The 57,671-nt window shown below is 75.5% G+C and carries 14 protein-coding genes and 1 pseudogene (1 of these 15 running past the window's edge); 12 read left to right on the top strand and 3 right to left on the bottom strand.

What is annotated here, in order from left to right; all coding sequences use genetic code 11:
• The 11 genes from IE316_RS27935 to IE316_RS27885 form a co-directional block, all read left to right on the top strand.
• Positions 1-496: the 3' portion of an AAWKG family protein gene (locus tag IE316_RS27935; protein WP_190207288.1), read on the top strand. 3,251 nt of this gene lie to the left of the window's left edge; only the last 496 of its 3,747 coding nucleotides appear in the window; the start codon falls outside the window, past its left edge; it ends in the stop codon at positions 494-496.
• Between the two features lie 50 nt (positions 497-546).
• Positions 547-957, top strand: coding sequence for a YbaB/EbfC family nucleoid-associated protein (locus IE316_RS27930; RefSeq protein ID WP_190207287.1), 411 nt, complete (start codon positions 547-549; stop codon positions 955-957).
• Positions 950-1,279 carry a hypothetical protein gene (locus IE316_RS27925; RefSeq protein ID WP_190207286.1) on the top strand — a complete coding sequence of 110 codons (330 nt, stop codon included), beginning with the start codon at positions 950-952 and terminating at the stop codon, positions 1,277-1,279. Before IE316_RS27930 ends, IE316_RS27925 begins: the two co-directional genes overlap by 8 nt.
• Positions 1,280-1,282: 3 nt before the next feature.
• Entirely contained in the window at positions 1,283-44,113 is a 42,831-nt protein-coding gene (locus IE316_RS27920) for an EndoU domain-containing protein (protein ID WP_190207285.1), read from the top strand.
• Between the two features lie 210 nt (positions 44,114-44,323).
• A complete protein-coding gene (locus tag IE316_RS27915; RefSeq protein ID WP_190207284.1) occupies positions 44,324-45,166 on the top strand; it encodes an alpha/beta fold hydrolase in 843 nt (280 codons plus the stop codon).
• 30 nt (positions 45,167-45,196) lie between these two features.
• Positions 45,197-45,916 carry a hypothetical protein gene (locus IE316_RS27910; protein ID WP_190207283.1) on the top strand — a complete coding sequence of 240 codons (720 nt, stop codon included), beginning with the start codon at positions 45,197-45,199 and terminating at the stop codon, positions 45,914-45,916.
• 67 nt (positions 45,917-45,983) lie between these two features.
• A complete protein-coding gene (locus tag IE316_RS27905; protein ID WP_190207282.1) occupies positions 45,984-46,853 on the top strand; it encodes an aldo/keto reductase in 870 nt (289 codons plus the stop codon).
• 223 nt (positions 46,854-47,076) lie between these two features.
• On the top strand, positions 47,077-47,685 hold the full coding sequence (locus IE316_RS27900) for a flavodoxin family protein (RefSeq protein WP_190207281.1): 609 nt from the start codon (positions 47,077-47,079) through the stop codon (positions 47,683-47,685).
• 72 nt (positions 47,686-47,757) lie between these two features.
• Complete coding sequence (locus tag IE316_RS27895) at positions 47,758-49,032, top strand: MFS transporter (protein WP_190207280.1); 1,275 nt, start codon at positions 47,758-47,760, stop codon at positions 49,030-49,032.
• A gap of 1 nt (position 49,033) precedes the next feature.
• On the top strand, positions 49,034-49,603 hold the full coding sequence (locus IE316_RS27890; protein WP_190207279.1) for a TetR/AcrR family transcriptional regulator: 570 nt from the start codon (positions 49,034-49,036) through the stop codon (positions 49,601-49,603).
• 264 nt (positions 49,604-49,867) lie between these two features.
• Positions 49,868-53,212 carry a right-handed parallel beta-helix repeat-containing protein gene (locus IE316_RS27885; protein WP_190207278.1) on the top strand — a complete coding sequence of 1,115 codons (3,345 nt, stop codon included), beginning with the start codon at positions 49,868-49,870 and terminating at the stop codon, positions 53,210-53,212.
• On the opposite strand, the gene IE316_RS27880 is transcribed toward IE316_RS27885, so the two are convergent.
• The gene (locus IE316_RS27880) at positions 53,193-55,211 is read right to left on the bottom strand and encodes an AfsR/SARP family transcriptional regulator (protein ID WP_229910581.1); all 2,019 of its coding nucleotides are present in this window, start codon (positions 55,209-55,211) and stop codon (positions 53,193-53,195) included. The genes IE316_RS27885 and IE316_RS27880 overlap by 20 nt on opposite strands.
• A gap of 257 nt (positions 55,212-55,468) precedes the next feature.
• Between IE316_RS27880 and IE316_RS27875 the strand changes: the two genes are divergently transcribed.
• The gene (locus IE316_RS27875) at positions 55,469-56,857 is read left to right on the top strand and encodes a dihydrolipoyl dehydrogenase family protein (protein WP_190207277.1); all 1,389 of its coding nucleotides are present in this window, start codon (positions 55,469-55,471) and stop codon (positions 56,855-56,857) included.
• Between the two features lie 56 nt (positions 56,858-56,913).
• On the opposite strand, the gene IE316_RS27870 is transcribed toward IE316_RS27875, so the two are convergent.
• Together IE316_RS27870 and IE316_RS27865 are read right to left on the bottom strand one after the other, a co-directional pair.
• Positions 56,914-57,534 carry a histidine phosphatase family protein gene (locus IE316_RS27870; RefSeq protein WP_190207416.1) on the bottom strand — a complete coding sequence of 207 codons (621 nt, stop codon included), beginning with the start codon at positions 57,532-57,534 and terminating at the stop codon, positions 56,914-56,916.
• A gap of 5 nt (positions 57,535-57,539) precedes the next feature.
• Positions 57,540-57,671: pseudogene (locus tag IE316_RS27865) on the bottom strand (6-phosphogluconate dehydrogenase); the annotation flags it as partial.

Genomic DNA, 57,671 nt, shown 5'->3' with positions numbered 1-57,671 from the left:
GCCCAGCCCGGCGACCGCCGAGGCGCTGGGGTCGGTGCCGGCCTCGGACGCCGGTTCCGCCCTCGGCCAGGGCACGGCCGGACAGGCCGGCTCCTCCCAGCAGGGCGGCGCGGCGGGCGGCTCGGCCGTCGACCCCGGTCTGAGCGGGCTGCTCTCCCCGATGATGATGATGGGCATGGCCCGGATGGGGCAGCAGGGCCAGCAGGGTCAACAGGGCCAGCAGGAACGCGTCCGCGAGGTCTACGGGGACGACGAGTCCGACGGCGCCTTCTTCCCGTCCCCGCACCTGGCCCAGCCCGCCGCGGCCGAGCCGGAGCCCTACGAGGAGGAGGAAGAGGACCCGGAGGAGCTGCTCAGCCGCAACCGGACCGACCGCACCGGGCAGGGCGGCTTCGTGCGTCCCTCCACGCAGGGAGCCCGGTCGGCGTGGGCGGACGACGACGGTGACGTGTGGGGCACCGAGGACGGTGGCCTGCCGGCGTCGATCGGACGATGACCCTTCCCCGTTCCCCGTCCCCCGTCGGGCATCCCAGTGAGAGAGCAACCGTGAACCAGTCCTTCGAACGTCAGATGCGGGACGCGCTCGCCGACTTCACCAAGCAGCACGAGGCCCTGCGCAAGGTGAGCACGGACGTGGCGGCGCTGACCGCGACCGCCCGTTCCCACGACCGTGCCGTGGAGGTGACGGTCACCGCGCAGGGCGAGGTGACCGCCCTGCGCTTCCTCGGCGACAAGCACCGGACGATGACCGCGCAGAAGCTCGCCGCCGACGTGCTGGAGGCCATCTCCCAGGCGCGCACGCGGGTCGGCGAACAGGTGTCGGCGCTGATGGAGTCGGTGGCGGGCCTGGGTTCCGGCGTGCGCAGCGACGGCTTCGGCGGACTGGACCTGGACAAGCTGCTGGAACCGACCTGGGTCGAGGACCTCGGCAAGGGCGGCGGGAGCAGCCGTGGCTGACGATGAGAAGACCGTCGTCCAGCCGGACCAGATGGTCCGCGGCGGCGAGCTGACCGACCAGGTGAGCCGGCGGGCTCGGGAGCTGGCCGACGCGTTCGTGGAGGCGACCCGGCAGGACCCGGCCCACCCGGTGTGGGGCGGTGACGCCTACGGCAAGACGTTCGCCAAGGACTACGAGGAATCGCACCGTCAGCTCGCCGAGGCCGTGGTGCACCTGGCCGACGCGGTGTCCGCGGCGGCCGCCATGACCATCTCCTCGGGCACGTCCTTCGCCGCTGCCCAGTCCACCGCCGTGGAGCGGATCCAGGACGGGGCCGCCTGAGCCATGGCAGTCGACGATTTCACCAATGGCGTGGTCCTGGCGCTCACGGGCATGCGGGTCCCGGAGGCGTCCGGCGATGCCGTGCGGGCTTCGGTGGTACGGCCGCACGAGGCCCTCGCCCGCGCGCTGGAGGACCTGCAGCGCCTGATCGCCGACGTCGCGGGCTCGGTCGCGGGTTCGGCCGAAGGGCGCTGGAGCGACGCCTACGTGGCGGCGATGAAGACCTTCGCCACCGGTGAACAAGCCGACTACATCGAGAACCTGAAGAACACGGCCACCCGGCTCGCCAAGTTCGCCGACGAGTACGCCTACCAGCTCGACTACACCTCCCGCATGATCATCGCGCAGATCGTGCAGTTCATGATCGACTGGGCGCTCACCCTGATCATGGCCATCTGGAACCCCATCGGCGCCCTCATCGAGCAGACCTTCCTGCGCGCGCTGTACCGGGTCATCCTCCGCAGCTTCCTGCTGCGGATGCTCGTCGCCATCGCCGCGCAGGAAGCGCTCAATGTCGGCCTGGCCGCCGCCATGGACGTGTTCATCCGCTGGTCCCTGGCCGCCGAGGGCAAACACACCTCGCAGGGCGGCCAGTACCTCAAACAGGCTCTCGCCTACGGCGCGATCCAGGGTGCCCTCTCCCCCGTGACCATGCTCGGCGGGGCCGCCGCGTCCGTCCTCGGCCATGCCTTCGGCCGCGATGTCGCCGGCACGGTCGGCAGGGCCGTCGAACGCGCCGTGACCACCGAGGGCAAGGGCGCCCTCACCGCCGCCCGCCGGGACGGCCGTGCCTTCGGCCGGCAGGCGGGCGACCTCGCCGCCGCCATGGCCCGCAGCTTCGAGACCGGCGGCATCCCCCGGGCCTCCCGCGAGGTCTTCGCCGCGCGGACCGCGGACGCCTTCGGCGACTACTTCGCCGCGACGCTCGGCCGGGACGCGGCCCGTGACATGGGCCGGGACTGGGGCCGCGCCCTCATGTCCGCGTACGGCCGCAAGGACCTCGGCGACCTGCTCGCCGCCACGCTGTCGCGAGTGGAGTCCACCCGGCTCAGGGACGCCCTGTCGCACCAGCTCGCGGCGTCCCTGCGCACCGACTGGGGCCGCAAGGTGGCCGGCTTCACCGGCAACGCGGCGGCCTACGCCCTCCACCAGAACCTCTCCGAGGGCTTCTACAACCTCCTCACCACCGGCGAGTTCACCACCACGGCCGCCACCGCCCTCGCCGGTGGCGTCGGCGGCGTCCTCTCCCACCTGCTCGGCCGCAACGCCCACCGGCTGGGCTCGGGGCTGAAGGAGAAGATGGTCGTCGGCCGCTTCCCCGACGCGCCGGTGGACGTGCCGAAGAACCCCCCGCCCGGCCCGGACCATCCCTTGGGCGGGCGCGGTGGCGCCTCCCGGCCCATGGCTCCGCCACCCGCCCCCATCGGGTTGCCCCTGGCCTCGACGGTGACGTCCTTCGAACCGGGGCGTGGCACGCCGTCGGCCCCGTCTCCGGACAGCATCTTCGTGGACGGCGGTAGCTGGCCGGTCAGCCCCGCGGCGGACCCCGCGAAACCCGACCCCGACGCCCTCTCCGTGCTGTCCTCGGACACCTCCGGGGCAGTTGCGGGCTCGGGGCCGGACGCCTCCGACGGGACCGGAGCCGGAACGGGCGCGGGCACTCCCGTCCCGGTTCCCGGCACACCGGCGGTGCCCCCCGCCCCCGCCACGGCTCCCGCCGGCGAGGCACCCGCCGCAGACGACGCCGGTACGGCCGCCCTGTGGGCGCAACTGGGCACGCTGTCGGCTCCCACCGCTGCCCCGGGCGGGTCCGCGCCGGACGGTACGGCCCCGGCGGGCGACGGCACGGAGCGGGGCGGCGCCCGTCCCGGCGCGGACGGCTCCGCCCAGGAGCCGCTGGCACGGCTCACCGACCTGCGTGTGCCGTCGGACCGTCCGGGCCCCGCCCTCCCCGCCTTCCCCACCGTTCCGACCGAGGCCCCGGTGTCGTACGCGGACCAGGTACGGGACACCGCCGCGCGCCTGGACGGTCTGGCTCGGGGCGTCGGGATGCCGGCCGAGGTCAGGGAGGCCCACGTACGGGACGTACGGGAAGCCGCCGACGCGGGCGACTGGCCGCGCGCGGCCGACGCGGTCGCCGGGTTCCGGGACGCCGTGGAGGGGCACGACCTCAGCGGCCGGTACGCGTCCTTCGAGGCGCACGTGGACCACGGGTTCGACCGGCTCGCGGAGCTGGGCGTGCCCCGGGCGCAGTGGCAGCGCGACGTCGACGCGGTGCGTACGGCGTGGGAGCAGGGCGACGGCCGCGCGGTGGACGAGGCACTGCGCGACTACACGGCGCTGATCGAACGGCACGTCCCGGTCGGGGTGCTGGCGGACCGGGACGTGCCGGTGCACCACGACCCCGAACCGGCGCACCTGCGGCGGCAGGCGGAGCAGGCGCTCGGCACGGACGCGGACCGGGCGCACGTGGACCTCCTCCGGGCCGAGGCCCTCTCACAGCACCTGCGGGCCCGCCTGGACCAGGCCGCGGCGGACGGGCAGGGCGTCCAGGAGGCCGTCCTGCGGCAGCGGCTGCGCACGGCCGGCACTCCGGAGGAGGCGTCTGCCGCCGCGCGGGAGCTGGAGGAACTGCGGGGCGACCAGAACCTCGAGGAGCGCCTGCGCCGGCTGGCGCCGGACGACGACACCGGCCGGGGCGGGCCCGCCGGCGACGACGCTCTCCTGCGCCGGCGTCTGGACGCTCTGGGCGACGGCTCCGGCGGCGACCGGCGTGAGCGGGAACTGCTGCGCCGGCTGGACGGCGCGGACACGGACGGGGAACGGCAGGAGGCCCTGCGGGACCTGCACGAGCACCGCGACCTGCGGCAGTTGCGGCAGCGCGTCGAGGAGCTGGGACGCCAGGACGAGCCCGCCTCGTACGCGGAGCTGCGGGAGCGTTTCCTCACGCTCACGGCCGACGAGACGGGAGCGGTGGCCGAGGCCCGCCGCGAGGTCCTGTCGATGCCCGACGACACCCCCGAGGAGATCGCGGCGCGGCGCGTCGAGCGGATCGGCGAGGTGCTGCGCCAGGAGGAGGAAGCCCGCCTGGCGGAGGTCCGTGGGCTGGAGAGCGAACTCGCCCGCCTGCTCGACCTGCGGCAGGCCGAGCGGGAGGCGCTGCTGGCAGCGCTGCGTCCGCCGGCCACCGACCCGGCGACGCCGCTGGACACCCGTCCGGGAGCGGACGGTCCCGCGTCGCCCACCGCCGGCGCCCGTTCCGGCGCCGGCACGACCGGCACCCCGTCCGACGCCGCCACCGCCGACCGGAACACCCCCGACGTCGTCGGCGCCCCCGTCGCACCGTCCGGGGACGTCTCCGCGCCGCCGTCGCTCGCGAGCCGGATCGCCGAGGTCCGCGCACGGCTCGACACCGCGAGGAGCGAGACGGAGCGTCTCCAGCGTCTGCGGAACGAGATGGCCGCCGAACTGCCGCGGATGGAGCAGGACGGGCACCTGGCGCGCATCACCGAGGGCGCACTGTCCGCCGTACGGGAGCGGTCCGCCGAGGACCGGACGGAGGAACTGCGCCGCCGGTTGCCGTCGCCGCCGGGCGCCACACGCGCCCCAGCGGACCGGTCCGCCACCGCTCCGCCCCCCGCTGCCCGGCCCGCCGTGGTCGACACCTCGGACACTCCGGGGACCCGGAAGCCCTCGGGTGCTTCGGAGACTGCCGCGCCGCCCGCGGCCGTTCGTCCCGCCGAGGGAGACACGCCGACGGGCCCCCGGCCCGACACCGTCGTCGACGAAGGCACGGCGACGCTCCAGCGCCCCCCGCTGGCCACCGCCCCGGAGACCGGGGAGCAGGACGTCGCGGCCCGGCTCGGAGCACTGCCGCCGCCCCCCTCGGCCGAGGGACTCGCGCAGCTCCGCCGCGCCGTCGCGGACACCACCGAACCGGCACCCGGTCCGGAGGGGACCCGTCCCGCGCCGCGGGACGACGACGCCCTGCCGTCACCGGCCGGCCGCATGTACCACCCGACGGCCGCCGCCGGGCAGGACGCGACCGCACCGCCGCCGTGGAGCGAGGAGCCCGTCGACCCGGTCGCCGTCACCGAGGACGGCGAACACCTCGCCGGCGTGGTGGTCCGTTACGTCCAGGAGTTCACGGGTGAGGCCGCCTCCCCCTTCGAGACGCACTACGACGTGCACCGCCACCGCCGGGGCGACGACACGGTCGCCCGGCACGTCATCAGGATCGGATGGCTCTACGACGAGCAGGACGACCCCCGTGCCCTGCCGCCCGTCGTCTCGGAGGACGGCAGCGAGACGGACGCCGTGGCGGCGTTCGAGCGGGCGGTCCGGGACGGTGTGCGCGACACGTGGAACCGGGGGGCCCGGCTGCCCAACGGCGATGTCCTCGAAGTGGACGTGGAGTTCGTCCCGCTGCGGCGGTACCTCCCCGTGGACCCGGCCACCGGCGCGCGCGAGGTCCTCCCCGCCGAGCGGCGGGCCCACGTCGCGGTCGCCCTGACCACCGCCCACGTGCGCGCGCACCAGCAGCGGCTCTCCCTCAACGAGCCGCCGCTCATCGCGGCCCACGAGGCGGGGCACTGGCTGGGCCTGCTGGACGAGTACCGGGAGACCGACCAGGGACGGCGCGCCGTCTACCCCGACGCGTCCGTCATGGCCAGCTCCCTGGCCACCCGGTCGCACCTCCGGGACGCCGACGACCGGGTCCCCGTGCCCATCGCCGGCCCCTACCTGGCACCCCGTCACCTGCGTCAGCTCGGCGCCCGGCTGGAGGAAGCCCTCAGGAACGCGGGGGCCGGCGCCCCGGAGCCGGCCCCCGGCCCGCACCCCGGACGGGCCGACTTCCCCCTGGAGGTGCGGCGGGAGGCGCTGTACGGCGGTCCGCGAGGCACGGGCGGGCACCTGGCCCCCGTCGGGAGGTCGGACCGTGCCCGGCCGCGCTACGTGTGGGAACCGCACGCCAACGGCACGTACTACGCCGTCTTCGACGAACCGGCGGTGGCGCCACGGGACCGGACGCGCGACGGCGACGCGCACACGCCGGCCGCCGGCGATCTCGCGGTGGCCGTCCCGGACCGCACGGCGGTCCCGGCACGCATGATGTTCCCCTGGCACTGGACCGAGGACGACGCCGTCTACGCGGCGGAGCAGGCGTACCTGCACGCGCTGCGGGACGGCCGGGTGGAACCGGTGCCGGGCGGCGGGGGCTCCCTGCTGCGCTGGGAGGGCGTCTACGCCGGCGTGCGCATCGAAGGGGAGCTGCGGGGCGGCTCGTTCACCGGCTTCCGTCCCGCCGAGCACCAGGAGGACCTGGACGTCCCGCCGTACCTGCCGGCGCCGCCGCTGACCCACGGGCCGCGCTTCTCGCCGCGCGCCGAGGACATCGCGCGGCTGGGCGACCGCGGGGCGCGTACCGGTGTCCACGTGTGGCCGCCCGCCCACGTGGACGCGGAGACCGCGTACGGCGTCCGCGTCTCCGAGATACCCGGCACGGCGCACGACAACGGCACCGTACGGGCCGAGGTGTCCTTCCTGGACCCACTGGTGCGGCCGGGCGGTTCGGCCGCCGGACTGCCCTCCCGCTGGGAGCGGCACCGCGAGGCGGACGAGCACGTCATGTTCCCCCGGCGCTGGCGGGCGGCCGACGTACGCGCGGCCGTCGACGCCGCCTACGCCGGAGCCCTCGCCCGTGGGCTGCTCGTGGAGCTGGACGGGGCGGGCGCGCACGCGTGGCGGGCCGACCGGCACGGGGTACGGATCGAGGGCGTCGTCGACGGGCAGCACGTCGCCTACCGGCCCAGCCCGCGCCAGCCCCGCCGGTACTGGCCCGCCGAGCCGCCGGTGGCCCGGACCGGGACCTACCCGGTGACCGTGCGGACCGGCCGCAGCGTGCTGCCCGGCACCGGACTGGCGTACCTGCTGTTCGCCGACGGCGAGGTCGGGGCCGTGCTGAGCGTGCCGGTGACGCTGGTCCCCGAGCCGGGCATGCCGCAGGCCGAGATCGACGCGTACGTGGCCGCGTTCGAGGCGATGGCGGACGAGCGTCTCGGCCGGCTCCGCCGGGCCGACGACGCCCACCTCCTGCGGGTACGCCTCGACTTCGGCGTCGCGCGGGAGGGCCGGCCCGGACAGCGGACCCTGGAGCTTCTCGGCGGTGCGGACCCCACCGCCTTCGACGTGGTGTCCCTGCTGGGCCTGCCCGGGAAGGCGGCGGCCTGGTGGGACGCGATGTCCGGTCTGCCGCCCGTACCCGACGCCGTCGAGGAGTGGACCGGGGCCGGTGAGGACCACCTGACCCGCCTGCTGGCGGAGGGCGCCGGTCTGCGGCCCGGCCCGCCGGAGCCGACCTGGCAGGAGATCCGCCGCGTCGCCTCCCGGCGGACCGCGCCGGAACGGCCCTGGCCGTCCCTCGCGGACCGCTCGGCCCGGCTGCTGAGCGACCTGAGCGAGGCGGGCGGCGTCGCCCCGGAGCTGCTGGCCCGTCCCGCCCCGTGGACGACCGGCTTCCCGGCCGGCTGGACCTGGCCGGAACAGCTCTACGCGGCCCGGCAGGTGGCCGGGAACGCCGGCGGTTCCGGCGAGGAGACCGTCACCGGGGCCTTCGGCCTGCTCACGCTGCGCGTCACCGTGCGGGACGGTGTGCTCACCGGTTTCCGGGCCGTGCGCCCGGGGACCGCCGACGACACCACGGCGGTCCGTCCCCACCACGCGCCGGACGCCTCCCCCGAGTCCGGCGACGACTTGACGCAAAGGCTCACCCAGGCACTCCGCGGCTACCTGGGGGCCGCCGGGGACGAGGTCGGACCGACCGATGTGCGGACCGGCCGGGTGGAGGCGCCGGTGCGCGGCGAGGAACCGTCCCCGTCCCAGGGGGGAGCGCCGGGCGGCTTCGGCGGGGACTGGGGCGGCTTCGACGCGTCGCTGTCACCGGTCAACGACGACATCGACGCGGTGCTGGAGCAGGCCGGCGTCCCGGCACGGAACCTCAAGCGGCTGCAGGCCGTCGCCGACGCGCGGAAGCTGCGCCTGGAGCTGCGGCAGACCAACAGGCACGCGGTGAAGTGGCTGGAGCGGGGGGCCCTGCCCAAACCGGAGGCGGTGAAGGCGAAGTCCGTCAACGACCTGGACCTCCACCTCGGTGCGAAGGCGGAACACCTCGGTCTGGTCGGCTACTTCGAACCGGTCCTGCCCTCCCAGCCGGTCCTGGAGGCATCCGGCAGGGAACAGGAGATCCGCGACCGCTACGAGCAGCGCCGCGCGGAGTTCACCGGGCTGGCCGGGAAGATGGCCGCGCTCCGGGACACCTACCCGGTGATCGACGGGGTGGTGCACGGCTACCGCGACGGCCGCGCGGTCCCCGTCACCAGCGACCACGACATCTTCGACATCACCACGCCGGGCGGCTCCCCGCTCACCCCGGGCACCTACGAGCGAGCCGTCTCCGCGCTGGTCGAGGCGGACGCGGGCGTGATGCACGGCGCGGCCACCTACTGGGAAGCCCGGGGGGAAGCCGACAGGGCGCTGCGCGACAGCATCATCGAGGAGGAGATCGCCCCCGGCCGGTCGGTCTTCGTGATCAAGCCCTACAAGCGCCCGTCCCTCGCCCCCGCCTCCCGCCGCGGGTCGCTCGGCGACATCCTGGCCCCCACCGGGGCGGATCCGGTGCCGAAGCGGGCGTCCGAGGCCCGTGCGGCCGCCGCCCGTGTCCCGGAGGTGGACCGCGGCGTCCTGGCGCGCTGGCAGGACCGCTTCCGGCGGGCGGAGCGGGCACTGGCCGCGAGCCGCGGCGACGAGACGGACGCGGCGCTGGCCGCCGCCGGACGGATCATGGCCGCCGAGCACCAGAGCCCGCCTCTGGACCGCACGGCGCTGTCGGACGCCCAGGCGGAGTACCGGGCCCTGTACGACTCCATGGCCCACGCCGTGGCGCACACGTACCTCACCGACGGCGAGGCGGAGGCGCGGGAGCTGTCGGCCGTCCTGCGCGGCGAGTTCGGCACCCAGCGCAGGGCGGGTCTCCCCGGCGGCGTCCCCCCGCAGGGCCGTGGCGCCCGCACCGGCGGTTCCTCCGCCCAGGACGCCCGCAGCGCGCGCATCCGTACCAGGGCGGCGCGGGAGCTGTCGCGTCTGTCCGTCCCCGTGCCGCTTCCCGCGCAGGAGGTCCTGATCACGGTGCTGACCGCGGCGTCCGCCCGGACCTGGCGCGAGAACTGGCCGGTCGAGGACGCCGCCCTGCTGCTCGTGCACAACACGCGCTGGCGCCTGCCCGAGCACCACGAGCTCTTCGACCGCCTGATGCAGCCGGACAGCGCCGAGCTGCGCGAGGCCGTCCTGGAGGAGCCCGCCGTCGGGGATCTCCTGCAGAACCATCCCGACCTCGCGGACGTCCTCTCCGGCAGCGAGCAGCTTCTGACGGCCGTGCGGCACCTGGGACCGGAGGATCTCGAGGAGTACCTCGACAATCCCCACTTCATGGACGCCCTCCTGGAATCACCGGGCGGGGACGGCCGGCGGCCGCTGATCGAGGCCGTGGAGGACGGCCGGCTGCGGGCGGACCTCCTGATGGCCCTGCCGGGGCTGCCCGACGCCCTCGACCGCAGGGCGGAGCTGGTCACCGCCCTGGCCTCACCCGGCCCGGCGGCACGGCTGGCGGTCAAGGACCCCCGCTTCGCCGCCGCCCTGAAGGCCAGGCCGGCCGAGCTGCGGGCGGTGGCCCACGAGTGGTCGGTGTTCACAGTGCTGCTGGACCACCCGTCCGCGTGGCCCGCCTTCGACCACGCCGCCTTCCTCAACCACCGCGAACTGCGGCGGCGTCTGCAACTCCACGCGGACCAGGCCACGCTCATGGTCCGGGTGCCGCGACTGCTGGCCGCCGCCATGGCGGACCCCGGCGTCGTCGACATCCTCGCCGGGAGCCCGCAGCTCGTCGACGTCCTGGAGGACCTGCCCGCCCTCACCGCCCGGCTCGCCGGTGACCTCGCGCTGCTGCGCGCCGCGGTGGAGAACCCGGCCGTGACCGACGCCCTCTCCCACGATCCCACCCGCTTCGACGCGGTGCCGGACGCGGAACTCCAGGCGGCGCTGCGGGCCACGCGCCGGCCCACGCCCGGCACGCCCGCCGCCGTCACGGAGGCCGCGTCCCCGGTGGCGGCGGCCCGTGCGGCCTCGCCCGCCCTGGACACCGTCCTCGCCGCAGAGCCCGCCCTGACCGCCGCCCTCGCCGAGGACGACTTCGCCCTCGCCCGGGTGCTGGCCCGCCGGCCGGCGGTCCTGGCGGCACCCCACGAGTTCCGGCGGCTGCTGGGCCCCGGCGCGGCAGGGGTGCGCGCGGCGGTGCGCGAGGGATCCCCGCTGCTCGCCCCGCACATACTGCGCGCCGCGCTGCGCCACACCTCGGTACGCGGCTGGTTGTTCGCAGTGAACCCGCTGACCGCCGGGGCGGACAACAGCCGCTCCCTGTTCGCCCGGGAGACCGAGAAGGACCCCTCACTGGGTGTGAAGCTGTGGGCGACACCCGTGCTCGGCGATCTGATGCTCCGGCAGGCGGGCCCGTCCAACATCGCTCTCGTCCAGCAGAACGCGGCCGTCTCCCCGGTCGACGAGCGGTACCTCGCCCTGTTGCCGGTGGAGGGCTTCCCGAACGCGTGGATCGACACCCGGGAGCGGGCGGCGCTGCTCGATCTGCTCCTCCACGACAGGGCCGCGTTCCTCCGCCTCGCGAACGGCGGCCGGACCCTGCTGGACGCACTCGCGGACACCGCGAAGACCCGGCACGGTGACCCGGTCGCCGTCGGCGACTCGGCGGTGTCCCTGCTTCGCGCGTACCCGGCCACCGTGTCGGAGCTGGCGTCCAGGCCGCCCCTGCGGATGAGCCTGGCGCACTGGCGGGGACTGTTCACGAACCGCGCGTTGCTGGAGGCGCTGGACTCGGACGACAGGGCGCGCGGTCTGCTGGCGTCCGCCCCGGAGGCGCTGCGCGAGGCGATCGCCCGTCCCGGGTTCGCCACGGCCCTGGCCAGGCCGGAGGTGCAGGAGGCGCTCGCCGCGGTGCAGGCCGCCAAGAAGAGGGGGAAGAAGGCCGTACGGAACCCGGCGTGGGCCGCCGACCTGCTCCGGCTCGTCCGGGACACCGGTGGCCGGCCGCTGCTGTCCCCCGAGGGCGCGCCGGTGGACCGCCGCGACCTCGACCTGGCCGAGGTCTGGACGATGCCGCCGCAGGAGGCCGCCGACCGGCTGCGGGCACGGGGAGCCGCGGGGGAGGACGGCGACGCGGAGCGGATGCTCGCCGCCCACGAGCGGGTCCTCGGGAACGAGAACTGGCTGAAGGCCGCCCGCTCCAGTGCCGCCATCAGCTCGCAGTTCCTGACCAGTGCCGATCTGCTGGACCTGCTGGAGGCCCGGCCGACGCTGCTGGAGCTGCTGCGGGACCCCGCGTCCGGGCTGCTTTCGGCACTGGTCACCTACCCGGAGCTGGCCGCGGCCCTGAGGACCGACGACCACCTCTACCGGTTCGTCAGCACGGACCGGGAGGCGGGCAACCACCTGCGTGCCTATCCCGACTTCGCGTGGGGGGTGATCAACAACCGGGAACTGGCCCGCCTCTTCCACCTGCACCGCCGGCAGCACGCGCTGAGTCACGCGGACGGCGACCTGCACACCCTGGTCACGAACTACGAGGACCTGGCCCGCGCTTTCGCCGACGACAGTCCCGCCGCCCGGCTCCTCGCGCACGCGCCGACCCACGAGCTGGCGGCCCGGCTGGTCTCGATGGCGCAGGACGATCCGGAGGCGGCCGAGCGGGTCGTGCGGGCGGTCGTCTCCTCCGCCTCCGTGGCACAGGCACTGCTGCGTCGGCCGGCGTCGGCCCGGGTCCTGTTCGACATTCCGCAGCTCGCCGACGCCCTGGCCCGGCGGGCCTCGCTGTTCACGGACGCCGCGCACGTCGAACAGTTCCTCGGACACGGGCGGCTCGTCGCCGCGCTGCGGGCCCACCCGGAGCAGAGCGGAGCGGTGCTGGCTTCCGCCGACGCGCTGGAGACGGCGATGCTCGCCCCCGGCCTGGTGGCCGCGCTGGCCGCCGGGCCCGAGCTGGCGCGGGCGCTCGACCGGGTGCCGGACCTTCTGCCGCTGCTGCGCGAGCAGCCGGGGCTCGCCGTGACGCTGGCCCGCGAGGACTCCGCGGAACTGCGCGCGGCGCTGGGATCGGTGCGCGCCCTGGCGTCGGCGATGCGGACCCGGCCGGGCGTCGCCGAGGACTTCCGGGCGGCACCGTGGCTCGTGGAGGCGGTACGGCGCACCCACGGCCTGGCGGAGCACGCCGTCGCGGCCGAGGACCCGCTGTGGGGGGCGGCGCGGGCCTCCCGGGCCTTCGCCGGCGCGCTGTCGGCGCGGCTGGTCGGCAGGCTGACCGCCCGCCCTGCTCTGACGGCCCTGGTGGCGAACCGGCCGGGACTGCTGGAGGGCGTCGGGACCAAGGAGATCGCCCGCCTGTTCAGCGACCCCGTCCTCACCCGCGTTCTCGACGCGGACCCCGACGCGGCGGCGGTGTTCCTCGCCTCCCCCGGCTGGCGGGCCGCGGCGCTGCGCACGCCCGGGTTCGCGCACGAGCTGAGCGGGCTGGCCGAACGGTCGCTGTTGCTGCGGACGCTCACCGAGGAGGAGCCGGCCGCGCCCGGGACGGCGGCGGACGGCCCGGCCGCCACCGCGACGGATACGGCGACGCGCCCGGAACGGACGGCCGCGGCCTCGGAGGCGTCCGCCCCGGCCGCCGGCGGTTCGCGCGGCACGAGGACGCGGCAGCCGGCCCCGCGGGAGTCGGTCTGGGCCCGCGCGCTGGCCTCGGTGCCCGAGGCGGGCGAGCTGCTGCTGGACCCCTCGGCCGCGGAACTGGCGCGTGCCCTGGGCGACCACCCGGACCTGCTGCCGCTGCTGCTCGGGGCGCCCACCGTGGTGGAGGACCTGTCCGGCGACCCGCGGGCCTGGCGCGAGTACGCGTTCGGCGAGTTCCTCGCCGCCCAGGACGGGCCGCCCGAGCGGTTCGAGACCGCGTTCGAGGCCCATCTCGCCCGTAGGGGCGTGCTCGTGGAGGGCGACTACCACCAGCGCGTACGGGAGGTGGCGCGGGGCGTGTGGGACCGGTTCCGCGCGGAGCGGGAGGCGCTGGCGGCTCGGCGGGACCGTGAGATCGAGGAGCGGCTGGCCGCCTTCGACCCCCGGTCGCCGCACACGTGGACGTACAGCGGCGCGATCGTCTTCGCGGGAGTACGCGAGCAGGATCTGACGGCGGACGCGCTGCGGACGCTGCGGGCGGTGGCCGAGGGGCGCTCCCGGCCGGAGGAGTCGCAGATCTCGGTCAACAAGGCACTCCACGTCCACCTCGACGACGGCAGCCACGGCGCGACGCTCGTCTTCACGGTGGACGAGGAGGCCGGGGTGCGCATGGTGGTGTACGCCCTCAGCACCTCGCGCAGGGGCAACGACTACCGCTGGAGCGGCAACGGAGGCCGGTACACGGCCGGTCCGCTGGACATCTCCACGGTGTACAACCACCCCGCCCTGGTGACCTCCCGCGCCATGGTGCGGCGAGCGGCGGACCTGGCCACCGCGCACGCCGCCGAGTCACGGGCCACGGAGAAGGACAAGAGCAAGAACAAGAGCAAGGAGAAAGGCAAGGGCAGAGGAACCGCCGAGGACCGGCGGGTCCCGGCCCGGGACGGCGGCACCCTCGCACCGGCCGACCCCGCCGCACGGCACCTGGCGGACGCGCTGGCCGCCTACCACACCGCCGCGGCCCGGCTGTCGGTGGCGCGGACCCTGCCGGACACCGTCCGGCGCCGGGGCGTGGCGCAGGAGGTGCACACGGCCGAGGAGCGTCTGCGGGACCTGGGCTGGGACGCCCGGCAACTGGCCCTGGCGCCGGTGGCCACCGAGGCCGCCCGGCGGCTCGGCGTCGGCCGGTCGCGGGCCCTGGCCGTCCTCCAGGAGGCCGCCGAACTCCTGCGCCCCCGCCTGGTGATCGGCACCGACGCCGCCGACCTGGCGCTGCGCGACGCCCAGCACGAAGCGCTCCTCACCGTCGCGGGCGTACTCCTGGAGGACCCGCGCCGGGCCCGCGCCCGCGCGGAGGAACTCGCCGCCGCCGACCCGGCCCTGCGCTCCGCCGGCCCCGGCCTGCGCGGCGGCGCGGGCCGCGCCGAGCGTGTCCCGGCCGCGAGCGGGACCGCCGACGCGTCGGCCGGCGTCGGGGAAAGGGTCCCGACGTCCCTGCTGGTGGAGGTCAACGCGCAGCTGAGGCAACTGGGCTGGCCCCATGGCCCGGTGGGCAGGGACCGCGTCGAAGAGGTGCTGCGAGAGCGTCCAGAGCCCCCGGCGTACACGCCCGAACGCTCCCTCGCCTTCGACATCGCCGGCCGGATCGCCCATCGCGGCGAGCCGCTGCGGATGCGGGGCGGAGCGATCGGTGCGGAGGACGAGATCTCTGCCGTGGTGCTGGGCTCGACCCGTGCGCTGGAACACGGTGACGAACTGTTCGAGAACGCCTACGCGGTGCTCACGGCCGAGAAGACCAGTGATCTGGACGCGCCGTTCCTGGAGATCGTCGGCAAGCCGCTCCGGGTGGTGCCCGGTGAGGACAACCGGCAGGACATCGACGGCTATCTGAGAACGGTCGAGTACGTCCTGTCGCGGCTGCGGCACCCGGGGGTCCCCCTCGCCTCCCTCTTCGGCAACGGTGACGGCTTCGTCTCGCGGGCCAGGGGCGCCGACACCTACGTCCTGAGCGCACCCGGCGACCGTGTGCGTGTCTCCTCGCAGTACACCGTCGGTGTGCCGATGTCGACGCTGCACGAGGTCATCCACTTCGCCATGCGCGGCTCGACGGTGGCGAAGCCCACCATGGTCCCCGACATGGAGGTGAGCCTCGCGCTGGGCACGAGCGTGGCCGCCCTCTACCACGCGCACAAGGAGGGCCGGACCGAAGTCGTAGCACCCTGGTTCACCGTCGAGTCGCTGCGGGACCCGGACGTCCACGCCGTGCGGAATTTCGTGACCCTACTGTCGCTCCAGGCACTGGCACCCGTGCAGCGGGCCGCCGCGGCTGCGGCCGGCCAGCGGACGAGTTGGCCCAAGCGCTACCTCGCCGCAGCTTCCCGCCATGCGCCGCACGTGCTGCGGCAGGCGCTGTCCGTCCCCGCGCAACGGTTCCTGGACTCCCGCGCCGACGACATCAAGCGGTCGTTCCGCAGCCATGCGCTTCAGGTCGCCGGCCGGCACCTGACCACCGACCCGTTGGACGTCTTCTTCGGCCGCGCCGAGAACGTACGCGTGCGGGAGTACCTCGACAGCGGCCTGCTCGACCGTCCGGCACGCCTCGTCGACCAGCGGGAACTGGCGATGGAGACCACGTACCGCAGGCTCGACCGCAACGAGGACCGGGCGGGCAGCCCACGGCTGACGCACGCCCTCGTCCTCGTAGAACTGCGCAATCTCGCCGACACCTTCACGCCGGACGAGAGAAGGCGCATCCTCCACGACCTGGAACACATGGCCGCGCGGGCCTACCGCGCTGCGCAAGCCCTCGCTGCCTCGTCCCCCGAGGCTCACGCCGCACACAGCCGCGCCCTGCGGCGCCTCGCCGGACAGCCGGCGGTGGCTGCGCTCGAACAGGTCCTCGCGGGGCTGTCCCGGCTGAACCTGGTGCACGAGCACGCGCCTCTCGCGGGTGCCCAGATGCTCGCGCGGGAGAGTGTCCCGGCCGTGGTGGCCGCGGTGACGGACGCCGTGCGGCATTCCGCGCCCGGCGCGGGCCACCAGACCGCTGTGCAGGCGTTGGGAGGGTTCCTGGACCGGCTGACGGGCATCGGCACCGACCTCCAACTGAAGGCGCACCGGCGGCGGGCCGAAGCAGAACAGAACGTCGCGACCTGGGCCGCCACGGTCGCGGCGGCACGTACGGTGCTGGGCTTCCTGGAACCCGGGTCCGCCGCGCTCGTCCAGGTCGACGCGATGACGGAGTGGATGCGCCTGTCGGCCACCGACAAGAGGCGTTCGACAGCCCTCAAAGCCGTGGACCGGGCCGTCGAGTCAGCCGTGTCCCGCGGGGAGGTCACGGCGTTGCGGAACGTCCTCGACCAGGTGGAGCAGTGGCGGGCGACCAAGAGCGGTCCCAGCGTCCGTGACACGGCGGTTCGGGATCTGACCCACGATGTCCTGAACCGTCTCGCCCGCCTGACCGCACCGGTCCCGGCCGCCGCGCGCACCCCGTTCGTCGGCATGGCCGACACCGGTGACGCCATGGCCAACGGACTGCGCCGCGCCCTGGACGACCTGCGCGGGCGGGACGGGGCGAGCGACACGGTCGTACGGCTGGCGGGGGCGCTGCGCACGTACGGACCGGCCATGGACCCCGCGGGGGCCGCCCCCTCTCCCGGCACACCCGTGATCCAGGCGCCCCTGCCGCCCGCCGTGACCCGGCTGACCCACGACGACCTGGCCGGCCGGCTCGGGCTGGTCCACCTCTCCCCGGTGCCCGAGCGGCCGGTCGCGGAGCTGTGGGAGGCGGTGCTGCCCCGGCTCACCGAGATCCTGGAGGCCCGTGGCGCGCTGGAGCGGGGCCGGGCGTGGGCCGCCCGGCTGCTCGGCGGCGCGGACGCCGGGGACGCCCGGCCCACCGCCGCCACCCTGAACGCCCGTCAGCGCGACCTGCTCGGCGACGGCGTGGAGATCCCCCTGGCGGACACCGGACTCGTGCTGCGGGTCCGCCAGCGGCTCGCCGATCCCCGTCCGGCCGCGTCCCGGCTGGCCGACCGGCCCGGCGGGCCGCAGCGCTGGGCGCTGTCCTCCACCACCACGGGGGTCTCCGGCGGCACCGGTGACGTCCGTACGGGCACGTTCACGCGGTCGTACCCGTTCGCGGTCTCCGGCGCCCACTCCCTGACCTCGGCCACCCTCGGCCCGAGCCTGTCCGCGACCCTGAACCAGTGGGCGGCCTCGGCCTCCGCGAACCTCACCATGCGCTCGCTCAACCTCCAGGGCGCGCAGAACGAGGCCACCGGTCTGTACGACTACACCGCGCGCCTGGAGTACGCCCTGACCGCGTCCGGACCCGGGGCGGGGCTGCCGGAGGCCGGCTGGCGGGAGGTGCCGGAGGCGCGGTGGACGCAGACGGCGTCCTTCCCCGCCCACCTGCTGGAGACCGCGGGGGACGGGGCGGCGGAACGGCTGAGGCCGCTGCCGTGGCAGTACGTCGAGGACGCCCTGCCGTACGTGGGCATCACCGAGTTCCCGCACACCGACCTGCTGTTCCAGCAGGTGCTGGAGGGCTTCCCGGACCTGCGCGGTCTGTCCCCCGACTCCCTGCGCGTCCTGCGCGACCACCTCTCCGAGGACGGCCTGCGCGGCGGCCTGGTCAAGCCCGCTTCCCCGCTGCTGTACGACCGCGACGGCGACCTGATCGGCTATCTGGAGACCGACTTCCGGCTGACCTGGTCCGACGAGGAGGGCTACGCGGGACGGAGCACCGCCACGGCCCTGGAGGCCGGGGACAGCATCCGCGTCACGTCGGCGGGCACCGGCTCCTCGGTGACGAACGGGCTCTCCCTGGGCGCCGCGGGCAGTCTGGGCTGGCTGGACGGGCTGGTGCGCCTCGCCGGCGACGCCGGCCGCCAGTACCGCGAGAGCCACGGCCTGAGCGCCCACCGCACCGTGCTGGCCTCCTCCGGCCTGCGGACGTCCGCACCTCATGTCCTCCAGCGCGCGGAGCTGACCCCGCGGCTGCGCCTGGTACGCGCCGAGGGCCCGGCGCTGGAGCCCTCGCAGGGGCCGCTCGCCCGGCCCGGCGCCGCCTTCCCGGTGACGCTGCGGGTACCGGCCGCCGCGTCGGTGCGCCTGGACGGTACCCCGCCGGAGCGGTCCGTCCCTCCCCGCGACGTGCGGGAACTGACCCCCGGGCTGCTTGCCGCGCCGGTGGCGATGGACGGCGCCGACGGCCTCTTCCGGGACCTGGAGAACGCCCTGCGCGAGGGCGGCTGGCTGCCGGGCGGCGGGACGCCGGCGGGCGACGCCGTCACCCGCTTCCATCTGCTGACCAACCAGCGCAAGCTCGGTGAGCTGCGCACCTCCTGGGGCCGGCGCGGCCTGGTGGCGGAGCCCTGGGACCTGGTCCTGGAGCGGCCCGGCACGGCCGGCACCTCCCGGCTGGTGGTCCGGCTCGGGGTCGAGCCCCCCGCCCAGGGCGACCCGGCCGGCGACAGCCGGTACGTGCTGCACGCCCCCGGCATCAGGCTGCTCACCTTCATCGGCTCCAACGCGGAACTGGCCCGGCAGCACACCCGTACCGAGTCGGCCTCCAGCGCGGGCGTGTCGGTGACCGTCGCGGGGCCGGTGACGGACCGGGCCGCTCTGAGCGGCGGCGTCGGCTACGCCCGCGGCGCGCAGAGCGCGCGGACCTCGGCCCACGCGATCGCGTTCGGGGAGGAGCAGTACTACTTCAGTCCCGGTGACGGCGGCGTCCATGTCACCGAGCATCCCGGTGTGCTCCGCGCCCGCTTCTCCGACGGGGCCACCCCGGATCTGACGGCCGCCGTGCGGGTGCGGTTCGCCGTCCCGGACCACCGCATGCTGGCGGCGGCCGAGCCGGACGGCCCGACTCCGGCCCCCGTGATCCGCGAGGTGGAGCCGGCGGACGAGCAGGCCCTGGCCGCGCGCGCGGACCGGACGGCGCCGCTGCTGTTCCCCCGGGGAGCCTTCCTCGAACGGCTGACCGTGGCCGAGGCCGTGCGGGACGCGGTCGTCCGCGCCGTGGCACCCGACGCCGCGCCGGCACCGGACGCGCCGGCCGCCGGCGAGGACATCGAACTGGCCGACCGGATGCCGGGAGCCTACGGCCCCGGCGCGAACCCGGCCGCTGTGACGGTCCCGCCCCTTCCCGGAGCGGGCGACGCGGTGCGGGCCGTACCTCGTCCGCCGTCGCTCACCGCCCGGCTGCGGGAGCGGATGCGGGCGGCCACCGTCGGGGAGGACCCCGCCGACGCCGGCTCCCTGTTCCAGGTGATGGTGCGCGGCGCGCTGTCGCAGTCCCACCTCATGGACCTCTTCTCCGGCATGGTCCGCGACCCCGGGGGCGTCCTGGTCGACGTGGGCGAGCGGCAGGTGCGGCTGCGGGCCCACCTCACCGACCCGCGGTGGCTCGGGGACACCGGCGGCGTGGTCACCGAGCGCTGGCACGTGGCCGGCGGCGGCGCGGACGCCACCCGGTCCGCCGGCGTGGCGCACACCGTCTCCGGCACGTTCGGCGCGACCGCCGCGGTGAACCCGTCCGGCCGCTACGACGAGGGCTTCAGCTCCGCCACCAGCGTCACCCGCTCGGACCGGACCGCGAGCTTCCGGATCACCACCGAGGGCGAGGTTCCGGTCCCGGTGCACCACTTCCGCGCCGGGATCGTCGTGGTGGCCGAGGTCCTGCCCGGCCGGTCCGCACTGCCGGCCGGTCTGCTGCCCGGCCGGGGGACACGGTCCGTGGCGGTCCAGGCCGACCAGGCCGTCGACTACTTCGTACGGCCCGCCGCCCTGCGCGAGGACGCCGAGCTGTCCCGGCTCGCCGGACCGGCGGACGGTGACGCGGCGGACGCCGCGCCCCGCGCCGAGGCCGACCGGCCGCTGCCCGCGTCCTACGCCGCGACCGGTGCCCTGGGGCTGGCCGCCGTCACCCGTATCGCCCCCGCCGACCCCGGCGTCCGGCTCTCCGACGTGGTCACGCGGACGGTGCACGCCCTCGCGCCGGGCGCCCTGGTGCCGGGCGGCACCGCCTACGTCCCGCAGGCCGCCAAGGCCGTACAGGAGCTGACCGCCGAGCGCGGCCTCGCCCAGGCCGTGGCCATGCGGCACGTCTCGGTGTCCTTCCCGCACACCGGCTGGCTCGGGCCCCGCCTGATCACCCTCACGATCAGCGCCGAACCGGGCCCCGGGTTCGACCGCGTCCGCGCCCGCAGCGCACCGGCGGGCAGCGGCGTGGAGACCCAGTTGCTGCGTGCCACCGGCGAGGGCTCCCTGCTCGGCCCGGCCGCCGCCACCGCGCGGAGCGCCGGCATCGGCCGCAGCGGCGCCGTCACCGCCGGCCTCTCCTTCAGGGACGTGGCCGGCCTGTCCGCCGGCGACGGCAACCAGCACGGCGTCACCCAGAGCCGTACGCACAGCACGGACCGGCGGGTGTGGCTGCACCCGGCCGGCGACAGCGTGCTGGAGGCGGACGGCGTGCCGTACGTGGTCCGGGTACGGGCGGAGTCCCGTTCGCTGGCCGGCCCGCTCGGTCTGCTGCCCCGGCTGCTGCTGCCGTCCGGCATCCACGACGCCGCCGCGGCGCTGCTGCGCGCGGGCGGCGCCGGCCTGCTCACCGCGGCCGCGCCGACGGCGTCCGCCGAGGTGGCCGCCGTGGCGGACATCCGCTTCGGCGGCGCACGGGAGGACGAGCCGGCCGCCGGCTGGCCCCCTCCCGCCGTCACGCCCGCGGTGCTCCGCCACGACCCCGCCCGGACCGCGACGGCGCCCGAGGGCGGCGCGGCCCTGCCCGTGGGCCCGGTGCTGCGCGCCGAGTGGCTGCCGCCGGGCACCTTCGAGGTGCACCACGTCGACGCCCTGCCCGAGATCGCGCGGGCCCTGCGGGAGGTGGCGCCCGCGCTCGGGCAGCGCGCGGCGGACCCCGCGCCCGTCTCCGCCGAGGCCGCGCTCATCCGGATCCGGGAGCTCCTGCGCGAGGGGACCTCGCGCGCGCTGGGCCCGGAGAACCTCGCGCCCTTCGTCGGCGGCACCTTCCTCGGCGGCTCCGCGGCCGACGGCGTACATCTGCGGGTCCAGGTGTACGACCCCGTCACGGTGGCCGCCTCGGACTTCTCCGCCGACGCCGTGGACGTCATCGGGCTCGGTGCCTCGTCCGGCGCGACCACCACGACCGTGCCGACGGCCGGCGTGCGCGGCGGGGACGGTTTCACACTCGGTGTGTCGGCCGGGACCCGGCCGCAGCGCGGGCGGACCGCCGGCGCCACGGCGCAGGACCGCCGGTACCGGCGTACCGGGACCACCCGGACCGGGGCCGACGGCACGGGCGCCACCGGCTATCAGGTGGCGGCCGTGGTCAAGTTCACCGTCCGGGGTCCGGCGGGTGAGCGGTTCGTGGTGGGCAACGCGCACCTGCGCACCCTGGACCGGCCGCCGGCCGGGGCGCTGAACGCGGTGGAGTTCGCCGCCGCCGTCACCGACGCGGCGCGGGCCGCGCGCGCCGAGGCGGCCCCGGGTCTGCCGGCGCTGCTGCTCGAAACCGTCCGGTCCACCGCCCCGGCGCACGCCGAGGAAGCGGCGGTGCTGCCGGACGCCGGCGCCTGGCAGGCGACGGGCGGTGACCGCGACGCCGTCACGGCGGCCCTGACCCGGCTCGGCCCCGGCTCCCTGGCCCTGCTGGCGCGAGGTGACGGGCCGACCGGCGGTGAGGTGGCCCTGGCCGCCTACCTCACCCGGGACGACGGGGTGCGGTGGGCCGTCCTGGACGGTGACGAGTCCGGCCCGCGCGTCCTGCCGGACGCCGGCTTCGACGGCTTCGCCGCCGACACGGTGGCCGTCGTGTTCGACGCGGCGGGCCGGCCGGCGGAGAGCGGCGTGCTGCCGCCGGCCCCGACGGACGCCGTCCGCGAGGCGGGCGGGTCCGGTGGGGAGGCGGTCACGCCCGGGGAAGCGGTGACGCGGCACGTCCTGGACGTGCTGCGGGGCGTGGACACCGTCTCCCGTGCGGACGGCCGCCCCGCCGGAGGGGCGCGCGGCGAGCGCGAGCTGCTGGACCTGGCGCGGCGAGCGAGGCACGCGGTCACGGACCGCCGGACCGGAGAGGCGTCCGTCCAGGAGTGCCTGGCCCTGCTGACCGCCTTCCGGAACGCGATGTTCCCCCGGGGCGTGCGCCCGGCCGGGACCGTCGACGACTCCGTGCTGGACGTCCGCCCGGAGGAGGGCGCGCTGGCGCTCGGGGACGGCTGGCGGGCGATCCCGGACTACGCCACGCTCGCCGGTGCCCTGCGCCCCGGCGACACCGCCTTCGTCCTGGCCCGGCGGCCCTCGGGCGCGGGACACGCCTGGGCCGCCCATCACGTGGGCGGTCCCCGGGGCGTGGTCTGGATCGAGCTGCTGGACGGCACCGCCGTGTCGGACCGGCCGCCCGCCGTGGCCCCGGCCGACGCCCGTGCCGTCGTGGTCGACTCCTCGGCCCGCGTCGCCCCGCGGCTGCCGGTGTTCGCCGCGTCCTCCTCGGCTCCGCACGCCCTGGTGGATCCGTCGGCCGGCCGCGGCTACGGCGCGCTCGGTCTCGAGGTGGAGCTGAGCGGACGGGTGGTCACCGTCGCGGGCAGGGGCTCGATCGATCCGGGTGAGCGGCTGGCGACGCACGACGCCTCGGGCGTCATGCTGGTCCACGAGACGGCCGTCTTCGGGGAGGGGACCGGCGGCCGTCTGCACAGCACGGACGGCCCGGTCCCGGTGGAGACACCGGTGGTGCTGCCCATCGTGGAGGTCGTCACGCCGCCGCTCGGCGTCCTCGCCGACGAGGACCGCCTGTCACCCGGGGAAGCCCTGCGGGTGCTGCGGGACGTGCGGCACGCGCTGGACAGGGCCCCGCACCGCGCACCGCTGACGGCCCTGCTGCCGCCCGGGTGGACCGTCACGGAGCAGGGCCGTCGGATCGCCGTGGGACGGCCCGTTCTCGGAGCGGACGGCCGGGACTACGCCCAGTTCACCATCGGTGTGCCGGTCACCGCGCTCAAGTCGGTGCTGGAGCTCACCCTGGAGCACATCGGCAGGGCTCCGCTCACTCCCTCCCTGGACGTGTCGGCACGGTTCGCCGAGGAGATCGCCGCGGGCTTCGCGTCGGAGTACCTCGGGCGGGTGATCACGCCGCAGGAGGTCCGCTTCCTGCTGACCAGCGTCCCCGGCCTGGAGGAGCTGTACGGCTACGCCTGGCTGGCCGGCCATCACGGCCTCGCCGTGGCGTCCCTGTTCCTCGAGACCGGGCCGTCCCTGGTCAAGAACAAACTCGCCGCCGCGTCGCGGACACCGTTCAAGGACATCCGGGAGACGCTTCCCCGCCCGGTGCGGGCCTATCTGGAGAACCGTCACGGTCAGTGGGTGGACCTGTTCGTCCGGAGCACCAGGACGTTCTTCACGCTGGTGCGGCAGGACGGCCGTCCGGTGCCGGAGGTGCCTACGGGGACGCTGCTCGACTCGCGGGTCAACCAGCGCTCCCGGGCCACCCTGCGCCGCTACCTCGCGACCATGTTCACGGCGGCCGCGGACCCCGTGACCCAGTACGACGTGGTCGACCTGCGGAACTATCCGCTGGACCGGGAAGGGCGGCTGCGTCATCCCCTCGTCCTGCTGGAACTGCGCGCGTTCGGCAACAACGGACGCCGCCACACGCGGGAGGAGATCGACCGGTCCTTCGCCCTGCTGCGGCACTTCTCGGCGACCGCGTACGGGGAGGCGGACCGGACCGGGCAGCGGTCCTGGGACCCCGCCGGGGCCGTCGCGGTGCTGGCGCATCCCCTCGTCACCGCGCTCCGGACGGCCGGCGAGGCCGTCACCGTCAAGCTGTCCGTTCCCGGCCGGTACGCGCCCGTGGCGCTGCTGCCCCGTTCCGCGCTGGCTCGGATGGCCGCCCAGGCCGCCCGGTACGCCCTCGGCGGCCCTCTGGACCCGGCGCTCGCCCAGGAGCTGACCGGCCTCCTGACCCGGTCCGGCGAGGTGCTCGCCCGTCCCGACACGCCGGCCCAGGTGGCCGCGGCCGTCATCCGCGTCACGGACGCCGTCCGGCAGGCGCTGGAGGTGCTCGACGCCGCGTCGGTCGCGCAGGCGGGTCTCGGGCGGGCGCCCGGTCCGGAGGAGATCCACGCCCACCTGCGGCTCACCCGCCACCTGCGGCGCCCGCCGGCCCCCTGGGAGAGCGGCGCGGTGCTGACCGTCCTGGCGTCCCTGGACGCGGGCATCCGCCCGCTGGTCGACGCCGGCTACGCGTACGACACCGTCCTGCGCTACTACCACTCCGCCGCCGTCGACCCGCGCACGCCGGGGAACACGCGGCTGGCCGAGGCGGTCCGGCGGACGACGGCGCTGATCACGGCGCAGACCACGGCCACCTCCTCCGAGCTGGGCGCCGCGCTGCTGGGCGGCGCCCGCGACGCCGACGCCGATCCGGTCGCCGAGGGCCGTCCCGCCGGGGACCGCGTCACGGTGGCGGGTCCCCGCACCAGCGGCGCCGCGCCGCGCCTCGCGCCCGGCTCCGACGTCCCGGTCCCGACGACCGCCGAGGGCAAGCGCGGCGAGGAGTGGGTGACCGTCTCCGGGCCGGTCACCGTCCCCGGCGCCGGGGACGACGCCGGACAGACCTTCGCCTACCGGGTGAGTACCGTCGGCGGGGTCGTCGTGCTGCCCGGCGACCGGGTCCTGGCCGCCGGTCCCTGGGTCCCGTTCGGCCACGACTTCGTGCAGGTGGACCGGCGGGGCGGTGCCGTGTACCTGCTGCGCGGCGACTCCGGCTGGATCGGCGAGGCGGACAACGCCGAGGCGGTGCGGGCGCTGGTCGAGGACGGGCCGGCGGCCGGGCCCGTGCACCACCGCCTGGTCGTCGCCGGCGACGGCCTCCGTCTCGTCGCCGGCGACGACGAGGCCGGTGACGTCCCGCAGGTGAGCCTGCCCGTCCGGCTCTCCCCGGCCGGCGGCGGGACGGTGGCCGACGCCTCCGCCGTCGGCGCGTCCCGGGGTCCGGCGCTCCGGCTCCGGGGCGGCGCGCCGACCCCTGCGGAGCAGGCCGAGGCGTATGCCCGCGTGAACCCGGCGCTGTCGCCCTACGTGCAACGGCGCGTGCCGCCGGATCTGGAGACGGAGGATCTGCGGACGCAGGCGTTCCTGCTGCCCCGGAACGCGGACGGGAGCCTCACCGACGAAGCCCTCCGGGTGATGGACGAACGCGGCGACGCGGCGTTCCGGTCACTCGCCCGGGTCGTCTTCGCGACGGGGCAGGTGCGGGTATCGAGCGGCCTGACCGACGGGGCGCTGAGGGATCTCCTGGAGGACGAGCGGCAGCGGTACGGGCGGCTCCAGCACCCCGAACTCGCGTCCTTCCCGCTCCGCGCCGACCCGGACGAGAGGGTCGACGTCAACGCGGACCTGGTGGACACGTACCTGACCGTCGGTTCGACGCGCGTCGACGTCCACTACGACCCCACCGAGGACCCGGGGACGCGGGACAGCCGCATCGAGCAACTCCGGCAGGCGGTGGCGGTCGTGCGGGCGGCGGGCTTCGAGGTTCCCGACTTCCACGCGTACCTGCCCAAGTACTCGCGGGATCTGCGGATGCGGAGCAACGGCCGGGTCAGGGTCGGCGACCAGCACGACGACGTGCCCCGCGGCGAGTTCGACGCCCCCGACCGGATCTTCGCCGGTTCCGACCTCCTGTCACGCCGCGCGGGCGCTCTGCTGCCGGATGGACGCGTCCAGTTCTACGACCACCTGTTCGCCGACCGCGGACTGGCCATCCTCGTCCACGAGATCGGTCATCTGCTGCACTACGCGCAGTCCCGGCGGACGATGCACGATCTCCAGGAGACGTCCTGGGCCGGCGATCACGCGCGGACCGCCGGGAGACTCAGTGAGTACGCCGCCACGGAGCCGGTGGAATACGTGGCCGAGATCTTCACCGCCCTGGTCTTCGGCAGGCGGCTCCACGCCGACCAGTTGGAGCTGTACCGGGCGCTGGGCGGGCCACGGCCCCGTTTCCGCCGGGACGCGTCCTTCCCCGCACCGGCCCGCGACCTTCGGGCACTGGCCTACGTGGTGAACGAGGCGCTGCGGCGGGACGGCCTGCTCCCGGTGGACGCCGCTGCCGTCGCGGCCGCGTACCGGCGGATCCCGGACGACGCCAGGTGGTTCGCCACCGACCACCTGGCCAGGGCGGTCGCGGACGTGCTCGCCGCCGACCGGCGGGACCGCGGCGGTCCCGTCGTCGGCATGGCGTTCACCGACACCGCCCTGGCCGGCGGCCTGGAGCGTGCCCTCGCGGACGCCCGGCGCGACAACCGCACCGAGACCGTCGCACGGCTGACCCGCGCGCTGGAGGCCCGCCGGGGCACGGCCGGCCCGGCACCCGAGGCCGTGTCCGGCGCCGCCGGCGTCCCCGAGGCCGTGGACGTCACCGAGGCGCCCCCTACCGCTCCGGAGCCGAGCGGAACACCGGAGACGGCCCGAACACCGGAGACGGCCGGAACACCGGATGGGGCAGCAGCGCCTGAGCACCGGCCCACCGCCGCTCCCCGTGCCCCCTGGTACATCGGGCGCGGCATGCTCGGCAAGAGCGTCGTGCGGGAGGTCGGTCCGTGGTCGCGGGAGGAGAACGACCGGACGGTGCGGGCCCTGGCCGCCGCCGTCCCCGACGCGCTCGCCCGGCAGGTCGCGGCGGAGATCGCCGGCGTCCTCGCCGTCGACGACGCCGAGGGCTGGCGTGAGCTGCTGGACGTCGGCGCCACCCGGGTCGTGGACGGCCGGCTGCTGTGGATCAGGCCGGTGCCGGCCGGCGCGGACCCGGCTCCGGAGCCGGCGGAGGCGGCGGGAGCGCGGGACGTACGTGCCTACGGCGTCCACTTCGGGACCACCGCCGCCGCCGTGGAACGGTCCCGGAAGATCACCGGCACGGCCGACCTGGTGCTGTTCACCGCCATCAACGTGGCCTCCGCGGCGGCCTCCGCCGTGGTCGTCGGGGCGCCGACGGCGGCCGTCGAGGCGGCGACGAGCCGGACCGGCGGGGTGCGCCGCACGGTCATCTCGGGCCGCACCCTGTTCGTGCAGGACACCACGCGGTTCCGGCTGCGGCCCCTGCGCGTCCGGCTGTTCCTGGACGGCGAGGAGCACACCGCCGACGCCACCGTCGACCGCGGTCTCGTCCTCGGCGTCCCCGACGCCCACGCCCGCCCCGACGAGCCGCAGCCGGTCCTGGACGCCGTGGACGACGCCCAGGCCCCGGCGTCCGGGGAGTTCCAGCGGCCGGTGCACGGCGCCCTGGTCGTGCACGCGGTCGACACCACCCCGGTCGTCGCCGCGACCCAGGCCCAACTGCGCCGCGCGGGGGTCTCCGCCCGCCGGACGGCGGAGATCATGGCCCAGGTGGGCAAGCGGCTCGGAGAGCGCGGCGGGCTGACCTTCAGCCGGCACCTGATGACGAGCGGCATGACCTCCCACGAGATCGCGCTCGGCTGGGGACTGCCGGGCACCGACGGCTTCCGGGGTCACTTCCGCATCGTCCAGTCCCTGGCCGGCCTGCAGTACCTGGGCACCTCCGAGCTGAAGATCCGCGAGGACACGGGCACGGGCCTGACCAGCATCTCCGGGACGGGCACCGAGAGTGCCGCCGCCCTCACCTTCGGCGCCACGTTCACCGGCCTGACCGCCCCGGCGCTCGCGCACTCCGGCTCCCCCGTGGCCAAGGGCCTCGCCCCGATGGCCGCCGTGACGGCCACCGCCTCCCGGGACGACCACAACCGCCGTGCCTCCCAGTCCCTGCGGCACGTCGTCCTGAACGAAACGGTGCCGCACGCCCGGTACCGGGTCGGTGTCCACGTCCTCGTGGACTGGGTCTCCTCGACGCACCCCGGACTGAACCGGCCCGCCGCCCCGGTCCTCGTCGAGACCGAGATGTCCCTACCCCTGCGGGAAGCCGCGGACTTCGAACGCCGGGTGCTCGGCAGCGTCCGCACCGGTGAGCCGGAAGGCGCGCCCGGCCTGCCGGGTGCCCGGCAGCCCGTCGAGACCCAGCCGTACGTCCGGGCGCTGCTGCGGCAGGCCGACGTCCCGCAGGTGCGCCGGGCCGCGCCGCCCGCCCGGCTCGACCCGGCGTACCCGCTGCGGCGGGACCCGCGCGAACCGCTCGCCCTGGCGACCCGCCGCGCCCTCGGCTTCGCGACGGCGCTGCTGCCGGGCGCGGAACTGGTCGAGGACGGGTTCCGGGGCCTGCTCAGGGAGTGGGCGCGGGCGGGCCGGCTCGGCCGGGTGGGCAACTGGGCCTCGGTGGACCGCCAGCTCGACGCGCACTTCGGGGTGCCCGCGCTGGACCTGTCCCAGCTCCTGTCCGGCCACGCCCAGACGCTGACGGTCGGCTCGCGCCCGGTGACCCTCACGGTCCGCGCGCACCTGCTGGACTCGCTGGGGGTGACGCCCACCGAGATGGTCTTCAACGACCGCGCGGCGGTCTCCGAGACGGTGACCAGCGGGACCGACCGGCGGTGGGCCGTGCAGCTCGGCGCGGGCGGCGGCGTCCGGATCGCCCTCGGCGACATCGCCCGCTTCCAGCTCGGCGGCGTGCGCGCGCTGGGCCGGATCACCGGCGGAACGGCGGAACAGTTCGGCACGGGCGGCAAGAGCTACCGGCGCTCGGAGGACGAAGGGGTCGACCTGCACACGCTCGACGTCGTCTACGAGCTGTCCGCGCGCGTCGGCGACGGCCCCGAGGAGCGGTGGTGGCTGGACCGCCCCGGCGACCTGGTGGCGCAGGTCGTCGTACCCCGGGCGCACGCCCCGGCCGCTCCGGTCGGCGGCGAGCGGGCGGCCGCGGCCGGCACCCTGCGGGGCGCCACCCGGCGCTGGCCGTCCGACCCCGACCGGCTCGACCTCTCCGCCGGTGTCTCCGGGATGTACCCGGCGTTCCTGGACCTGCCCGCGCTGCGCGCGACGGTGGCCGGGCTGTACGCCCGGCTGCACGGCGGTGCCGCGCTGCCCGACGACATCGCCCACCTGTTCCAGCCGACGACGCTCGCCGCGTTCTTCGGCCGGCTCACCGACAGCCAGGGCTGGACCTCCTTCTTCACCTCGCCCGACGGCCGGTCCACCACCTCGCTCCGGCTCCGGCTGCGCGCCTACCGGCCCCGGGAGGAACTGGCCGGTACGGACACGGAGATCGAGCACTACGAGCAGTCGGTACGCCGTCATGTCCGGCAGCGGGAGACCGGCTGGTCCGTCGAGGCGCAGGCCGCCCTCGGACCGCAGGTCAGGTTCGGTTCCGACACCGGCGGTGAGGTCGAGATCAGCGACGGTCACGGCGACCACGGAAGCCACCACGGCGGTGACGCGCCGGGCGGACGGGTGACCCTGGCGGCGTCCGGCTCGGTCCGGCGCACCTTCCTCACCGAGCACGAGCACGTCGAGGGCTCGATCGCCATCTCCCGCGCCACCTACGCCGGTCCCAAGGTGGTGTACGTCACCGACCCGGTGTTCGAGGTCGTCCTGGGCCGGTCGGCCGGCGGCCGGCCCCGGGAGGAGATCACGCGGTACGTCGGTCTCACCGACGGCATGCTGCTCCAGGTGCCCCGGGAGCGGGTGCGCGACATCCTGCCCGGCCGGCCGGATGCGGCGGTGCCCGCGCCGGAGGACGCGCCGCGGGTCACCCGGGGCTACCTCGTCGACGGCAGGCTCCCGGTCACCGGCGTCCACCCCGAGCTGCTGCGGGCCGACGCCGTGCACGACCGGATCGCCGGCATCCTCGCCGCCCGCCGCCCCGACCTCCTCGACGGGCCGTCCGCGGCGACGGTACGCGGTGTCCTGGACCAGTTCACCAGCGCCGGGCTGCTGCCGCTGATGCCGCAGCTCTTCGACGGCGTGCACGTCCAGACGCTGGTCCGGGGCTTCGCCGGCACCACTCACCGGCTGTCCGTGCGGGTGGCGATCCGGACGGTGGAGGCCGCCCACGCCCACCGGCCGCGCCCGGAGGTGAGGCACACGCTGCGCGGGGAGAGCGTGACGGAGGACAAGGACACCCGTCAGCGGGGCCGGACGGCGGGCGCCGGGGTGGCCGTCACCGCGCGCGGCGGCACGCACGACGCCGTCAGCGGCGAACAGGGGCACGCGGGCCTCGACTACGCGGCGGGCCGGGTCTCCGGCAGCAGCGCCGCGGAGGTCGGCACGGCGAAGCAGGTCACCATCATCCGGGGCAACACCCGTGACAAGCAGGGCTCCCACGAGTTCGCGCACAAGGTGGTCTTCGACATCGAGGTCGGCCTGACCCGGCAGCTCCCCCAGGCCCTCGACACGCTGGTGCAGGGGACGGGGATGCTCACCGGGTCGGTCGCCCGGCTGGCCGGCCGGGGCGACGCCTGGCAGCGGTTCTGGCTGGGCCACCAGCCCTGGAGCTGGCGGGAGAGCGACACGGTCACGGGCGAGGTCCGGTTCCTCGTGCCCGACCATCTGACGGCTCCCGTCGAGAGCCCCTCCCCCACACCGGTGCACGAACGCCCCACCGGCCGGAACGCGCGCTGGGTGCCGTCGTCGCGGGCCGTGCTCGACGCACCGGACGAGACACTGCTGGCGAACCTGCACCCCTGGGACGTGCCCGCGGCCGCCGTGGTCCGCGACCACGCCGGGATCGCCGCCCTGCGCTCCTCGCGGGCGCCGGCGCCGGACAGCGCGCTCGCCCGGCTGGGCGAGGCGTCGCGGCTGCTGACCCCCGAGGGCATGCGCTACGGGTTCGAGACCAGCGCCCACCACATGCGCCCGCGCATCGCGGACCTGCTCAAGGGAACGTACGAGGTCGCGGTCGGCGATCGCCGGGTGACGGTCGGCTTGCGGATCACGGCGGCACGACCGGTCGAGGGCGCCGGACGGGTGGCGTACAAGGGGCGGCGCTACACCCAGAACGACAACGGCGTCGAGCACGTCGTCAGGTCCAGCCGGGGCTTCCACCAGGGCGGCGGCACGGACGGCGGGGGCGGGACCGCGGAGTACGCGCTGCTTGGCCGGACGCCTTACGAGGCCGGCTGGTCCGAGGACGGCAAGCAGACCTCCGCCCTGTCGGAGACGGACGAGCACAACCAGGAGGGCGTACGGGACTTCCGCTTCTACCGCTTCGACGTCACCGCCGTGCTGCACGGCGTCGGCGGCCCCGCCCGCGCCCTGGAGGTCGACGTCCCCGACGGTCTGGTCGCCATGCTTCCGCTGCGGGACGAGAAGCTGGCCGACGGCCTGGAGGAGCGGTACCCGCACCTGTTCGGGACCGGTACCGCCGCTGTGGCCCCGGACCGGCCGGACGCCCGGCCCACGACGTCCGCACCCGCCGGGGCACGCCCGGCGGCGGTTCCCGCGGCCGGCGGCCGAGCGGGCGCGGAGCATGCCCTTCGCCGTACGTCCGACCGGGTGTCGCGCCCGACCCCGCTGCCCACCATCAGCGAGGTGCCCGAGCCGGCCGCCACCCGCCGCCGCGCCTCGCGGGAGCCCGCCCTCCCCACCGTCCCCGAGGTGCCCGAACCGGCCACTGTCCCGGACCGGGACAGCAACGCCCCGCACGCCGCCCCGGCGGACGGGACGGTGTCCGTGACCGTCCGCGCCGAGGACCTGGCGGCACGGTCACGGGTCCTGGAGGCCGGCGGCCGGGTGCTCGCGGTCGTCCTGCCCGGCGCCGGCGGCGCGGCGGTGGCGGCCGGTCTCACCCCACAGGCCGCCGGACGGCTGCCCGCTCTGCTGCCGGAGCGCCTCGTCGTGGTCGCCGCCGAGTACCGCGCCGGCCGGCCGGTCGTCGACGGCGTACCGGTGGCACCGGCCGCCCTCGCCGCCCTCCTCGCCGCCCGTGCCCCGCTGCACGCCCCCCTGCTGACCGCACCGGACGCCGGCCCGTACGCGGTGGCCCTGGCCGAGGCCCTCGGCCTGCCGGTCGCCGCCTCCGCCCAGGGCGTACGCCTGGACGCCGACGCCGGCACCGTCGTCCCCGCGCGGGCGGACGGCACGGGACCGGCCGACGGCCGGCTGCGGCTGTTCGACGCGCGGCACCCCGAGGGCGAGCCCCTGCCGTCCGAACGGTGGGGCGCCCGCCCGTCCCCGGCCGGCCCGGCGGGCGAGCGGTCGGACACCGTGCCGGACGAACCGGTCGAGGTGCACCCGGCCGCCCGCTCCATCGGCATCCCGCGTACGGAACTGCCGGGCGTCCCCGAGGTGATCGCCCGGATCAGGGAACTGGCCGGGGACGCCGTGGCACGCGTGCCGGAGGACGAGTGGACCCGCCTCGCCCTGGTCCTGCTGGGCACCTATCCCCGTCTGGTCCCGGCGCCGGACGAGCCGGTGTCCGGCGGTGTGCTCCTCACCCTGGGCCGCGCCGAGGTCCTGGTCACCCTCGATCCCCGTGATCCGCGCCGGGTCCGGCACCCCGCCGCCTCCTACGACGGCCTCGCCACCGCGCCGGCGGCCGACGACACGGCCGTGCCCCCGCCCGGCGAGACCGGGGCCGGGACAGGCACCGGGTCCGCCGGGCCGGTGGACGCGGGCCGGGCCGTCGCGGCCGGGCCGCAGCCGCTGCTGGCGCCGCGCGACCCGGCGGCCCAGCGGTTCGAGACGGTCGGAGCGGTCAACGGCTCGTTCCTCACCGGCGCCCACGTGCAGAGCCACTCGGGGGCGACCTCCGCCCTGCGCGGCGCGCTCACCCTGTCGGCCGGGATCGGCCTGGGCGCCGGCCCGCTCCAGGTCGTCAAGGTCGGTCTGGGCCTGGCCGGCACACTCAACGCCTCCGCCCGCGCGACGACCAGGACCAGTGACGCCGAGGGCGGCCAGGTGGAGGTGTCGGCGGACACCTCCGCACCGGTGGCCTACGCGGCGCACTGGACGGTGCGGCTGCGCACCGACCCGGCTCGTCGCTGGGAGGAGACCGAACCCGTACCGGTGGAGCCGGCGGACGGCCGCCGGCTGGTGCTCGCCGTGCCCGACCACTATCTCGGCCACGCCGGTCCGCAGCTCACCGCCGTCGGCACCGAGGGGCGCGAACGGCGGCTGCCCCCGGTGTACTACGCGTCGGGGCTGACCGGCCTGCCCGCGCTGTTCGACGAGATCGCCGCCGCGCTGGCCGGGCAGGGACTGCGCCTGGCCGTGGGCAGCGCCGCGCGCGAGGAGCTGCTGCACAAGCTGTGGCGGCTGGAGTCCCATCTGGACGAGGCGGTCGGCACGGGCGACGGCTACCGGTTCACCCTGCACGGCACGCGCGGCAGGCCGGTCGCCACCGTCGAGGTGCACGGCGTGCGCACCTCGCGCGGTGAACGGGTCGGCGTCACCAGCGACAAGGCGCGGCTGGAGCGGGTGCGCACCGCGATCGACGGCACCGGCGGCAGTCACACGCTGGGCGACTCCGCCACGGTCACGGCGCCGTCGGTGGAGCTGAGCCTCCTGCCGCTGCCCTCCGGCGTGCCCGCCCCGGCGCTGGGGCTCAGCGCCTCGGCCGCGCTGACCTCCGTGAACAGCCAGGGGCAGAGCGCGGGCCGCACCGGTCTGCGGGTCCTGGTGTCACGGGAGGCGGGCGAGACCTCGGCCCACCTGGTCGGGCTCCGCCTCACCGCCGTGGTCGCGGCGCGCGGCGCCCGGCCCCGGACCACCCGGGCCGTCCCCGGACAGGCCCTGGTGCGGATGAGCGAGGCCGACGCCTTCGCGTACGGCTTCCCGGTGGACGAGGCCGCGCTGCGCGTCCCCGTCGCGGGCGCCGCCGGCGACCCGGCGGCCGGGGAGCGGGACGGCGTTGCGGGCCGGGCCACGCCCGACGACGGCCTCCGGGTCAGCGAACTCGGCACCCTCACCGATCCCGGGGCCCTGGCGGACCTGGCGGAGCGCGGCGAGCCGCTGAGGCCCGCCGCCGTGACCGAGGTGACCGAGCCCGTGACCGTCATGGACGGCCCCGCGGGCCGGACGGTGGCGTACGCGCCGGACCTGCTGCGCGGCACCGGGCGCCGCCCGGACGACCCCGACCGCCTCGATGTGCCCGCGCACGTCGCGCTCGGCCGGGGCATCGGCACGGGCCTGGTAGACGTGGCGGAGAGGACCGTCCGCGAACTGCGCCAACTGCTGTCGGCCGAGCTGACCCGGCTGGGCTTCCTGCCCGAGGACCCCACCGCGCCGCTCGCCGCGAGCGGCCCCGCCAGCCACGGCGCCGAGGTGGACAGCTTGCTGGCCAACCTGGAACTGGTGGAGAAGTTCGTCTCCCGGCGCGGCCTGGAGACGTTCTACGACGAGATCCACCAGGACGGGCTGACGTTCACCCTGCGCCGGCGGCGGGGCGTTCTCGCGACCGACTTCGACGTGGACGCCGCCCGCGTCACCATCCGGGCGACGGCCTCCGGGGAGGCGCCGCCCCGGTTCGAGGGCCGGACGGACCGGGTCCACGTCGTCAACCTGTTCATGGGCATGGACACCGCCGGCCAGTCCGCGGGCGGCAGCCGCAAGGCCGCGCTCGGCTTCCGGTTCAAGGTGCAGGCCAACCAGCTCAAGGGCGCCGGCACCGGCTTCGACCTGCACCGGACCGTGGGCGCCACGGAGAGCGTCCTGCACCTGAGCAACCAGCCGAAGCTGTCCGAGTACCACGGTCCCGTCGACCGGTTCACCCTCACCAGCGACTACACCGTCACGGTGGAGCTCCAGCACAGCGGGGTGCGGGGCCGGCTGCGGCCGGGGACCCGCGTGACCCGGCCGGTCACGCTGTCCGGACAGGAGGCCCTGACCCACCTGCTGCCGCTCGGCGCCACCGACCCGGCCGACGCCCCGGCTTCCGGGAGCACCCCGGTCACGGTGCTCGACCGCGCGGTCGTGTACTACCTCGACGCGAGCGGAGTGCGCGAGGCCGCCCGCTCGCTGCTGGCCGGCCTGACCGGCCCGCAGGGGCACGCCGACTCCGAGGTGTCCGCCTTCACCGGCCTCACCCAGCTCATGGCCCACCTGCCGGAAGTGCTCGCCGGGCACTACACCACCGACCAGTTCTTCGACCCCGGCTGGCTGGGCGACACCCTCGCCGCGCTCGACGTACGGGGCGAGATGGGTCCGTCCGTGTTCGCCGGCGCCACCGACGAGCCGTTCGTGATGGGTGTCATCCGCTTCGGGCTGGACCAGGCGGGCGTCACCGACACGGGGTCCCACGGCCTGAAGTGGGTGCAGGCCGATGTCGCGGTGGGCGGCGCGCTGGACTCCGGCGGCACCGGCACCCTTCAGGGAGGGTTGGACGCCGGGCGCGGCCGGCAGTGGAACACGTCCGCCGGCGGTACCGTCACCGCTGCCCGGGAGCGGATCGAGCTGGACTTCAACCGGGCCTACGCCTTCCGCTCGACGGTCGACTTCACCGTGACCTCCCGTACCGAGACGTCCGGCAAGACACGGCCGCTCACCGCCGGCACGGACCGGCGCGCGGTCCCCGGCCGCACGGTGCTGTACCTGCTGCCGGAGCCCGAGGCGCTCGCCCAGTACGCCGCCGGCCAACTGGCCCTGCCGGACCGTCAGCTCGTCGACGTGCTGAACCGCTGGTACGGCGGGGAGCTGCGGCTGTCCGGCGACACCGTCGCCGGCCTGCTGACCCGCTGGGCCGCCGAGTCGCCCGGGTCCGGCACCCGTTCCCCGGACGCGGGCGGTCCGGCCCCCGGCGCCCTGACCGCGGACCGCGCGACCCTGGCGCGGGCGCTGGCCGGGCTCCACGGCGAGCGGGCGCTGCTCGTGCTGGACCCGGCGGTGCGGGCCGCGTTCGGCGAGCGGTTCGGCCTCGGCCTCGCCGACCCGTCGCCCGGCACCCGGGAGACCGGTCTCCCGGAGTACCTCACCCGCGCGGACACGGACCGCCGCATCCTCGGCCACAGCGGTGTGCACACGATCCGCTACGACGACCGCCCGTTGCTGGACGCCGTGCTCGACGGTCTCGCCACGGTCGCCCCCGGGCTGGTCACGGCCGGCCCGGACCTGTGGGACGGCCGGGGCCGCCGCATCGGCCGGATGCAGGGCGGCCTCGACACCGTGCAGGCCCTGCTGGCCGGCGGCCGGGAGGCGACCCTGTGGGACGACCTGCTCTCCCCCGACGGGTACGTCGTGCACCTGGCCAACCCCATCGGCTGGGCGCTGTCGGACGTCGTCCGGATCAGGCTGCGCGCCGTCCTGACGTCGGATCCCGAGATCGGCGACTTCCGGCCCGAAACGGGGCTGGAGAACTACGCCCACGGCGCCGTGTCCTCGGCGGTCGGCACCTCCCGCGACGCCGCCCAGACGCTCACGGCGGGACGGCTCGGCGGCGGTGACGCGCACGCCTCCGGCACGGGGGCCGTGGGCCTGGGCGAGGGCCGGCACCGGGGCGTGACCCGCGCCGGGACGGAGACGGGCATCGGCACCGTGTACGCCTGGGACGGCACCCGGCTGGTCACGTACCGGTTCCGCGTCGACATCGGCATCGAGCGCGTGAACAAGCCCGGCGGTGCGGTGACCGGTCCGCTGGTCCGGTGGTACCGCTCCCTGGACGCCGCCCGCTCCGCCCCGTTCACCGACACCGTCACCGGTGTGCTCAGCCTCCAGGTCCCGCGCGGCCTGTCGGAGTTCCGCCCCGTGTACGGACCGCGGGCGGCTCCCGACCCGCGCCCGCTGCCGCCGCTGCCCGGCGACGCGTACGTGTCCGGTGTCGCCATGGACGGCGTGGAACGGGCCGCGCTGCGGCTGGCGGGCCGCGTCTTCGGCGAGCACGCGGCCGGCGGGACGAGCCGCGCGAGCCTGGCACTGCTGCGACTGCTGACCCCCCGTCAGATGGCCGAGCACGTGCGCAGGGCCTCGCAGGCCGCGCCCCTGCTGCTGACGGACAGCCTGCTCGACCCGGCCGACCCCTCGCGCAGGGCCGCCCTGTACCTGCGGGGCGCCCTGTACGACCTGGAGGTGATCGGCCCGGTCGCCGGCACCGGTACCGGCCGCTACAGCAAGTACCAGAAGGGCACCTCGGTCAACGCCGCCGACGACCACTGGCGGGCCTCCGCCACCGCGAGCGCCTCGGGTTCCGGCGTGGTCCAGGCACCGGAACAGGCCGACGCGCGCCCCCCGCACACCCTGGGCGGGGACACCGGCGCGTCCCGGACCACGGCGGGCGGCCAGGGCGGCACGGGCAGCGAGAACCAGCGGCGCGAGGAGCACCTCAAGCAGCAGGGCCCGGTGTACTCGGTGCTGCTGCGCTGGCGCGGCCGGCTGGAGGCACGTCCCTACTCCCGGCCCCTGCTGGGCCCGGCGGGCCGGCCCGGGAAGAAGACGCTGTACGGCGAGACCTTCACCGGTGACGTGTACGCGGAGCTGTTCCAGTCGGAGGTCGAGGAGCTGCGTGCCCGGCACCGGCAGGTACCCGATCCCGCCGGCGACGCCCGCCCGGCGGCCGCGCACCGCACTGCGTCCCCCTCCTTCGACCTGGCCGGGCTGCTGGCCGACGCCGCGCGCGAGCCCGGCGCCGGTGCGCACAGGCTGCACCAGGCCGTGGCCCGCACGATCTCGGCGGGGACGGACGGCACGCCGGAGACGGTCACCTTCCACCTGGACCGCACGGCGCTGCTCCGGCGCGTCCACCGGGACGTGCTGCGCTGGGCGGTGGACGCCCTCGGCGCCCGCCTGGCCGGCGACCATGCCGCCGGACCGGGCCGGGAGGCCCGCGCGGCCCTCGCCCGGTACCGGACGGAGCTGGCCCGGCAGCAGGTCGACGGGCGGACGGTGACCGAGGGGGCCGTCCACGCGATCGTGGCCGAGGTCGACCGCCACCACGACGCGCTGTCGGCCGGCACCCCGTCCGCCGGTCCGGTCGTACTCCCCACGGCCGCGTCCCTGCCCGCCCTGTCGACCGGCTCCCTGGTCCGCGGCATCGCCCGGGAACTGGGCCGTCCGGTACGGCTGCGCGTCCGGGGCCTCGACGGCGTCCTGCGCAGCCACCTGGTCACCCCCTCCGACCGGGACGACACCGGCCTTCCGGGCACCGATACGGCGACGGCGTCCCCCGCCACGGCGTCAGCCCGGCCCGCCGCGCCGGCGGTGGACGGCGTACGGCCGCCCGGTGCCGGCCCGGACACGTCCGCGGGTCCCACCACTCGCCGGACCGCGGACGCCGGTGCCACCCCTCCCCGGACCGCGGACACCGCTCCCCCGGCCACCGGCCGTGCGGCGGAACCCGCGCTCACGGCCGCCGACCGGGACCGCGTCGGGGACGCCTTCCGACGCTGGCCGGCCACCGGGCAGGATGCCCTGCCGGCGCTGGAGGGGCTGCTGCGGGCGGCCGGCGCGGGGGCCAGGTCCCTGGTCCTGATCGACGGTGAGGAGTCGCGGGTCCAGCTCTACGCGGTGAATCTGCGGGGCCGCGTCGAGTGGCTGGACGCCCGCTCCCGCACCCGGCTGGACGGTGCCCCGAGCGTGGCGGGCACCGTGTGGTCACTGGACCTGGACGCCCACGGCACCCTCCTGGACCGGGTCCTTCAGGGCCCGCAGCAGGGTCCCGACGCGGTGCGCTTCCCCACCTTGCGGCTGGGCGCCGACCTGATGGGCGTCCTCGGCGACGCCCACGCGAGGGACGAGGAGCCGGAGCCCGCCTCGGGTCCGGACACGGCGGCGCGCGACGGCGCGGCACCGGTGCCGTCCGCGTCCCGGGCCGGCTCGGGCGACGCGCCCGGCGGCGACGTCGTACCGGCCGGATTCCGCCCGCGCCCTCAGGAGGCGTCGGTGCGCGCGTCGGTGGAGGATCTCGCCGACCGGCTCGTCGCGGCGGACCCGACCGTGCGCGGCTCCTCCTCCGGCCCGCGCGGCGGCGCGTCTCGTGGTGCGCCCCAGGAGGAGGCTCCCGCCGATGCCGGTCCTTCGGTGGTCCGCATCGTATGGACGGCCGGGCAGCTCCTGCGCGCGTTCAGGGCATGGCGTGCGGAAGGCCCGGCGCTCGGCGAGGACCGCGGCGACGCCTTCCCTCCGCGCGATGCCACCGTCCTGCTGCCGGGTTTCACCGGGAGGGTGGCGCTCGGGCTCGGTTTCGCCCACTGGTTCAAGCGCGGCGAGGTGCTGCGGGAGGACCAGCTCGCCGCGTTCCGGGCGGAGGGGATCCCGCTCCGGCAGTTGCCGCAGGGCGAGTACCTGATCGACGCGCCGGAAGTGCGACGGCAGCAGACCAACCGAGCGGCGCTGAGGTCGTATCCGTGGACGGTGGACCAGGTGACCAGTGCCCTCACGCGGTGGCGCGCGGCGTCCGAGGACCGCGACCGCGCGTGGCCGCCGGCGACCAGCGTGATCGAGATCCCCGGCACGGACATGCGCATCGACGTCAGGGAGATCGTCGACACCTGGATCCGGCTGGAGAAGGGGTTCTCGCCGGAGGAAGGACACGCGCTGGCCGGGCTCGGCGTCCGCACCCGCACCCTGCCCTCGGGGAAGCTGGTCCTCGCCGAGGCACAGGACTACCACGGTCCGTCCGGGGAGCCGGTGCCGCGAACCCAGGCGGTCCCCCGCCGGCCGGTGGTTCCCCGCACGCGGCCGGCGAACGACGTTCCCACGGCGGCCCCGCGCGTCGGGACGGGGCGCGACGCGAGATGGTCGGCGCACACCTACTGGACGACGGACCTGTTCATCGAGGCCGTGCGGGCGTGGCGGCGGGACGGGGACGGACTGGGAGAGGACCGCAGCGGCAGCCTGCCGGGCTCCCAGGACAAGACGGTGCTCCCCGGCACGGGGCAGGAGGTCGGCGTGGGACACGCCCTGCAGAACCTGTACGCCGGGAAGAAGAGGTTCGGTCAGGAGGAAGCCGCCGCGCTGTCGGCCATCGGGCTCACCCTGCAGCAGGTCTCCCCCGGGGAACACGTCGTGATCCGTCCCCCGGCGCTCACGCGGTGGACCGTCGACTCCATGGCGGAGGCTGTCAGGGCGTGGCGTGAGGAGGGCGCGGACAAGGGACTGGTACGTGATCACCTCGTGCCTCCCCGGGAGGCGAAGGTGGTCGTCCCCGGGTCGGGGAAGACGGTGTACTTCGGCTCGATCCTGGACAGATGGGTGCGCGGCGGACGGCTCTTCGGCGCCGCCGACCGGGCGACGTTGTCGGCGGTCGGCATTCCGTTCCGGGAAGCGGCTTCCGGTGGGTACGTCATCGTGCGTCCGCCGTCCGACGACCACGCGCCGCTGAGTGTGGAGGCGATGGCCGGCGCCGTCGACGCGTGGCGTGCCGGCGGCGCCGGCACGGGCGAGGACCGCCGCACCGTCTTCCCCCCGCGGCACGCCTCCGTGCGCAGGCCGGGGTCGCGGGAGCCACTGCCCGTCGGCGAGCTCCTGGCCCGCTGGGCCACGGTGAGGAAACACCTCACGCCACGTGACGCCGAGCTGCTCGGTGCCGTAGGGATCCCGCTGGCGCGACTGGATTCGGGGTACTACGTGATCGCCGCGCCCGAGGAGACGCCGGGAACGGCGGGGGATTCCGCAGGCGGACAGGTGGCCGTCGCGGAGAACGGCGCCCCCTTCCCCCCGCTCACGGTCGAGTTCGAGCCGTTCCACGACCCGACGGGCTCGATCCCGGCCTGGGACGATCCCTCGGCGGACCTGTGGATGAACGCCTACCCGACCGATCCGGCCGAAGGACAGCCGCTCGGCCCCTCCGCGTACGGTCATCAGGAGGTCGTACGGACGGAATCGTCCGGGAGGCTTTCCGGCTCCGGGCCGGACGCCGTGACCGTGACGGCGGCGGCCGAACGCGGCCTGCGGGTGGCGGACGTCCCGGCGGACGGTGACTGCTTCTTCCACTCGCTGATCGCGGTGGTCGGCCTGACCCGCAACGGCCTGCCCCTCACCCCGGCGCAGGTCCGCTTCCTGCTGGCCAAACCGCTGTGGGACCGGGGGACCGGTGCTCCCGGGGGAGAGCTGCTCGACCACGTCCCCGGCCTGCACGCCACGGTCCGGCATCAACTCGCCGACCGGGCGCAGGGCCACCGGCCGGCGGCCGCGGACTGGCTCGGCATCGCCCGGTCGATGAGCACGCCCGGACAGTGGGACACCATCGCCGGCGACCTCGCCCCGCTGATCGCCGCTCACCTGTACGACCTGACCCTCCACACCGTGCACGTCACCCCCAACACCACCTACGACGTCACCATCGGCAACGGCACCCGCCACGTCCACCTCGTCCGCCGCGTCGGCCACGGCGCCGAGCACTGGATGCCCGCCTGGCCGGCGGCCCCCCGCGCTGACGAGACCCCCGCCGAGGACTCCGGTGAGGTACCGGCCCATCTCCTGCCCTACCTGGACCAGGCAGCCGCTCTGCTGCGTCCGCCCCTGCTCATCGGCGTCGACCCCGAGACCGAGGCTCACCGGGCCCGCGTCCACCAGGCCCTCCTCACGATCGCCCGCGCGCTGCACGAGCAGCACGGCGGGTCCGGCCCGGCCGGGAATCTCGCCATGGCGGACCCCGCATCGAGCACGTCCCGTCCCCGCCTGCCCGGCGGCGCTCCCCGTACCGGCTCCCGGACCGAGGACGAGAACGCGGCGGGGCCGTCGGGGACCTGGCTGGCGCTGCCGTCCGGTGATCCCGGCCGGACCGCCGACGAGAACACGGACACCGACTCCCTGTTCGGTCCGGACGAGGAGGAGACACCCGCCGGCCCTGCCCGGACGGAGCCCACTACCCCGGCAGACAGCGCCCTCGCCGCCGTGTCCCGGCGGGAGCCCCCTGCCGATCTCGACACCCGGATCAACGCCCGCAGCGACTTCGCCCGGACCCGGCTCGGAGCGGAGGCCGACCGCCTGTTCGCGTTGCCCCCCGCCGACGGTTCATGGCACCGCCGGACCGTCCTCCCCCTCGCTCCCGGCGCGCTGGAGGAGCTGTACGCCCACGTCACCGCCCTGCCCGACCTGACCCTGGGCGGACTGTGGGAGCACCTGTACGCCACCGGGACCGATCTCGACGCCGCCCAGGTCGCCGAGATCCACCGGCATTTCCACTTCCACCGCACCGGTGCCCCGGCCGGCACCGGAACCGGCCCGGCCGCGACAGACCCGGGACGGGTCCGATGGACGCCGGAGCTGTTGGCCGAGGCCGTCACGGCCTGGCGTGCGGAGGAAGCCCGGACCGGCCGCGACCACACCCGCGCCGTACCACCCCGAGCAGCCTCCGCCCTGGTTCCCAGCCTGGGCAGAGTGGTCGACTTCGGCGCCAGGCTGCACCACTGGACCAGGACCCAGAAGGTCTTCGACGCACACCAGGCCGACAGCCTGACGGCCGCCGGACTCCCCCTGCTGCGGCTCACCGACGGCACGTACGTCCTCACCCGGCCCGTGGAGAACCGGGCCGCGGCACCGCGCCCGGAACCCGAGGAACCCACCGACCAGTTGCAGCGCAAGAACGTCAAGTGGACGCCGGAGCTGTTGGCCGAGGCGGTCACGGCCTGGCGTGCGGAGGGAGTCCGGACCGGCCGCAACCACACCCACCCCGTACCGCCCAAATCGGCCATCACCCTGGTTCCCAGTCTCGGGAGAGTGGTCGACTTCGGCCACAAGCTGTACCACTGGACCAAGACCCAGAAGCCCTTCGACGCACACCAGGCCGACAGCCTGAGGGCCGCCGGACTCCCCCTGCTGCGACGCGCCGACGGCACGTACGTCCTCACCCGGCCTCCGCAGAACCGGGCCGCGGTACAGGACCCGGAACCCGAGGAACCCACCGACCAGGCCCGTCGGAGGCACGTCGTCTGGACAGCACCGCTGATGGCCGAGACCGTCATGGCATGGCGCGCGGAGGGAACGGACGAGGACCGCAGACGCCCGGTACCCCCCAGGTCGGCCATCACCCACGTCCCCGGCCTGGGCAGGATGGTCGGCTTCGGCTCCACCCTGCATCACTGGGCCAGGACCGGAAGGACCTTCGACGCGGTGGAGGCGGCCTACCTGTCGGCAGCCGGCCTCCCCCTCCGGCAGCTCACCGACGGCTCACACGTCATCACCCGGCCCCAGCGGCACACCGCGGCGGCGCCCGGACCGGAGGCGGGGCAACCGCAGGCCGCATCCGGCACCGCGCCGGGCGCACGACCGCCGCGCACGGGAACACGCCGCGAGCGGCCGCTCGGGGAGCAGGCACCGGACGGCCCCGAACTGCCACGGACGCACGAGGCCGGCATGCCCGCCGCCGGCACCGACTCGCGGCAGGTGCCGTGGACACCGGAGCAGGTGGCAGCGGCCTACGCGGCGTGGAACACGGAAGGGGACCCGTCGGACGCGGCCCGCACCGGCACCCTTCCGCCGCCGGGGACCACCGTCGCGATCACCGGGCCGACCGGTCCGTTCCCGCCGCCCACTCCCGAGTTCGAGGCATTCGTAGACCCCTCCGGGACCCTCCCGGCCTGGGACGACCTGCCGATCGGCGGACCCTTCGACCCGGCCTTCCCGGTGCCCGCTCCCGCGGACCTGCCGTACGCCGGGCCGGACCCCTTGACGGCCGAGGGCGTCCCGGGGGACGCGGTGGCGCTCGCCGTCCACCGGGCGGCGGCCGCTCGCGGCCTCCAGGTCGTGGACGTACCCGCGGACGGTGACTGCTTCTTCCACGCGCTGACCGCGGTGGCCGGCCTGGTCCAGGAGGGCCGGCCCGCCACTCCCGCGCAGATCCGCGCCCGCCTGGCCCGGCCTCTTCACGGCCTGGGGCACGACGCCAACGGCACCGCACTCCTCACCGGCATCCCCAACCTCCACGCCACCGTCGCCCACCAGCTCCCGACCGGTGTGCCCACCGCCGCGGACTGGCACGAGATCGCCCGCTCCATGAACACGCCCGGACAGTGGGACACCATCGCCGGCGACCTCGCCCCCCTCATCGCCGCCCACACCTACGACCTGACCCTCCACACCGTCCACGTCACCCCCGGCACCACCTACGACGTCACCATCGGCAACGGCACCCGCCACGTCCACCTCGTCCGCCGCACCGGCGACGGACCCGAACACTGGATGCCCGCCTGGCCCCTCGCCCCCGACGTCCGGCTTACCGAGGAGAGCCGGGCCGAGGACACCGGTCCATGACCTCCCGCCCGCACCGGCGGAACGGCTCTCCGCCGCGGGCCGTCCCGTGGTGCGACCGCCGTCAGGGGCCACGTGCGTGCTCGCCACGGCCCGGGAGGAGCAGGCGGGGAGGGGTCAACAAGCGGGCCACAAACTCTCCACTTCCGCCGTCGATGATGAAGCGGTGGCCGCAGTCGGCCCCCATCCCGTACGGCCCGCCGAGGAGACGTCATGGCCCCAGTGACCCACCACACCGCGCCCACCCGGTTCGTCGAGGCGGACGGTGTCCGGTACGCCTACCGCAGGCTCGGCACCGGCGGCCCGGTGCCGCTGGTCATGCTCCAGCACTTCACCGGCAACCTCGACAACTGGGACCCCGCGCTGGTGGACGCCCTGGCGGCGGAGCGCGAGGTCGTCCTCGTGGACTACCCCGGGGTGGCGTCCTCCACCGGTACGCCGGCGAAGACCGTCGCCGAACTGGCCCGTCAGGTCATCGACTTCACCGTCGCGCTCGGCCTGGAGCGCATCGACCTCCTGGGCTTCTCGCTCGGCGGTTTCGCCGCGCAGGACGTCGCGCTGGTCCGGCCCCGGCTGGTCCGCCGCCTCGTCCTGGCCGGCACCGGTCCGAAGGGGGCGCCCGGGATGCACGGCTGGCGCGAGGACATCGAGACCCACGCCCGCGCCGAGGTGCCCACCGGCGAGGACCTGCTGTACATCTTCTTCGCCCCCACCGAGACCAGCCGGGCCAAGGGCGTCGAGTTCCTCGGCCGTTTCCTGGCCCGCACCGAGGACCGGGACGTGCCGAGCAGCCTCGCCTCGCGCGACGCCCAGTACGACGCCGTACTGGAGTGGGGCGTGCCGGACCACTCCGCCCTCCAGCGGCTGACCGGCATCCAGGCGCCCACCCTGATCCTGCAGGGCGACGACGACCGGATGATCCCGACCAAGGCCAGCCACCTGATGGCCGGCCTCATTCCGGACGCGCGCATCCGCATCTACCCCGACGCCGCGCACGCCTCGCTGTTCCAGTACCCGCAGGAAGCGGCCGCGGACGTCAACGCGTTCCTCGGCTGACCCCACCGCACACGCACCAGGAGAGACATCGTGTCCGATCTGCTCAGCACCGTCCTCGACGCCCACGGGGGCCGCGCCCGCTGGGAGGAGGCGAGCGAGATCCACGCCCGCCAGTTCTTCAGCGGCGCCCTGTGGGCGATGAAAGGCCACCCGGGCGCCCTGGACGACGTGGACGTGACCGTCGGCCTGCGCCGCCAGTACGTCCGGCAGGAACCCTTCTTCCAGGACGGCCACCACACGTCGTTCACGGCGGACCGGGTGGCGGTCGAGGACGCCGACGGCGGGACCGTCGAGGAACTCCTCGACCCCCGCGCCTCGTTCGCGGGGCACGACCTGACGACCCCGTGGACCCGGCTCCAGCTCGCCTACTTCTCGGGCAGCGCGATGTGGACGTACCTGGCCGAACCCCTCTCGCTCACCTTCCCGGGGGTGCGCACCGAGGAGATCGGCACCTGGACCGAGGACGGCGAGACCTTCCGCCGCCTGCGGGTGGTCTTCCCGGACGACATCGCCACGCTCAGCACCGAGCAGACCCTCTACGTGGACTCCTCCGGGCTGATCAGGCGGCGTGACTACAGCGTCGGGATCGCGGGCTCCACGCCGGCGGCCCACTACGTCTCCGGTCACCAGGAGGTCTCCGGCCTGGTGATCCCGACCACCCGCATGATCTACAGCCGGGACGAGAACGGGCACAAGGTGCCCGACCCGCTGGTCGTCTCGGTCCGGCTGGAGAACGTGACGGTCTCCTGACCACCGCCCCCGAATTCCCCGGCGCGCGACGGCGGCCGGGCAGCACAGCCAGAAAGGCGGCACCCTCATGAGCGGCATCTCGGCGGCGTCCTCCGGGACGTTCACCCTCGGCGGCGAGCTGGAAGTGACCCGGCTCGGTTACGGGACCATGCAGTTGACCGGCCCCGGCGTCTGGGGCCCCTTCCCCGACGAGGAGCGGGGCGTGCGCGTGCTGCGGCGCGCCGTGGAGCTGGGCGTGACGCTCTTCGACACGGCCGACTCCTACGGTCCCGGGGCGGCGGAGGAATTGCTGCGCAAGGCTCTGCACCCGTACCCCGAGGACGTGGTGATCGCCACGAAGGCCGGTCTGACCCGCCCGGGTCCGGGGCAGTGGCGGTCCGACGGGCGGCCCGAGTACCTGCGCCGTCAGGCGGAGTCCAGCCTGCGCCGGCTGGGCCTGGAGCGCATCCCGCTCTTCCAGCTCCACCGCATCGACCCGGCCGTGCCCTTCGAGGAGCAGATCGGCGTCCTCGGGGAGCTGCGCGCCGAGGGGAAGATCGCCCATGTCGGGCTCTCCGAGGTGGGCGTGGACGAACTGGAGCGGGCCCGCGCGATCGTGCCGATCGCCTCCGTGCAGAACCTCTACAACGTGGCCCAGCGCGACTCCGAGGACGTCCTGACGTACGCGGAGGCGAACGGGATCGCCTTCCTGCCGTGGTTCCCGCTGGCCACCGGCCGGCTCGCCGAGCCCGGCGGCCCGCTCACCCGGATCGCCGGCAAGCTGGGCGCCACCCCGTCCCAGGCGGCCCTGGCGTGGCTGCTGCGCCGCTCCCCCGTGGTGCTCCCGATCCCCGGCACCTCGTCGGTGGACCACCTGGAGGACAACGTGGCGGCCGCCGCGCTGGAGCTGTCACAGGGCGACTTCGAGGCCCTGAGCCACCCGTTCACCCGGGGCTGAGCACGCCCGGCCCCGAGCCGTACCCCCGCGATCCCGCGCGGGTCGGGGCCGGTTCCCGCGTCCCGCCGGGCGCCCTCCCCGCACGGGGCCGGTCGTCCCTTGACTTCTTTGAGACGACCGGTCATATTCATACGGTGGCGTGCGAGCCGGACAGCGCGGCACTCCGCCGACCGGCCCGATCTCCTGCCCATCCCACCCTTTTGATCTGCTCAAGGAGCGCACCATGACCGCCTCGACGAACCGCCCGACCGTCGCCGTCGCCTACCACTCCGGTTACGGACACACCGCGGTGCTGGCCGAAGCCGTCCGGCGCGGCATCGTCGGAGCCGGGGCCGACGTCGCCTTCGTGAACGTCGACGACATCAGCGACGAGCAGTGGCGGCAACTGGACGACGCGGACGCGATCGTCTTCGGCTCCCCCACCTACATGGGCGGCGCCTCCGCCGGCTTCCACGCCTTCGCCGAGGCCACCAGCCGCCGTTTCATCGAGGGCCGCTGGGCGGACAAGCTCGCCGCCGGTTTCACCAACTCCGCCTCCAAGAGCGGCGACAAGAGCAACACCCTGGCCTTCTTCGCCGCGCTGGCCGCGCAGCACCAGATGCTCTGGGTCAGCCTGGGCCTGGCCCCCGGCTGGAACAGCACCACGGCTTCGGAGAACGACCTGAACCGTCTCGGCTTCTGGGCCGGGGCCGGCGCGCAGACCCCCATGGACGGCGGGACGGACACCGTCCACGCGTCCGACATCGCCACGGCCGAGTTCCTGGGCGCGCGAGTCGCCCGGCACGCGGCGACGATGAGCGCCGGCCGCCGGGCCCTGTCCGTCGCCGCCTGATCCGGGTGGTGGCCCGCCGCGGCCGGCGAGCCACCGCCCCTCCCGTCGGAACAACGGCCGCGAGGAGACACCGTGACATCCTCCGCAGTGACATCCGCGACACCCCAGCCGGCACCCTCCGGCCCCGCACCGGAGCGGCAGGAGGGCCGGGGCCGGCCGCTGTCGACACTGGGCGTGGTCATCGCCTCGATCGCCGTCGCCTTCGGCGCCGGCGCCGGCAGTCCCCTGTTCGTGCTCTACCAGCACCAGTGGGGCTTTCCCGACTGGGAGTTGACCCTCGCGTTCACCGTCTACGCGGTCACCCTGCTGGCCACCCTGCTGGTGGCCGGATCGGTCTCCGACCACATCGGCCGCCGGCCGGTACTGATCGGCGCCATGCTCCTGCTGCTGGTGACCAGCGCGCTGTTCCTCGCCGCCGACGACATCGGCTGGATCATCGCGGCCCGCGCCGTCCAGGGCATGGCGACCGGCGCGGCCACCAGCACCTTCACCGCCGTGATCATCGAACTCGCCAGTCCCCGCCGCCGGGCCCTGATGACCGTGCTGACCAGTGCCGCCCCGGTCGGCGGGCTCGCCTTGGGCGCGCTCTTCGCCGGCCTGGCCGTGGAGTTCACCGACCACCCCACCCAGGTCGTCTTCCTCGGCCTGTCGGTCGTCCTGGTCCACGGCATCGCCTCCGTCCTGGCCGCCCCCGAGACGGCGGCCCGCCGCCCGGGGGCCATGGCCTCCCTGCGCCCACGGCTGAGCATCGTCCGCCCGGCCCGCGGCTGGTTCTGGGCGCTGGCCCCGCTCGTCGCCGCCGGCTGGATGTTCTCCGGCCTCTTCCTGGGCCTGGCCCCCTCCTTCGACAGCCAGGTCTTCGGCATCCACAGCGGCGCGGTGAACGGCGCGATCGTCGCGCTGCAGCCCCTGTCCGCGGCCGTCGCCGGCATCGCCTTCGGCCGGGCGACGGCCGCGGCGGCGACCCGCGCGGGCGCGCTGCTGCTCCTGACCGGCGCCGTCCTCGCGGTCGTCGGCGTCGCGGTGTCCAGCCTGCCGCTCGTCGTCGCCGGCGCCCTCACGGGAGGTTCCGGACAAGGGGCCGCGTTCGGCTCGTCCCTGCGCATCCTCGGCCCCACCGCGGACAACGCCCACCGCGGCGGCCTCTTCGCCGCGGTCTACCTCATCGCGTACACCGCGTACGGGGCGCCGGTCCTGCTGGCCGGCCTCGCGACCGACTTCGTACCGCTGCCCACCACGGTGGTCGCCTACGGCGCCGTCGTCGCACTGCTCGCCGCGACCGCCGTCCTCTCCCTCGCCCGGCGGGCACGCCGTCCGGGCCGGCCGTACCTCGTCCAAGGAGGCTGACATGCCGCGCGTGAACGTGAAGGAGCGCCTGATCGAGCACGCCGAGGACGTGTTCCGCCGCAAGGGGTTCAACGCGGCCAGCGTGCAGGACATCACCGAGGCGGCGGGCGTGCCCAAGGGGTCGTTCTACAACCACTTCGCCAGCAAGCAGGACCTGGCGGCCGAGATCGTCGCGCGATACGCCAGGGCCACCGACTTCTCCGCGCTGCACGGCGAAGGCCCCGCCCTGGACCGGCTGCACCGCCATCTCACCGGTCAGATCGACCGCATCCGCGCGTCGGGCGTGGAGTTCGGCTGTCTCCTCGGCACCTTCGCCGGTGACGGCACCACCGCGGGACAGCGGGTGCGCGAGAGCGTGCGCGACGCGCTGGACGACTGGGCCGGGGCGATGACCCGGACGATCGCCGAAGGCCAGGCCGCCGGGGAGATCACGGCGGACCGGCCGCCCGCCGGCCTGGCCGTCTTCCTGCTCGATCTCCTGGAGGGCGCCACACTGCGGGCCAAGGCCACCGGGGACCAGTCCTCCGTCGCCGACGAGGTCTCCATCGCCCTGGACGCGCTGCGCGCCTGACCCCCGGCAGCGACGTACGCCTTGCTCTTCGCACATACCCCGATGCCGGGTACGGGGCACATCCTCGGTCCAACATGTGAAGGCGGCTCGTGAACACATGTGTTCCTTGGATAGTCTCAGGGTGTACCAACCGCGCACACCCGGCCGCCCCGGGCCGGTTCGGCGCCGGCGGACGGAATCCGGGGCACACCACCGCACGGGTCCGGGTCCGGCCGCCCGCCGGACAGGGGACGGCCCGCGGCTGCACTATGAGGAGGATCGGCCGTGGCACGCACGACACTGACCGTGAGCCAGGACGGCACCGGGCACCACCGCAGCATCGGGTCCGCCCTGTCCGGTGCCCGGGCCGGCACGATCATCAGGGTCCGGCCCGGTGTGTACGCCGAAAGCCTCACCGTCCGCGCGCAGGTCACGATCGTGGCGGACGGGCCCAGAGGATCGGTCGAACTGGCCCCGCGCAGCGGCACGGCCGTGACGCTGGCCGCGGATGCCGTCCTCCTGACCGACCTGGTGCTGCGCGGCAACCACGACGATCTGCCGGTGGTGGACGCGGTGCGCGGCCAGATCGCCCTGGACGGCTGTGAGATCTCCGGCTCCGCCTGGACCGCGCTGCTCAGCCGGGGCAGCGGTTCGCTGGCGATGCGCAACTGCCGGGTCACCAACCCGGAAGGGGCCGGGGTGGTGGAGACCTCCTCCGCGGGCAGCGTCCTGGAGGACTGCACCCTGGAGCACATGGGCACCTCCGCCGTGGTGATCAGCGAGGACGGCCGGGCCGTCATCCGCGACTGCGTGGTCCGGGACACCCGGGGCAACGGCGTCCTCGCCAACGGCCGTTCCTCCGGGACACTGGAGAACTGCGATCTCTCCGCCACCGACCGCCCGGCCGTCGCCCTGGAGGGCGAGACGACGCTCGGCGTGGCCCGGACCACCGTCCACGACTGCGCGCTGGGCGTGTACGTCGCCAGTTCCGCCCGCACCGAGCTGTCCGAGGTCCACGTCCACGACACCGCCGGGCACGGATTCGCGGTGGCCAACCGTTCCGACCCGCAGATGTCGGGCTGCTCGACCGTCCGCACCGGCGGCAGCGGACTGTTCCTGACCGAACGCGCCCGGGGCCGCTACACGGACTGCGCCTTCGCCGACGCCGCCCAGGCGGCCGTCCATGTGGGGCAGGCGAGCGCTCCCCACCTGTCCGGCACGACGATCCAGGGCGGCTCCGAGGCCGGGGTGCTGCTCACCGACGCGGCCGAGGCCGACATCGACGGCGCGGACATCACCGGCACCCAGGGCCCCGGGGTGTCCCTGGCCTCCGGCGCCCGGCCGCTGCTGCGACGGGTGCGGGTACGGTCACCGCGGGCCGCCGGCATCCTCGTCGGCGACCGCGCCAAGGGGCGCTTCGAGGACTGCGAGGTCCAGCGCAGCACCGGTCCCTCGGTCCGCGTCGAGCAGGGCGGCCACCCCCAGTTCGGCGACTGCGCCTTCTCGGATGCCGGCAAGGCGGGCGTCTCGGTCGCCCGGGGCGGGAACGCCTCGCTGCGCGACTGCGCGGTGACCGGCAGCGCCGGCTCGGGTGTCGCCGTGGACGACGGCGGCGATGTCTCCCTGGTGCGGGTGCGGGTCGACGGCACGCGGGCGCACGGGGTACTCGTCTCGGCCGGCGGCAAGGGCTCGCTCACCGACTGCGTCCTCACCCGCAACACCGGTGACGGGATACGTCTGGACGGGACCGCCCCGATGTCCGTCACCGGCTGCACGGTCCACACCAACCAGGGCGCCGGGCTGCGGCACACCCGGCCCGGCCCCGCACTGACCGTGGACCGGCTGGAGAGCTCCGGCAACGGCCTGCCGGACGACTGGCGGATACCGGAGCCGGCCGCCGGCGCCCCCGCGACCGGGCCGGGCGCGCACTCCCCCGGATCGGGGCCTGCCGCCGCGCCGCTGGACGGGCCGTTCGCCGAACTGGACGCCCTGGTCGGCCTGGCCGGAGTCAAGGAGCAGGTCAACATGCTGGTCAGTCTCGGCCGGCTGACCCAGCGCCGCGCCCAGCTCGGCATCCCGGCCCCTCCGATGAGCCGCCACCTCGTCTTCGCCGGTCCGCCCGGCACCGGCAAGACCACCGTCGCCCGCCTGTACGGATCGATCCTGGCCGGTCTGGACATGCTGCCCTCCGGGCACCTCGTCGAGGTGTCCCGCTCCGACCTCGTCGCCCAGGTCATCGGCGGCACGGCCATCAAGACCACCGAGGCGTTCCAGAAGGCCCTGGGCGGGGTCCTGTTCATCGACGAGGCGTACACCCTGCTCTCCGACAGCAAGGGCTCCGGGGCCGACTTCGGGCAGGAGGCGATCGACACCCTGGTCAAGCTGATCGAGGACCACCGGGACGAGGCGGTCGTCATCGTCGCCGGCTACTCCAAGGAAATGGAGGACTTCCTCGCCGCCAACCCGGGCCTGGCCTCGCGGTTCACCCGGACCATCCAGTTCGACAACTACTCGGTCGACGAACTCGTCACCATCACCGAGAACATGTGCACGAACCACAGCTACCGGCTGGCCCCCCTGACCCGCGAGGCGCTGGGCGTGCACTTCTCCCGCATGCGGCGCGACGCCACCTTCGGCAACGGCCGCGCCGCCCGCAAGGTCTTCGAGTCCATGGTGGACCGGCAGTCGCTGCGGCTGGCCGCGCTGCCCGACGCCGGGGAGGCCGACCTGACGCTGATGCTCCCCGAGGACGTGGGCGAGGAGGAGGCCGCTCAGACGCGCTCCGGCTCCGCGGAACCGGGAGACAGCGACGCGCTCGCCACCATCCGCGCCATGACCGGCCTGGAAGCGGTCAAGCGCGAGGTCGGCGGCATCGTCGACCTGCTCTCCGCATACCGCCAGCGCGCCGCGCTCGGCCTGCCCACCCCCCGCATCAGCCACCACCTGGTCTTCTCCGGCCCGCCCGGCACCGGCAAGACCACCGTCGCCCGTCTCTACGCCGAGCTGCTGCGCTCCTTCGGCGTGCTGCCGCGCGGCCAGCTCGTCGAGGTAGCCCGCGCCGACCTGGTCGGCCGGTACATCGGCCACACCGCGCAGCTCACCACCGAGGCGTTCCAGAAGGCCCTGGGCGGGGTCCTGTTCATCGACGAGGCGTACACCCTGACCCCGGAGAACTCACCGCAGGACTTCGGCCGGGAGGCCGTGGACACCCTGCTGAAGCTGATGGAGGACCACCGCGACGAGGTCGTCGTCATCGTCGCCGGCTACCCGGCCGAGATGGGCCGCTTCCTCGACTCCAACCCCGGCCTCGCCTCGCGCTTCACCCGCCGGATCGAGTTCGAGAACTACACCACGGAGGAACTGCTGGCCATCGTCGGGGAACAGGCTCGCACCGCCGGTTACGTGTGCGCTCCCGCGACCCTGGAGGCGCTGCGCCACCACTTGGACGCCCTGCCCCGGTCGCGGTCGTTCGGCAACGCGCGGCTGGCCCGTCAGATCGTCGAGCAGATGATGACGCGGCAGGCGGGCCGGCTGGGCGGCGTGACCGACGCCGACGTCGAGACGCTCACCCTGCTGCTGCCGCAGGACCTTCCCTTCGCCGCCACGGCGGTCAGCGAAGCGCCGGCCTGACCCGGGGCGGCACCCCCGCGCGGATGGCGCGCGTACGCCGGCCGGCGAGCGGCACGACGACACGCCCCGCGCCGGTCCGCGTGACCCCGGTGACGCCCGTCCGCCGCCGTGCCTCGCGCGCCAGCTCCCCCGCGTACGCCAGCACCAGGGGATGCACGCCGTACCGGTCCGGCCCTACGGGGGTCAGCAGCCGGGCGCGCACCAGTTCGGCGACGGCCCCGGCGACCGTACGGGCCGCCGCCGGGGCGAGTCCGGTCAGTTCCGCGGTGGTCAGCTCGCCCCGCCCCCGCCGCGGCAGGGCCCGGAACAGGCGGGCCGCGTCGGGGCCCAGGGTGCGGTAGGACCAGGAGAACACGGCGCGCACCGCGTTGCCGCGGTCGTCGTCGCGGAACGCCTCCAGGCTTCCCCCGGCCGCCGCCAGTTCGTCGGCCGTCCGCCGCAGCGGTACGTCCGGGAAGGCCGTCACCCGGGCGGCCACGATGCCCAGGGCGAGCGGCAGCCGTCCGCAGTGCTCGACGATGTCGGCGACCGCGGCGGCGTCCGGGCCGGGGTGTGCGGCGCCCACTCGCCGGAGGAAGCACCGGGCCGCCTCCGCGGCGGAGGGGACGTCGAGCGACAGCAGCCGGGCCCCGTTCAAGGTGGCGAGGTCGGTGAGCCGTCGCCGGCCGGTGATCAGTACCGTGCACCGGGACGAGCCGGGCAGCAACGCCCGTACCTGCGCCGCGTCGTCGGCGTTGTCCAGCACGACCAGCACCCGCCGGGTGGCCAGCACGCTGCGGAACAGCGCCGCTCTGGCGTCCGTCCGGGCGGGGACGCGGGCGGCGTCGACCCCCAGCGCGGCGAGGAAGCCGGCCAGTACCTCACCGGCGTCCGCCGGGCCGCCCGCCGGGCTGAAGCCGCCGAGGTCGGCGAAGAGCTGGCCGTCGGGGAAGCGCGCGGCGATGCGGTGGGCCACGTGGACGGCCAGGGCGGTCTTGCCGACGCCGGCGATGCCGTCCACCGCCAGCACGCGCAGCGTCCCGGCACCGTCCGCCGTGAAGCGCGCCGCCTGTTCCAGGACGTCGGCGCGCCCCGTGAAGCAGGGCAGATCGGCGGGGAGTTGGGCCGGTACGTGCCGCGGTTCCGGTCCGGCCGGGGCCGGGCGGGCGGGGGCGGGTCCCGCCGGGCCGGGGCCGGTGGCCGGGACGGCGGGCTCCTCGGGTCCGCGCAGGATGCGGTCGTGGGCGGCGCGCAGTTCCTTGCCCGGTGACATGCCGAGCGTGTCCCTCAGATCCGCCCGGAAGCGGTGGTAGAGCGTGAGCGCCTCGGCCTGTTTGCCGTCCGCCGTGAGCAGCAGCATCGTCTGGGCCAGCAACCGCTCGTCGAACGGGTGCCGTTGCGCCGCCCGGCGCACGGCCGGCAGGACCGCGCCGGGCCGGCCGCAGCGCAGCGCGGCGGTCGCGGCCGCCGACACGGCGGCGACGTACTCGTGGTCCACCGCGGCGAAGACCTGGGGGGCCGGGTCCTCGGGCACCACGTCCGCCGCGCACCGCCCCTGCCACTGGCCCAGCGCCGCGGCGAACCGGTCCACCGCCTCGCTCGCGTCCCGGGCCGCGCGGGCCTGCTGGACCAGCCGCCGGAAGACGAGCAGGTCGAGTTCGTCCGGACCGACCCGCAGCAGGTATCCGCCCGCGCGCCGGACCAGCCACCGGCCCGGCGCGCGGGCCGGCAGTCCCGGTTCGAGCAGGCGCCGCAGCGCTCCCACGTAGCGGTGCACGGCGTTGACCGCGCTGCGGGGCGGGTCCTCCTCCCACAGCAGGCCGACCAGTTCCTCCAGGGAGACCGGACGCCCGGCGCGGGCCAGCAGCGCCGCCAGGACCAGCCGCTGCTGACGCGGCCCGGTGGGCAGTTCGGCGCCGGCCGCCCACACGCGCACCGGGCCGAGGACGCGGAAGCGGACACCGGTCGCCGTCTCCCGGTCCGGTCCGTCGGGGGTGGTGTCCCTCGCGTACATGGTCATGACGGCCTCCGCTCATCGCTCCCGTGCCGCCCGCCGCACCGGTTCCCGGCGGCCGCGCCCACCGTAGGGCCGCCGTCGCGGGGCGGGCATCGGTCGGATGACTCAACGCCGTCGCTCCCCGCGCACCGCGCGGAGACGAGTCATGTGACCGATGCGCGGCGGCCCGGCCGGGGCGACGCTGGACCCGGCGGTGCCGGCCGGAGTGCCGGGCGGCCCGTCACGTTCCCACTCGTAACACCTTGAGGAGTGCGCGCCTGATGATCGGTTCCGAGGACGTCGTGGAGGATGTCGACCTGCTGGTGGTAGGCGGCGGCAAGGCCGGCAAGACCCTGGCCATGGACACCGCGCGGTCCGGCCGGGGGGTGGTCATGGTCGAACGCGGCATGATCGGCGGCACGTGCATCAACGTGGCGTGCATCCCGACCAAGGCCCTGGTCACCAGCGCCCGGCTGGCCCGCCGCGTGGCGACGGCGGAGTCGCTGGGGCTGAACCTGGGCAAGCTGGAGGTCGATCTGCGGCTCCTGCGCTCGCACAAGGAGGGCGTGGTCTCGGAGATGGTCGATCTCAACCACCGCCAGTTCCTCGACAGCGGCATGGACCTCGTCCTGGGCGAGGCGCGCTTCGTCGCGGAGCGCACGGTCGAGATCCGCCTCAACGACGGCGGGCGCCGTGTCGTCCGGGGCGGTGACGTGGTGATCAACACCGGGACCGTGCCGCACCTGCCGGCGGTTCCCGGCCTGGCCGAGGCCGGGGCGCTGAACAGCGAGACGATCCAGCAACTCGACCGCATCCCGGAGCGGCTGGTGGTGCTCGGCGGTGGTTATGTCGGTCTGGAGTTCGCCCAGATGTTCGCCGCCTTCGGCAGCCGGGTGACCGTGCTCGACCGCAACCTCACCCTGCTGCCCCAGGAGGACCCGGACATCACCGAGGTCCTCGCCGAGTACCTGCGCGAGGACGGCGTGGAGATGCTCAGGGGGGTCTCGGTGAAGGAGGTCGTCCGCGAGACGGGCGGGGTGCGGGTCCACCTGGAGGACGGCCGCTCTCTGGTCGCCGACGACATCCTGGCCGCGACCGGCCGGGACCCGGTCACCGCCGGGCTGGGACTGGACGCGGCGGGCGTGCGCACCGACGAGCGCGGCTTCATCCGGGTGGACGAGCGGCTGGCCACCGACGCCCCGCACACCTGGGCGGTGGGCGACGTGGCGGGCAGCCCGCAGTTCACCCATGTCTCCCTCGACGACTACCGCGTCGTGAAGGAGAACATCGCGGGCGGCAGCCGCAGCACCACCGGCCGGCTGGTCCCCTGGAACCTGTTCACCGACCCGGAGCTGGCCCGCGTGGGCCTCACGGAGGCACAGGCCCGCGCCACCGGCCGGAACGTCCGCGTAGCCAAGCTCCCGGTCAAGGCCATTCCCCGGTCCCGTACGCTGCGCGACACCCGGGGCGTGTGGAAGGCGGTCGTGGACCGCGACACCGACGAGATCCTGGGCGTGGCGCTGCTGGGGCCGGAGTCCTCCGAGGTCCTGACCGTGGTGCAGACGGCGATGTGGGCGGGCCTGCCCTTCACCGCGCTGCGCGACGGCCTCATCGCGCACCCGACCATGGCCGAGGGACTGAACGCCCTCTTCACCGCCTGGACGGACTGACCCGGAAGGGGTGGCCGCGGGCTCGTGGCCACCCCGTCGCATCCCGCTCCGGCCGGTCAGCCGGCGGCTTCGAGTACGGCCGCGTTCGTGGTGTTCCACGCCATGAGCGCGGCCCTGCCGTGTTCCCTGCCCAGCCGGGACAGTGAGCCGGTGCCCAGGACGAACAGCCCTCCGGCGGCGGCCGGCAGACCGAGGTACCGGGCGGTGAGGACGCGCAGCACGTGGGCGTGGGCGACGAGCACCACGTCCGCCGCGTCCGGGGCCGCCAGCCAGGTCTCCACCCGGGCGAGCACCCGGTCGGCCCGCGCGGCGACCAGGTCCGGGCTCTCCCCGTGGCGGCCGTCCGCGGAATCCGGCACGCCGTCGGTCCACAGGTTCCAGTCGGGCCGGGTGCGGTGGATCTCGGCGGTGGTGACGCCCTCGTAGCCGCCGTAGTCCCATTCCCGCAGGTCGTGCTCCTCCCGGAGTCCGGTCAGACCCGCCAGTGACGCGGTGCGCACGGCCCGCCGCGCCGGACTCACCAGCACCGCGCCGATCCGGCGGCCGGCCAGCAGCGGCCTCAGCGCACGCGCCTGCGCCTCACCGGCCGGAGTGAGGGGCACGTCGGTGAAACTGGTGTGTCTGCGCGAGCGGGTCCACTCCGTCTCGCCGTGCCTGATCAGCAGCAGCTCGCCCACCGTGCTCACCTCGCCCGTTCGACGGCGTGGCCGCCGAACCGGTTGCGCAGCGCGGCGATCATCTTCATCTGCGGGGAGTCCTCCTGGCGGGAGGCGAACCGGGCGAAGAGGGAGGCGGTGATCGCGGGCAGCGGTAC

The sequence above is a fragment of the Streptomyces fumanus genome, from assembly GCF_014655295.1.
GTDB classification, from domain to species: Bacteria; Actinomycetota; Actinomycetes; order Streptomycetales; family Streptomycetaceae; genus Streptomyces; species Streptomyces fumanus.
The sequence above is the reverse complement of the archived record's forward strand: the minus strand, read 5'-3'. Positions and strand labels throughout refer to the sequence as shown.

Bases quoted from the DNA above. Each gene is read 5' to 3' on its own strand.
- IE316_RS27915 (WP_190207284.1), top strand. From the start codon at position 44,324: ATGGCCCCAGTGACCCACCACACCGCGCCCACCCGGTTCGTCGAGGCG.
- IE316_RS27900 (WP_190207281.1), top strand. From the start codon at position 47,077: ATGACCGCCTCGACGAACCGCCCGACCGTCGCCGTCGCCTACCACTCC.
- IE316_RS27920 (WP_190207285.1), top strand. From the start codon at position 1,283: ATGGCAGTCGACGATTTCACCAATGGCGTGGTCCTGGCGCTCACGGGC.
- IE316_RS27880 (WP_229910581.1), bottom strand. From the start codon at position 55,211: ATGACCATGTACGCGAGGGACACCACCCCCGACGGACCGGACCGGGAG.
- IE316_RS27875 (WP_190207277.1), top strand. From the start codon at position 55,469: ATGATCGGTTCCGAGGACGTCGTGGAGGATGTCGACCTGCTGGTGGTA.
- IE316_RS27905 (WP_190207282.1), top strand. From the start codon at position 45,984: ATGAGCGGCATCTCGGCGGCGTCCTCCGGGACGTTCACCCTCGGCGGC.
- IE316_RS27890 (WP_190207279.1), top strand. From the start codon at position 49,034: ATGCCGCGCGTGAACGTGAAGGAGCGCCTGATCGAGCACGCCGAGGAC.